This is a genomic window from Variovorax sp. Varisp53, from assembly GCF_059491555.1.
Genome location: NZ_CP168512.1, coordinates 6,123,353 through 6,177,963, shown reverse-complemented (window position 1 = coordinate 6,177,963; position 54,611 = coordinate 6,123,353). Strand labels below are relative to the sequence as shown.

Here is a 54,611-nt window from a genome sequence, read left to right as displayed (position 1 = left end):
CCGTTGGGCGCTTGAAGTTGTTCCCTTCCTGTTGACGATGACCAAGAAAGTGGCCATACAGATGATCTCCACCCCGCTCACCCGACGTTCATTGACCGCGCTTGCTGCCGCGGCGGTGCTTGGTGCCATCGCACCTGCCCATGCGCAGCAGCGCGTGATCCACATCGTCGTGCCCTTCGCCACCGGCGCGGTGCAGGACACGGTGGCGCGCGCCTTCAACAACGAGCTGGGTGTGGCGCTCGGCACCAGCGCCATCGTCGAGAACCGCGCGGGCGCGGGCGGCACCGTGGGCGCGGCCCTGGTGGCGCGCGCGCCGGCCGACGGCAGCACGCTGGTCCTCGCGGCGGCGAGCCACAACATCGCGGGTTTCCTCTACAACAAGCTGAGCTACGACCCGCTGAAGGATTTCGTCGGTGTGGCCAACGTCGGCAACGCGGGCTATGTGCTGGCGGTGGCGAGCGGCATGAACGTGTCGACCACGGCCGACTTCATCAAGGAGGTCAAGGCCAACCCCGGCAAGTACAACTACGCCTCGGCCGGCAACGGCAGCGCGACGCACCTCGCGATGGCGTCGTTCCTCGCGAAGGCCGGGCTGCAGATGACGCACATCCCGACCAAGTCGACCGGCGAGGCCGTCAACGAGGTGCTGGCAGGCCGCGTGCAGGCGGTGATCTCGTCGAGCATCGGCGTGATCGGCTTCCAGGACGATGCGCGCATCAAGCTGCTCGCGTCCACCGGCCAGTCGCGCAGCCCCTTCCTGCCGAAGCTGCCGACGGTGGCCGAGAGCGGCCTGCCGGGCTACGCCTTCGATTCGTGGATCGGTTTGCTGGCGCCGGCTGGCACGCCCAAGGCGGAAGTCGAGCGCATCAACGTCGCGGCCAACAAGGTGCTGGCCGACCCGGCGATCCAGGAACGCTTCAAGCGCCTGGGCGTGGAGCCGCGCAGCCAGAGCGCGGAGGAGTTCCAAAAACTGTTGCGCGCGGACTGGGATGCGATGGGGGCGGTGGTGAAGGCTTCGGGGGCGAAGATCGATTAGGCGTGAATTACAAGCGGAGCCTTGTTTTGGGTTATTACAAGCCCAAGCTTGTAAGACGTAAAAATACGTCAAAGCTTGTATGTTGACAAAACAAGACAGGGCCGATATCTTGCTCGCAAGATGGACTTCCCCCTTCGCTTCGTCGACCAGCTACGGCCACACCTGAAGGCGCTGCGGAAAAAACGCGGCCTGACGCAGGCGCAAGCGGGCGCGCTCGTCGGCGTCAGCCAGGCCCGGATCGCAGAGATCGAGGCGAATCCCGGTGCCGTCGGTTTCGAGCAATTGATGAAGCTGCTGTCGGTGCTGGGGGCGTCCTTCTACCTGAGGGAAGAAACACCTTCAAGCGGCGGCCCCCTGTACGCGATGGAGGAGCGCGTGAAGTACGAGTCTCCACAGGACACGGCCGTGAAAGTCCCACCAGGATGGGAAACCCGGAAGATGAGTGGCGGCTCCGTGCTGGTGACGCTGTCCCCCGGGGAGCCGGACGCTCCGGCGCCGCCATCGTTCGAGGACGCGCCGGCTCAGGTTCCATCGACCGCGCCGGGTGCGTTGCTCCGGCTGCTCCAAGCGCTGAACCCGGGCATGGACGTCAAGCCGACATCGCGCCGCAGCTTCGTCATCCGGCCAAAGACAGGTTCCTGGTGATGCAGGCGCTGAATGCGTGGATGAACGGGGAGCTGGTCGGCACCTGGTCTGTCGATCGCGACTCCCACGCTTTCAGGTATCACCCCGGGTGGCTGGAATCGCCGCGACGGCGGTCGCTGTCGCTGTCGATTCCCATCAACAGCACGCTCGAAGTACAGGGCGAGGTGGTCAGGAACTACTTCGACAACCTGCTGCCCGACAACATCGGGATCCGTGCACGTCTGGGCCATCGTTTCAAGCTCAAGGACATCAGCACCTTCGACCTGCTCGAAGCCATTGGGCGCGACTGTGTCGGCGCCGTGCAGCTGCTGCCCGAAGGCGCCGCGCCCGAAGGCTGGAAGACCATGAACTGCGAGCCTCTCGACGAAGAGGAAATCGCCGAGCTGCTGCGGGCCGTTCCGTCCGACGCCACCCCCGAAAGCATGCGCGACGAAGACCTGTTCCGCATCTCCCTTGCCGGTGCCCAGGAGAAGACCGCCCTGACCCGCTGGAACGGCGCGTGGTGCCGCCCGCACGGCGCCACGCCCACCACGCACATCATCAAGCTGCCGCTCGGGCTCATCGGCGGCTCCAGGCGCGTGGACGCATCCGACTCGGTGCAGAACGAATGGGTTTGCGCGCAGATCGTCGAGGCGCTCGGCTTGCTTGTGGCGCCCACATCCATGGCGAGCTTCGGTGGCCAGACGGTCCTGGTGGTGGAGCGCTTCGATCGCGAGTGGATGGACGGCGGCACATGGATCGCGCGCCTGCCGCAAGAAGATTTTTGCCAGGCCATGGGACTGCCGTCGAACGAAAAGTACGAGCAGCATGGAGGCCCCGGCATGCCCAGGTGCCTGCAGCTCCTGCAGGGAAGCCGCAGCGCCGACGACAGCACCCGGTTCCTGCTGACCCAACTGGCCTTCTTTCTTCTCGCCGGGACGGACGGCCACGCCAAGAACTTTTCGGTGCGCCTGTATCAGGGCGATGTCTACGACATGACGCCGCTCTACGACATCATTTCGATGTGGCCCTATTTCGGCAACGGGCCCAACCATTTCCAGCCGCGCCAGGCGGGCCTGGCCATGGCGGTTCGCTCCAAGAGCAAGCACTACGTTTTTCACACCATCCAGGCGCGCCATTGGCACCAGCTGGCAATGAAGAACGGTGGCATCGACGTGTGGAACGCCATGCTGGAGATGGTGGCGTCGCTCGACCAGGCATTGGGCGAAGTCGAAGCCCTGCTGCCGGGCGACTTTCCCGCGCGGACCTGGGAAGCCATTTCGCGGGGCATGCGAAGCGAAGCCGAGCGCTTCCTCGGGGGAATAGAAAAATCTTGACGATATATCCTTAATATATTTAAAGTGCGCCTGATTTCCACCGCACACCATCAGGAGCACCATCCGTGACCAATCCCCGCTGGCAAGGCATCTTCCCCGCCATCACCACCAAGTTCCACGCCGACGAGAGCATCGATGCCGAGGGCACCGCCCGGCACATCGACTTCCAGATCCGCAACGGCATCCATGGCCTCGTCACCTGCGGCTCGCTCGGCGAAGCCAGCACGCTGACGCTGGAAGAAAAGCTCCAGGTCGCGAAGATCGCGCTCGACGCCGCCGATGGCCGCATCCCGGTGCTGGCCAATGTGTCGGAAACCAGCACGCGCGAGGCGCTGCGCTACGTGGACGGCGCCAACAAGCTCGGCGTGGCCGGCTTCATGGTGATGCCCTCGGTGATCTACGTGGCCGACGCGCGCGAGGCGATGCTCAATGTGCGCACCATCGCCAACGCCGCGCAGAAACCCATCATGGTCTACAACAACCCGGTGGCCTACCGCGTCGACCTCAAGCCCGAGCACATGGTCGAGCTGGCCGACTGCGAATGGATCGCAGCGATCAAGGAGAGCACCGACAACATCCGCCGCATCACCGACCTGCGCAACACGGTGGGCGACCGCTACCAGCTGTTCCTGGGCGTGGACGACCTGGCCTACGAAGGCCTGGCCCTGGGCTGCGACGGCCTGCTGGCCGGGGTGGGTTGTGCCTTCCCGCGCGAGACGGTGGCGCTGTACGACCTGATGAAGGCCGGCAAGTTCGCCGAGGCGCTCAAGCTCTACCAGTGGATGACGCCGATGCTGCACCTGGACGTGTCGACCAAGCTCGTGCAGAACCTCAAGCTCATCGACCTGCTGGTCGGCGTGGGCACCGAGCACATGCGCCGCCCGCGCCTGCCGCTCATCGGCGAGGAGCGCGCCTTCATCGAGGCTGTCGTGAAGAAGGCGCTTGCCACGCGGCCTGCGCAGTACCAATCGGTCATGTAATAAGCCCCTCTTTTCATCGTCCCCAACCTAGGAAGAAGCATGAAGTCAAAAGCAAACATGGTTTCGTTTCTCGGCCTCGTGGCCATCGCCATCGCAGGTCAGGCACAAGCACAGGAGCAGGTGGTCAAGATCGGCCACAGCGGTCCGCTGTCGGGCCCCAATGCCTTCGCGGGCAAGGACAATGAAAACGGCGTGCGCCTCGCCGTCGAGGAACTCAACGCGAAAAAGCTCAGCGTCGGCGGCAAGACGCTGAAGTTCGAGATGGTGTCGGAAGACGACCAGTGCGACGCCAAGACCGGCGTGAGCGTGGCGCAGAAGTTCGTCGACGACGGCGTCAAGTTCGTCATGGGCCCGTACTGCTCGGGCGTGGCCATTCCGGCGTCGCGCATCTACAGCGACGGCGGCACCATGGTCTCCACGGTGGGCACCAACCCGAAGGTCACGCAGGGTGGCTACAAGAACCTCTACCGCATCATCGCGAGCGACAACCAGATTGGCGGCGCCATGGCGGTCTACGCGGCCAAGGTGCTGAAGGTGACCAAGGTCGGCGTGATCGACGACCGCACCGCCTTCGGCCAGGGCCTCGCCGAAGAGTTCACCAAGGAAGCGAAGAAGCAGGGCCTGACCGTGGTCGGCCAGGAGTTCACCACCGACAAGGCCGTGGACTTCACCGCCATCCTGACCAACATGAAGGCCAAGGCGCCCGAGGCCATCTTCTTCGGCGGCTATGCACCGCAGGCCGCGCCCATGGCGCGCCAGATGAAGCAGCTCGCCGTACCCGGCAAGCTGCTGGGCGGCGACACCGTGTGCAGCCCGGCCACCGGCAAGCTCGGCGGCGACGCGGTCAACGACCTGGTGTTCTGCGCGCAGGGCGGCTCCATCCTCGAGAAGGCGCAGAGCGGCCCGGCCTTCAAGGAGAAGTTCAAGAAGCGCTTCAACGTCGACCCCGACGCGTACGCTGCTTCGTACTACGACCAGGTGCTGTTCATCGGCGAGTCGATGAAGAAGGCCAACTCCATCGACCCCGACAAGGTGGGCGCCGAGCTCTACAAGACCACCTACAAGGGCGTGGCCGCAACCTATTCGTACGACGACAAGGGCAACATGAAGCAGGCGCCCATCACCGTCTTCACTTTCAAGAACGCGGCGCCCGTTCCCCTCGCCAGCTATTGATCGGACCCAGCCACATGCAACGCATCCAGGTCATCGATTCGCACACGGGCGGCGAGCCCACGCGCCTTGTGATCGGCGGGTTTCCCGATCTGGGCGGCGGCAGCATGGCCGAGCGCCGTGCGCTGCTGGCCGACCAGCACGACAAGTGGCGCGCGGCGGCCGTGCTGGAGCCGCGCGGCAGCGACGTGGTGGTGGGGGCGCTGCTTTGCGAGCCCGTGTCGCCGGATGCGGCTGCCGGCGTGGTCTTCTTCAACAACGCCGGCTACATCGGCATGTGCGGCCACGGCACCATCGGGCTGGTCGCGAGCCTTGCGCACATGGGGCGCATCGGCGTGGGCGAGCACCGGATCGAGACGCCTGTCGGCACGGTCACGACCACGTTGCACGAAGACGGCTCGGTGAGCGTGCGCAACGTGCCGGCCTACCGGCATCTGCACCAGGTGGCGGTCGAGCTGCCGGGCCATGGCACCGTCCGCGGCGACGTGGCCTGGGGCGGCAACTGGTTCTTCCTGGTGAGCGAGCACGGCCAGCGCGTGGTGAGCGACAACCTCGCGGCGCTGACCGGCTACACCTCTGCCTTGCGCCGCGCACTGGCGGCGCAGGGGATTACGGGCGCGGACGGCGCGGAGATCGATCACGTCGAACTCTTTGCCAACGACGACGAAGGCGCGGACAGCCGCAACTTCGTGCTGTGCCCGGGCAACGCCTACGACCGCTCGCCCTGCGGCACCGGCACCAGCGCCAAGATCGCCTGCCTCGCGGCGGACGGCAAGCTCGCGCCGGGCGAAGTGTGGACGCAGGCCAGCGTGATCGGCAGCCGCTTCGAGGCCAGCTACGAGATGGCGGATGGCAAGGTCATTCCCACGCTGCGAGGCCGCGCGCACATCAGCGCCGAAGCCACGCTCCTGATCGAAGATGACGATCCCTTCGGCTGGGGCATCCGGCTCTGACATCGGGCGGCATGGACGTGGATGTCATCGTCATCGGCGCCGGCATCGTCGGCGCGGCGTGCGCACAGGCGCTTGCACAGGCGGGGCGCAGGGTGCTGGTGCTCGATGCGCGCATCGGCGGTGCCACCGGCGCGGGCATGGGCCACCTCGTGGTGATGGACGACAACGCGGCCGAGCTCGAACTGAGCCGCCATTCGGTCGCGCAATGGCGCGAGCTGGCGCCGCGCATGAGCGACGACTGCGCGTACAGCGCCTGCGGCACGCTCTGGATTGCCGCGAACGACGAAGAGATGGTGGAGGCCGAGCGCAAGCAGCAGCGGCTGCGCGCGCACGGCATCGGCAGCCGGCTGCTCGATGCGCGCGAACTGGCAAGCGCGGAGCCCGCGCTGCGCAAGGGTCTGTCGGGCGCTCTCGAAGTGCCGGGCGACGGCATCCTCTATGCGCCGAATGCCGCGCGCTGGCTGCTCACCCAGAACACGGAATCGATCAGCGTCGAGCACGCGAAGGTCGAGGCCATCGAAGACGACGGCACGTTGCGGCTCGCCGACGGCAGCCGCCGCACGGCGCCGCAGGTCGTGCTGGCCAACGGCATCCAGGCGACGACGCTGTGCCCCGAACTGCCGATCCGTCCGAAGAAGGGCCATCTGCTGATCACCGACCGCTACCCGGGCACCGTGCATCACCAGCTGGTCGAACTCGGCTACGTGACCAGCGCGCACCACAGCGACGGCGACTCGGTCGCCTTCAACGTGCAGCCACGGCCCACGGGGCAGCTGCTGGTCGGCTCGTCGCGCCAGTTCGACACGACCGACCCGGCGGTCGAGGCGCCGATGCTCGCGCGCATGCTCCAGCGCACGCTGGACTACCTGCCGGGGCTCGCGAACCTCAACGCGGTGCGCTCGTGGACCGGCATGCGCGCGGCATCGCCCGACGGGCTTCCGCTGCTGGGCAAGCACCCGTGGCGCGAGAAGCTCTGGCTCGCTGTCGGACATGAAGGGCTCGGTGTGACCACCGCGCCGGGCAGCGCGCATCTGCTTGCTGCGTTGATGACCGGCGCGACCCCCGACTTCGATGCGGCGCCCTACGCGCCGCGCGGCCTCCGGGAGATCGCATGAGCGGCCACACCCTGTTGAACATCGACGGCCATCTGGTGCGCGTGAAGGCGGGCAGCTCGGTCGCTGCCGCGCTGCGCGTGGCCAGCGGCATGGGCGTGGCGCGCACTTCGGTCACGGGCCAGCCGCGCGCGCCGTTCTGCGGCATGGGCGTGTGCCAAGAATGCCGCGTGCTGGTCGACGGCCGGCGCAGGCTCGCGTGCCAGACGGTCTGCATCGAAGGCATGCGCGTGGAGACGACGGAATGACGACCGGCATGGCACAGGAAGAATGCGACGTGCTCGTCGTCGGTGCAGGGCCGGCCGGCATGGCCGCAGCGGTGGCGGCTGCGCCCAGCGGCGCATCGATCGTCGTGATCGACGACAACCCCGTGCCCGGCGGACAGATCTGGCGCGATGGCCCCGGCGCGGCGTTGCCGCCTACGGCTCGCAAACGGCGCGATGCGCTCGAGCACCATGCCAACATCCGCGTGCGCAGCGGCACGCGCGTCGTCGCCGTGCCCTTGCCGCATGAACTGCTGCTCGAAGACGCCGAAGGCGCCACGCGCATGCGGTGGAAGAAGCTCGTTCTCTGCACCGGTGCACGCGAACTTCTGCTGCCCTTCCCCGGATGGACGCTGCCCGGCGTGACCGGCGCGGGCGGGCTGCAGGCGCTCGTCAAGGCGGGCATGCCGGTCGAGAGCGAACGCATCGTCATCGCGGGCAGCGGCCCGCTGCTGCTTGCCGCTGCAGCCACTGCGCGCGCAGCCGGCGCGAAGGTGCTGCGCATCGCGGAGCAGGCGTCGTTCGCCTCGGTCGCGCGCTTCGGCGCCAGCCTCGCTCGCTGGCCCGGCAAGGCCGCGCAGGCGGTGACATTGGCCGATCCGCGGTACCGCACTTCGTCGCGCATCGTCTCGGCGCACGGCGCGACGCAAGTCGAATCGGCGCGACTTCGCCAAGGCAGCAGCGAAATCGAGATTGCCTGCGACCGCATCGCCTGCGGCTTCGGCCTCACACCCAACACGCAGCTCGGCCAGCTGCTCGGCTGCGCGCTGAAGGCCCAAGCCCTGTGGGTCGATGCCCTGCAAGCCACCAGCGTCCCCGGCATCCATGCAGCCGGCGAGTGCACCGGCTTCGGCGGCAGCGAACGCGCACTGGCGCAGGGCACGATCGCAGGCCATGCGGCCGTCGGCAACGAACGCGCAGCCAAGGCACACGAAGGCGAACGCGCCCGCTGGAACGCCTTCGCCGCGCAGCTGCACCGCAGCTTCGCGCTGGCGCCAGATATCAAGACGATGCCGCAGCCCGACACGCTCGTGTGCCGCTGCGAAGACGTTCCCTTCTCCGCGCTGGCAGGTTGCACCGGCTGGACCGACGCCAAGCTGCACCGCCGCTGCGGCATGGGCGCCTGCCAGGGCCGCGTCTGCGGCGACGCGGCGCATTTCCTCTTCGGATGGACGCCGCCCGCGCCGCGCCCGCCGCTGTCGCCGGCCCGCATCTCGACGCTCGCAGGCCTGGTGAACGACGGCGACCGCCGACAATGAGGCGGCCGCATCCGCAGAACAAGACCATGCCCGCCTCGAAGACCGCCTCCCGCCCACCGCCCAAGCGCCGCGCCGCCGACCTGGCCTACGACGCCATCGAGACGCTGCTGTCGACCATGCAGCTGCAGCCCGGCAGCCAGGTCGTCGAGGCCGAACTCGCCGAGCGCACGGGGCTTGGCCGCACGCCGGTGCGCGAGGCGCTGATGCGCATGGTGTCCATCGGACTCATCGTGCAGCAACCGCGCCGCGGGCTGCTCGTGTCGGCCATCGACCTGGCCGACCACCTCGACGTGATCCAGACCCGGCGCGTGCTCGAACGGCTGATCGCCGCCTGCTCGGCGCGCCGGGCCACCGCGCAGCAGCGCACCGACATCGTCCGCTGCGCCCGGACCATGGTCGAGGCCGCGGCACGCGGCGACCTCACCGGCTACATGCGCGCCGACCATGCACTCGACCTCGTCAACCACCAGGCGAGCCACAACGACTCGGCAGTGAGGGCGGTGATCCCGCCGATCGTGCAGTGCCGGCGCTTCTGGTATGCCTACCAGCACGAAGGGGAGATCGTCGAGGGCGCCAATGCGCACCTCGAGCTGGCGCAGGGCATCGCGACCGGCGACGAAGCCGCCGCCATCGCGGGCGCCGAGCGGCTGATGGACTACCTCGAAGTCTTCGCGCGCAAGATCATCGACAAGTAGGCCGAAGGGCCTCGCCTCCACTCACCGCTGCACTCCGGGGAATTCCGCGTGCCTTGCCCGGGCCGGCGGCGCATACTGGCCCGCATGGCCGCCGCTCCCCGCGCCCAACCCGAAGAGTTTTTCACCGCCGAAGAATGGCAGTCGCTCACTGCGCGTTCGTCGTGGAAGGGCCTGTGGCTGGTGCTGCATTGCTGGGCCGTGATCGGCGCTGCCATGCTCGTGGGCATCGTGTGGCCATGGACCCTTCCCCTCGTAGTGCCGGTAGTGGGCGCGCGGCAGCTGGGGCTGTTCATCCTCATGCATGACGCTGCGCATGCAGGGCTGCACCGCAACCGCAAGATCAACGAATGGGTGGGCTATTGGCTGTGCTCGTCGACGCTGCGCGACTACCGGCCCTATCACCTGCAGCACCACCGCTTCGTGCAGCAGACCGAAGACCCGGACCTCGTGCTGTCGGCGCCCTTCCCCATCACGCGCGCGTCGATGTGGCGCAAGGTGGTGCGCGACCTGAGCGGACAGACGTTCTACAAGCAGCGCTTCGGGCATGTCGCCGAAGGCATCCGCAAGCGCGGGCCGGGTGAGTCGGTGCTCGAAGTGCTCGGCCGGGAGCTTGCGAAAGACAGGCGCTTTCTCATTGCCAACGGCCTCGGATTTCTGGCCTTCGCGCTCGCCGGCTGCTGGTGGGCATGGCTGCTGATGTGGCTGCTGCCCATGGCCACCTGGCTGCCGCTCGTGAGCCGCGTGCGCAACATCGCCGAGCATGCGCTGGTCGCGCAGAACGAGGCCGATCCGCTGCGCCAGGCCCGCACCACGCACGCCGGCTGGCTCGAACGCATCCTGGTGGCGCCCTACTGGGTCAACTACCACTGCGAGCACCACATGTTCACCAGCCTGCCTTGCTGGGCGCTGCCGAAGGCGCATCGCCTGCTGCAGCGGCAGGGCTCCATCGCGCGCATGGAAGTGCAGCCCGGCTACCTGAGCCTGCTGAAGCGCGCGACCTCGGCCTCGGCTCAGCCGGCCTGACGCGCGGCCGGCACAGCCCGCACCACAGGCTGCGCCCCGCGCTGGCTGAGCCAGATGCTCGCAATGACGATGCCGATCCCCGTCACCTGCCACGCCGACAGCGCCTGCCCCAGCAGCGCCCAGCCCAGGATCACCGCCGTCACGGGGCTCAGGAAAGCCAGCGGCGCGATCGCCGAGGGCTCCAGCCGCGCCACGCCGCGGAACCACACGATGTAGGTCAGCGCGGCGCCCACGAGGCCGAGCCAGCCGAGGCCGATCCAGTTCTGCGCCGTCAGCGCGGGCAGCGGTGGCTCCAGCAGCAGCGCCACCGGCAACAGCAGCAGGCCACCGGCGGTGAGCTGCCACGCCGTGAAGGTGAGCGCCGACACCGGCGGCTGCCAGCGCCGACTCAGCACCGTGCCGAAGGCCATCGACACCGCGGCGGCAATGGCCGCGGCAATGCCGATGGCATCGAGCGCCGCATTCGGCGTGAGCACCAGCAGTGCGACCCCGCCGATGCCGACCACCGCCGCCGCGACCGACAGCGCGCGCATCGGTGAGCCCAGGAAGACGCTGGCCAGGAACACCACGAGCAGCGGCTGCACCGAAGTGATGGTGGCCGCGACGCCGCCCGGCAGCCGGTATGCCGCCAGGAACAGCATCGCCCAGAGGATCGAGAAGTTCAGCGCGCCGAGGATGAGGATGCGCCCCCACCACGCGCGCTCGGGCAGCTTGCGCACGATCAGCAGCAACAGCAGGCCGGCGGGCAGCGCGCGCAGCAGGGCGACCGTCAGTGGGTAGTTCGGCGGCAGCAGCTCGGTCGTGACGATGTAGGTGCTGCCCCAGATGGCGGGCGCGGTCGCGGTGAGCAGGAGGTCGGTGGTGCGACTGGTCATGCTGGCGCCGTATCAGTCGTCGGCCGGCTCGGGCTCGGGTGTGCCCCAGCCCAGCAGCTCTGCCAGCCGCTGCACGATCCACGTGGCCTCGGCCGTCGACACGCCCGATTCGGGCGCGGCGAGCCCGGCGTGGATGCGCCGGAGGATCTCGCTTTCGACCGGCACCTCGGTGTGGTGCTGGATCTGCGCGTGGCCCACGAGATGGTTGGAGAGGTCTTCGCACATCTCGTAGCGCTCGCGCACCACGCCGATCGGCTCGCTCAGGCGCTGGCGCGCGTCGGTGTAGACCGCGAAGAACGAGGGAGGAATGAAGATCTGGTTGTCGTCGGACATCGCTGCCTTATAGCTGCCCCAACGACAAAACGCGCCCGTGGGCGCGTTCGTCGTGGCTCCGGGGAGCCAGCGGGGGCCGGATCAGCCGCCCTTCTTGGCGCGCTTGCCGGGGTTCTTCTTGCTGCGCGTTGCGGTGCCGCGTTCGAGGCTGACCTTCTGGCCGCCACCGGAGCGAGGCACGGTGTAGCCGGGCATCGGCGTCGGCTTGGGGGTGGCAACGCGTTCGGCTTCGGTACGGAATGTCTTGGGCATGAAAAGCTCGGGTAAAAGTGATGTTCGAACCTGCAATTAGGCCACATCGGGAATTTCATATGCCAATAACCGCAACGGCGGGCGGTGTCGAGCGCGCGCGCTTCGTTTCGGGGTCGTTGATGCGCCATGTCTGCGTGATGGCGGGCACGGGGGCCATCGGGCTGATCGCGGTGTTCGCGGTCGACCTCATCAACCTGTTCTATATCTCGCTGCTCGGGGAGAAGGAGATTGCCGCGGCGGTCGGTTTTGCGGGCGTGGTGGGCTTCTTCCATGCGTCGCTGTGCATCGGGCTGACGATCGGCATCGCGGCGGTGGTCTCGCGCACCGTGGGGGCCGGCCGTGGCGAGGACGCGCGCCGCATCGCCACATCGAGCCTGGTACTGATGACGGCGGTGTCGGTGGTGGCGGGCACCGGCACGGCGTTCTTCCTGCATCCCGCGCTGCAGGCCCTGGGCGCCCAGGGCGAGACGGCGCGGCTCGCGCATCGCTACCTCTCGGTGACGGTGCACACGCTGCCGCTGCTGGGCATCGGCATGGCGACTTCGGCGCTGCTGCGTTCCATCGGCGATGCGCGTCGCTCGATGACGGTGACGCTCGGCGGCGCCTTCGTGACGGCGGTGCTCGACCCGATCCTGATCTTCGGCTTCGGCCTGGGGCTCGACGGCGCCGCCATCAGCGCGGTGGTCTCGCGCATCGTGCTCGCGGCTATCGGGCTGCACGGCGTGACGATGAGGCACCGCATGCTCGGGCGCTTCGAGCCGTCGCGGCTGGGCGGCGATGCGCGCGCGCTCGGCAAGGTGGCCGCGCCGGCGGTGCTGACCAACCTCGCCACGCCGGTGGGCGCGGCCTTCGTCACGCATTCGGTCGCGCAGTTCGGGCCCTCGGGGTTGGGGGGCGGGGCCACCATCGACCGGCTGACGCCGGTGGCCTTCGGATTGGTCTATGCGCTCAGCGGCGCGGTCGGGCCGATCCTCGCGCAGAACCTGGGCGCGGGGCAGTTCCGCCGCGTGCAGGAAGGGCTGCGCGACAGCCTGTTGTTCATGGTGGCGTCGGTGGCCGTGGCGTGGCTGGTGCTGGCGCTCGGGCAGGGCGTGCTGATCCGCGCGTTCTCGGCCGACGGGCAGGCGGCCGAGCTGATCTCGCTCTTCTGCGGCTGGCTGGCCGCGAGCTTCTTCTTCGCGGGCGGGCTGTTCGTGGCGAACGCCTCGTTCAACAACCTCGGGCATCCGCTGCTGTCGACCGCATTCAACTGGGGGCGCGCCACGCTGGGCACGATTCCGTTCGCGTGGTGGGGCTCGCACTACGGTGCGGCAGGCGTGCTGATCGGGCAGGCCGTGGGCTCGTCGATCTTCGGCCTGCTGGCGGTGATCGTGGCGTTCCGGCTGGCCGCGAAGCCGGCGCGGCAGGAGGCGCCCGCGCCCGCTGCGCCCGCTGCGGCCGCGGCGCCGCCGCTCGACGCGCCGGTGGCCCCGACCTCGCCGCAGGCCGGTGCGGCGGCTACTGCTCCAGCAGCCGCACCTTGACCGACTTGCCTTTGACGCGGCCGGCCGACAGCTTGCGCGCGGCTTCCTCGGCGATCGCGCGGTCCACCGCCACGTACGTCGAGAACTCGTTGACGTTGATCTTGCCGACCTGGTCCTTGGCATAGCCGCAGTCGCCGGTCAGCGCGCCCAGGACGTCGCCGGCGCGGATCTTTTCCTTGCGCCCGCCCACGATCTGCAGCGTGGCCATCGGCGGCTTCAGCGGCTCGCCCTTGCCCGGCGTGAGCTCGGCCAGTTCGTGCCATTCGGATTCGCGGCCCTGCAGCTGCTCGATCTTCCCGACGAAGCCCATCTCGTTCATGCTGGCCAGGTTCAGCGCCAGGCCTTCCGAGCCGCCCTGCTGGCCCACGCGGCCGGTGCGGCCGACGCGGTGGATGTGGATTTCGGAATCGGGCGTCACGTCGACGTTGATCACGGCTTCGAGGTGCGAAATGTCGAGCCCGCGCGCTGCCACGTCGGTGGCAACCAGCACCGAGCAGCTGCGATTGGCGAACTGCACCAGCACCTGGTCGCGCTCGCGCTGCTCCAGCTCGCCGAACAGCGCCAACGCGCTGAAGCCCTGGGCCTGCAGCACCTCGACGAGGTCGCGGCACTGCTGCTTGGTGTTGCAGAAGGCCAGCGTGCTGACAGGGCGGAAATGGTCGAGCAGCAGGCTCACGGTGTGCAGCCGCTCGCTGTCCTTCACCTGGTACCAGCGCTGGCGGATCTTGCTGCCTTCATGCTGCGCCTGCACCGTGATCTGCTCGGGGCTCTTCATGAACTGCTGCGCGAGCTTGGCGATACCTTCGGGGTACGTGGCCGAGAACAGCAGCGTCTGGCGGGCCGAAGGGCACTGGCGCGCCACCGTCACGATGTCGTCGAAGAAGCCCATGTCCAGCATGCGGTCGGCCTCGTCGAGCACCAGGGTGTTGAGCGCCTCGAGGTTCAGGTTCTCGCGCTCGAGGTGGTCCATGATGCGGCCCGGCGTGCCCACGACGATGTGCGCACCGTGCTCCAGGCTGGCGATCTGCCCGCGCAGGGCGACGCCGCCGCAGAGCGTGACGACCTTGATGTTTTCTTCGGCACGCGCCAGGCGGCGGATTTCGGTCGTGACCTGGTCGGCCAGTTCGCGCGTCGGGCACAGCACCATCGCCTGGATGGCGAAGCGGCGCGGGTTCAGGTTGGAAAGCAGCGCCAGCGCAAAGGCGGCGGTCTTGCCGCTGCCGGTCTTGGCCTGCGCGATCAGGTCCTTGCCGAGCAGCGCCGGCGGCAGCGCGGCGGCCTGGATGGCCGTCATCTGCGTGTAGCCGAGCTGGGTGAGATTGGCCAGCATCTGGGGCGAGAGCGCCAGCGAGGCAAAGCCGTTGTCGGCTGGGGTGCCGCCGGCTGTGGGGTTGGGTGTGGTCATCGTTCAGCAGCCGGGAAGCGCAAAAAACAAAAGCCTTGCGGGCGCCCTTTGCGGGCACCGCAAGGCCTTTCGTCAGTTGCGGATCAGCGGCGGGGGGAGTTGTTGCCGCCGGTGGTCGGCGGCGGGCCGCGACGTTCCAGGTGACGGAAGGTGATACGGCCCTTGGTCAGGTCGTAGGGCGAGAGTTCGAGCGACACCTTGTCACCCGCCAGGATGCGGATGTGGTGCTTGCGCATCTTGCCGCCGCTGTAGGCGATCAGCTGATGGCCGTTGTCCAGCGTGACGCGGTAGCGCGAGTCGGGCAGGACTTCGGTCACTGCGCCATTCATTTCGATCAGTTCTTCCTTGGGCATATGTGGTTACCTCTGACTCGTTCGATGTTTGTTGGAGATGGAATTGGGCGTAATTGTTTCAGCCCGCGCACGGAAGCGCGAGAGGGGCCGTCTTCGAAACCTGGGGGGCGCGTTCGCGCACCCAGCCGAGGCCCTGGTCGATGGCGTAGCCGACGGCGGCGGCGTGGCTGGCAAAGCGCGGCGTGAAGCGCATCACGCGGTCGTGCATGCCGCTGCCGTGGCCGGAGCGGATCGAGACCGAAGCGGCGTACTTGCCGTCGTCCTGATGTCGGATGAGCGGAGAAACAAGGTACTTGCCCACCGCGATACTGTGTTGAATGATGTCCATGAAGCCTTGGCACAGCGCGCAGATGCAAAGCGCGAAGTGCCTGAAAAATAATTGAAAACGGGCGTGGGCCGGCCGGAATGGCGCGGCGGACGCGCTATTCGCTTCAACAGGAACGAAGGCAGTGGTGGCAATCATGGGCGCCCGGTCTGGCGCTCCAACACACTGTAAAAGCCGGCTTGGAAGTGAGAGGCCTGAAGAATCCAAGGGACAGTGCAGGTCAGCCGGCGGTATTGACGAAATTCTTCGTCGTGGTATCGAAACGAACCCGACATTATAGCTTGCAGGGCATGACAGTTGCTTGTCTTTAAAACAACGATCTCATCAAAAAGGCCCCGAAGGGCCGTTGCTCAAGCACTATTCGCTATCAAAAACATAGTTTGACGAGGCGCTGCGGGCCGCGCGTGGCGCGCGCCACAGCAGCATCAGCCCCGTGAACTGGCAGGCCGCCCCCACCCAGCCCACCGCGCCGACGCCGGCCAGTTCGATCGCCATGCCGCCCAGTGCCGAGCCGGCCGCAATGCCAAGGTAGATCGCCGATGCGTTGAGCGACAGCGTCATCGGCGCGCGCTCCGGCGCAAGCCGGATCAGCCGCACCGCCTGCGCCGGGCCGAACCCCCAGCCCGCGAAGCCCCACAGCGCCGACAGCCCCACGATCAGCGGCAGTGCCAAGCCGCGCGGCAGCATCTGTGCCGAGAACGAGAGCCCACCCAGGATCAGCACCAGCATCAGCGCGAAGCCCTGTGCCATGCGATCGGCACCGAAGCGGTCGGTGGCCCAGCCGCCAGCCGCGGTGCCGATGGCTGCCGCCACGCCGATGGCGAAGAACACCGCACTCGCGCCTTCGGCGCCAAAGCCCAGCGTTTCCGAGAGGAACAGTGCGATGTAGGTGTAGAAGCTGAAGCCGCCCGTGGCCCACAGCATGCTGATCAGCAGTGCCGGCAGCACGCCCGGCTCGCGGGCCACGGCAAAGGCCGGCGCGCGCTTTGCAGCCACCGGGGCCTGCGCCAGCTGGCGCGGCAGCCCGAGGGCGAGGCCCAAGGTGGCAAGCGCCGCAGCCGCCGCGATCAGCAGGTAGGCCGTGCGCCAGCCGCCCCAGCCGGAGATCCACGCGCCCAGCGGCACGCCCAGTGCCACCGCCACCGTACCGCCGCCGGTCACGATGGCCAGCGCTCGGCCGCGCAGCGCGGGCGACACCATCGCGGCCGCCACCGCGCTCGCGGTCGGCAGGAACACGCCAGCCACCAGCCCCAGCGCGACCCTCGCGAATGCCAGCTGCGCAAAGCCGTGCGCCATCGATGCCGCCAGCGTCAGCGCCGAGAAGGCCGCGAGGCTGGCAATCAGCAGCGGCCGGCGACCGAAGCGCGCCAGCAGCGCCGCCATCACCGGCGAGCCGATCGCATAGCTCAGCGCGAACAGCAGCACCAGCTGCCCGGCCCGCGCGGCGCTGACCTGCAGGTCGGCCGCCAGCACCGGCAGCAGCCCCGCGACCATGAAGCTTTCGGTGCCGATGGCGAAGGCGCCCAGCGCGAGCCAGCCCAGGCTCAGGGGCAGGCGTTCAGGCGGTCGCGAGGTCGGGAGATCGGTGTCGTTCATGAGGAACTCCGTTGAAGCTGTGTTCGAGGCCTCCAGAGTACGTTTGCAATTGGCTCTTCAAAAGAACCACAATTGACGAAGCTCATGGAGCCACTTTTCGAACTCGCCATCCACCTGCCGGGCGCCGGCTCGCGCGAACTGCTGCGCGAGGTGCACCGCCAGCTGCGCGGCGCCATCCTCGACGGCCGGCTGCAGCCCGGCGCGCGCCTGCCCGCCACGCGCGCGCTGGCGCAGCGGCTGGGCGTGTCGCGCAACACCATGCTCGCGGCCTACGACCTGCTGCTGAGCGAGGGCTACCTGCTGGCGCGCCCCGGCGCCGGCACCTACGTGGCCGACACGCTGCCGGCCTCCCGGCGCGGCCGCGCCACCAAAGCCTCGACAGCCCGGCGCGACCCCCGTCTGGTGCCACTCACCCTTCCGGGCGCGGACCTCGCACCCACGCTGCAGCCATTGCCAGCGCGCGACGACTTCCGCGTCGGCCTGCCCGACGTGAGCGCCTTTCCCTTCGACATCTGGCGCCGCCTGAGCGACCGCGCGCTGCGCCGCATCGCACGCCAGACCGCCGACTACGCCGACCCGCAGGGCCAGGGCGCGCTGCGCGAGGCCATCGCGAAGCACGTGTCGTTCACCCGCGCCGTCGGCTGCACCGCCGGCGACATCGTGGTCACGGCCGGCGCGCAGCAGGCCTTCGGGCTGCTCGCGCGCATCCTCGTCGTACCGGGGCGCACGGTGGTCGCGGTTGAGCAGCTGTTCTATCCCTCGCTGCGCGAAGCCATGCTGGCCGCTGGCGCGAAAGTGGTGACCGTGCCGACCGACGACGAAGGCATGTGCGTGGACTGCATTCCACCCGAGGCCCGCGTGGTCTGCGTGACGCCCTCGCATCAATTCCCCACCGGCGTGGCGATGTCGCCGCCGCGCCGTGCCGCCCTGCTGGCCTTCGCGCGGGCGCGCAACGCGGTCGTCATCGAGGACGACTACGACGGCGAATTCCGCTTCGCCGGCCGCCCGCTCGATGCGCTGCAGACCCTCGACCGCGCCGAGTCGGTCTTCTACATCGGCACCTTTTCCAAGAGCCTGTTCCCCGCGCTGCGGCTAGGCTTCGTGGTGGCGCCGCCCTGGGGCCGCGCGGCGCTGGTGCGCGCGCGCGAACTGGCCGACTGGCACGGCCCGGTGCTGGGCCAGGAGGCGCTGGCCGCCTTCATCGCCGAGGGGCACCTGGCGCGCCACATCCGCAAGATGCGCAAGCTCTACGGCGCGCGGCGCACCGCATTGCTCGAGGCCCTGGCACGCCACGGTGCGGGGCGGCTCGAAGTGATTCCTTCGGACGCCGGCCTGCACCTGTCGGCCCGGCTGCACGGCGGTACGCGCGCCGATGCGGTGGTGGAGCGCGCCGCCGCGGCCGGCATCACGCTGCCGCCGCTCTCGCGTTTTGCGCTCGATCCGCACGCGCCCGGCGTGGCCAACGGCCTCGCCTTCGGCTACGGGCTGATCGCCGAGCCGCAGATCGACGGCGCGATCCGTCGGCTGGTCACGTTGCTCTGACGGTCAGGTCAGCCGATTCCGAGCATCCGCCTGTTGGCCGCCACGTCCACCCCGCCCGCCGCGAAGTCGTCGAACGCCCGGTCCGCCACGTGGATGATGTGGTCGGCGATGAACTTCGCGCCTTCGCGCGCGCCGTCTTCCGGGTGCTTGATGCAGCACTCCCACTCCAGCACCGCCCAGCCCGGAAAGTCGTACTGCGCCATCTTCGAGAAGATGGCTTTGAAGTTCACCTGCCCATCGCCCAGTGAGCGGAAGCGCCCGGCCCGGTTGATCCAGCTCTGGAAACCGCCATACACGCCCTGCTTGCCGGTCGGGTTGAACTCGGCGTCCTTCACGTGGAAGATCTTGATGCGCTCGTGGTAGTGGTCGATGTACGCCAGGTAGTCGAGCTGCTGCAGCACGAAGTGGCTCGGGTCGTACAGCAGGCAGGCGCGCGGGTGGTTGTTCACGCGCTCCAAAAACATCTCGTAGCTCACGCCGTCGTGCAGGTCTTCGCCGGGGTGGATCTCGTAGCCCACGTCCACGCCCACGGCGTCGAAGGCGTCGAGGATCGGCCGCCAGCGGCGCGCGAGTTCGTCGAAGGCCTCCTCGATGAGGCCCGGCGGGCGCGGCGGCCACGAATACAGGTACGGCCATGCCAGCGCGCCCGAGAAGGTCGCGTGCGCCGTGAGGCCCAGGTTGGCCGAGGCCCTGGCTGCGAAGTGCAGCTGCTCGACCGCCCACTGCTGCCGCCGCACCGGGTCGCCGCGCACCTCGGGCGCCGCGAAGCCGTCGAAGCCCGCGTCGTAGGCCGGATGCACTGCCACCAGCTGGCCCTGCAGGTGCGTCGAAAGCTCGGTGATCTCCAGGCCGTGCTTCGCCAGCGTGCCCTTCACCTCGTCGCAGTAGGTCTTGCTCTCGGCGGCGCGCCGAAGGTCGAACAGGCGCGCGTCCCAGCTCGGGATCTGCACGCCCTTGTAGCCCAGCCCGGCGGCCCAGCCGGCGATGCCGTCGAGCGTGTCGAAGGGGGCGGTGTCTCCCGCGAACTGGGCCAGGAAAATGGCGGGGCCCTTGATGGTTTTCATCGGCTTGTCTTCCTTCTTCGTTGGGGCGGCGTTGAAAGCATACTTGGCGTGTCGTCCGACCCCGTGCGAGAGGCCAACGAGCCAAAATGGACTTTCCTTTTCGCATCCATCGTCCGGTTCCCACTGACGACAGTCCCGCGATGACACAACCTGTTTCCGCTCGACTCAAGATCGGCCTGTCCGCCTGCTTTTCGCATGCCGACCCGGCCCGCTCGCTCTTCACCAACAAGACGTTGCAGTACGTCGAGCAATCGATCGCGCACTGGCTCATGTCCGCCGGCGCGATGGTGGTGATGGTGCCCTGCCCCACCGGCGAAACCGCGCGCGGCGACACCAAGCTTTCACACTACGCAGAGTGGCTCGACGGTGTCGTGATGCACGGCGGTGCCGACGTCTGGCCCGGCAGCTACGGCGAAGTGCCGCTCAAGGACGCGTGGATCGGCGACCAGATCCGCGACCTCTACGACCTCGCGCTGGTCGAGGCCTTCGAGCAGGCGGGCAAACCGATCTTCGGCGTGTGCCGCGGGCTGCAGCTCATCAACGTGGCCTTCGGCGGCACGCTCTACCAGGACATCGAGGCCCAGCACGCGGGCGGCCTGCGCCACCGCGACCCGGTCACCTACGACCAGAACTTCCACGAGATCGAACTGGTGCAGGGCACGCGGCTTTCCAAGCTCTTTCCGCAGGTGCAGAAGGCGCGCGTCAACAGCATCCACCACCAGGGCATCAAGGGGCTCGCACCGGGCTTCGAGATCGAGGCCTGGAGCCTGCCCGACCGCGTGCCCGAAGCCATCCGCCGCCGGTCTGACAAGGGTCGCAGCTACATCGCCGCGACCCAGTGGCATCCCGAGTTCCACAAGTACGGCAGCACCGAGACGGTCGACGACACGCCGATCCTGCATGACTTTTTGTGGGCCTGCGCGACCGCATGGGTCGCGCCCAAGACGTCGCCGGGGTCCGGCCCCGCCAAGATCCGCGACCGCGCGGCGCGAGTGCTGCGACAGGCGCTGCTGCGGCGCTGACGCGATCGGGAGAATGGCCGCCGGCCGAGCCTAGCGCCGGTCGGAGCGGTTCGTGCTGCCGCTGACGCCGGCATCGATGGTGCCGAACACCGTGACACCGCTGCCCGGCGACGCACCGGCGGAGCCCGACGATCCGGCCGAGCCCGTTCCGGCGCAGCCCGCCAGGACGGCCCCCATCGCAAGGGCGAACACAGCTGCAATGAATGACTTCACGGAAAACTCCAGGAAAGGGTGGGACTGCAGACCACTATAGGCCGCAGCCCTGGCCGGCCTTGTAACAGCCCCGGCCCTTGCTCCGTTGCTACTCCGGCTTGGCGCCCGAAGCCTTCACCGCCGCACCCCAGACGCCGATCTCGCTCGCCACGAAGCGGTCGAACTCGGCCGGCGTCGTGGGCGCGGGCTCGGAACCGCGCTCGCGGATGAAGCGCGCCATCTGCTCGCTCTTCAGGATGTCCGTGACTTCGCGGTTGAGCCGCTCGACGACGTCGGGTGGCGTGCCGCGCGGCGCCATCAGGCCGAGCCAGCCCACGGCCTCGAAGTTCTTCGTGCCCGCCACGCCGCTTTCGCGCACGGTGGGCACGTCGGGCAATTGCGAGGAGCGCGTGGCCGAGGTCACGGCCAGCGCCACTGCCCTGCCCGACTTGATGTGCGGCAGCGCGGCCGTCACCGAGTCGACCATCAGCGGAATCTGGTTGCCCAGGAAGTCCGACTGCGCGGGTCCGCTGCCGCGGTACGGAATGTGCGTGATGAACACGTGCGCCGCCGACTTGTACATCTCGCCCGAAAGGTGCTGCGTGCCGCCGATGCCGGCGCTCGCGTAGCTCAGCCGCCCCGGCTCGGCCTTGGCGCGCGCGGTGAGGTCGGCCAGCGTGCGAATGCCGCTCTCGGGCGTGGCCAGGAACACCAGCGGCACCTTGGCGATCAACGAGATGCCGACCAGGTCCTTGCGCGGGTCGAAGCCCGGTTTGGCATAGAGCGTCTGGTTCACCGCCATCGCGCTGCCGGCCACCACAAGCGTGTAGCCGTCGGGCTGCGAGCGCACCACGAACTCGGTGCCGATGTTGCTGCCGGCACCGGCCTTGTTGTCGACGACCACCGGCTGGCCCAGCCGCTTGCCGAGCTGTTCGGCGAGCGCGCGGGCGAAGATGTCGGTGGCCTGTCCCGGCGGGAAGGGCACGACCAGCTTGACGGGCTTGTCAGGCCAGGCCGCGGCTTGTGCGAGGCAGGCTGTGCCCAGCAGCATCGCTGCAGCCAGGCCGGCGGCCAAATGTCGGCGCCGCATGGCTCAGGGCGCCGAAAGGTGCTTGCCGACGATGCCCGCGAGCTCGAACATCGTCACCTGGTCCTTGCCGAACACCGGCTTGAGCTTGGCGTCGGCATTGATCGCGCGCTTGTTGGCCGCGTCCTGCAGGCCGTTGGCCTTGATGTAGTCCCACAGCTTCTTGATGACCTCGGTGCGCGCCACTGGTTCGGCGCCGATCACCGCGGCCAGTGAGTCGCTGGGCTTCAAGCCCGCGCCGGGCTTGCGCGGCGCGGCCGCCTTCTTCGCTGCCGGGGCCTTCTTCGCGGCGGGCGTCTTCTTCGCCGCCACCTTCTTGGCCGCGGGCGCGGCCTTGCCGAAGGTCTTGCGCGGCGGGAACTTGCTGCCGCCCTCGCGCGGCGCGAACTCGAAGGTCACCTTGCCCTCTTCGGCATTCCAGGTCAGGAAGGCCTTGAAGGCGCGGCGCGTGCGCATGCTCACGAACTTGTCGAGCAGGTCGGTCTTGCCGGTGGCGAGCAGCTTTTCCATCTGCGCGCGCTCCACCGGCTGCTGCAGGATGATCTTGCCGGTCTTGAAGGTGCAGCTGGGCGTCGGCTGCGCATTCGTCGGCACCGACTTCTCGCAGACGTAGTTGCTGCCGTGCTCGAACACCGGCGCGCCGCACACCGGGCACGGGCCCACGGTGTCCTGCTCGCTGAAGTCGACGATCTCGCCGGTGTCGCCGTTCTTGTCGTCGCCGAAGTCGAATTCCAGCTTCCAGTTCTTCGCCTCCTCGTCGAACTTGAGAACGATCTCGGAGGTGAAGGGCCAGCCGGCCTTGGAGCGGAAGCCTTCCAGCGGACCGATGTGCTTGTCGTGCAGCAGCGCCTCGGCCTCGGCCACCTCGAAGGTGCGCCCGGCCGGCGACTTGCCGAACGAGAAGCCGCAGGCGTCCTCGCCCGTGCCGCTCTTGCCGACGCAGCCGTAGCGGCGATAGTTTTCCTTCACCACGCCGCCGCAGTTGGGGCACGGCGTCTGCAGGGTCGCGTAGTCGCCCGGCACGGTGTCGCGGTCGTATTCCTTCGCCTTCTTGACGATGTGCTCCGTCATCTCGGCGATCTCGCGCATGAAGGCATCGCGGCTCAGCGCGCCCTTTTCCATCTGCGCGAGCTTGTATTCCCACTCGCCGGTCAGCTCGGCCTTGGAGAGTTCTTCCACACCCAGGCCGCGCAGCAGCGTCATGAGCTGGAAGGCCTTGGCCGTGGGGATCAGCTCGCGGCCTTCGCGCAGCATGTACTTCTCGGTGATCAGCCCTTCGATGGTGGCCGCGCGCGTGGCTGGCGTGCCCAGGCCCTTTTCCTGCATGGCCTCGCGAAGTTCGTCGTCGTCGATGGTCTTGCCCGCGCCTTCCATCGCGCCGAGCAGCGTGGCTTCGGAGTAGCGCGCCGGCGGGCGCGTCTTCAGGCCCTTGGTGTCGACCGACTCGGCCTTCACGATCTCGCCCGGCTTCACCGGCACGAGGCGCTTGCCGTCCTTGTCGTCTTCCTTCTCGTCGTCCTGCGCTTCCTTGCCGTAGATGGCGAGCCAGCCCGGCTTCACCAGCACCTTGCCGTCGGTGCGGAACGGATACTTCCTGCCGCCCTGCTCCACCGTGCTGATGCGTGTGGTCACCTGGTACTCGGCGCTCGGGAAGAACACCGACATGAAGCGGCGCACGACGAAGTCGTAGAGCTTCTGCTCGGCATCGCTCAGGCCGCTGGGCGCCTGCAGGGTCGGGATGATCGCGAAGTGATCCGACACCTTGGCGTTGTCGAAGATGCGCTTGTTCGGCTTCACGTAGTTGCCGTCGACCGCCTGCTGGGCGAACGGCGCCAGGTGCTTCATGCCGCTGTTGGCGAGCATGCCCATGGTCTGCTTGACGACGGGCAGATAGTCTTCCGGCAGCGCGCGCGAATCGGTACGCGGGTAGGTCAGCGCCTTGTGGCGTTCGTACAGGCTCTGCGCCAGCGCCAGCGTGGTCTTGGCGCTGAAGCCGAAGCGGCCGTTGGCCTCGCGCTGCAGCGAGGTCAGGTCGAACAGCATCGGCGAGGCTTGCGTGGTGGGCTTGCTCTCTTCCGTCACCGTGGCGGGCTTGCCGCGCGAGGCGTCGGCGATGGCGCGGGCTTCCTGCTCGTTCCACACGCGGTCGGCGCGCTGCTCGGGATCGGGTTCGCCGTTGGCCAGCAGCGGCGCGTTGGCCTTCTTCCAGTCGGGGTTGAACCACTTGCCCGGGTAGTCGCCGGCCTCGGCCGCGAAGCTGCCGTGGATTTCCCAGTACTCGCGCGAGACGAACTTGCGGATCTGCTCCTCGCGCTCCACCACGACGGAGAGCGTCGGCGTTTGCACGCGGCCCACGGTCGTGAGGAAGAAGCCGCCGTCGCGCGAATTGAACGCCGTCATGGCGCGCGTGCCGTTGATGCCCACGAGCCAGTCGGCCTCGGAGCGCGAGCGCGCGGCATCGGCCAGGCCCTGCATCTGCTTCTCGGTGCGCAGCGCGTCGAAGCCGTCGCGAATCGCCTGCGGCGTCATCGACTGCAGCCACAGCCGCTTCACCGGCTTGTGCAGGCCCGACTTGCCGCCGGCGTACTGCTCGATCAGCCGGAAGATCAGCTCGCCCTCGCGGCCCGCGTCGCAGGCGTTGATGAGCTGCGTCACGTCCTTGCGCTTGGCCTGCTTGACCACGGCGTTCAGGCGCGTCTTGGTCTTGTCGACCGGCTTCAGGTCGAAGTGCGGCGGGATCACGGGGAGGTTGGCAAAGCTCCACTTGCCCCGCTTGACGTCGAACTCCTCGGGCGCCTGGATCTCGACCAGGTGGCCCACGGCGCTGGTCACGACGTAGCTTTCGTTCTCGAAATGCTCGTCGTGCTTGTCGAATTTCCCTGCCACCGGCGTGAGGGCGCGGACGATGTCCTGTGCCACCGACGGTTTTTCTGCGATTACCAAAGTCTTTGTCATCTAAGGGCTCTCTATACTCTGCGGCTTCCCGCGTGTGCACACGCGCACACGCGCATGTGTGCATATTCAAACTAACAGACTTCGGCGATGCCTTCCAAATCCCCACATTCCGCCGGCCGCCGCATCCAGATGCGGCGCTCGGATGTCCACGGCAACGGCGTCTTCGCCGTGCAGGATCTGGCCGAAGGCGAGACGCTGATCGAATACAAGGGCGAGGTCATCAGCTGGAAAGAGGCGCTGCGCCGCCATCCGCACGACCCTGCCCAGCCGAACCACACCTTCTACTTCCACATCGACGACGGGCGTGTGATCGACGGCAACGTCAAGGGCAACGATGCGCGCTGGATCAATCACTCGTGCGAACCGAATTGCGAAGCGGACGAAGTCGATGGGCGCGTTTATATCAAGGCGCTGCGAAACATCTCTGCAGGCGAAGAACTCAATTACGACTACGGCCTGATCATCGACGAGCCGTACACGCCGAAACTCCTGTCCGAATTTCCCTGCTGGTGCGGCTCGGAGGAGTGCCGCGGCACGCTGCTGACGCCCAAGGACGACGAGAAGAAAAAGAAGAAGAAAGCCAAGAAGGCCGAAAAGAAAAAGGCCGAGAAAAAAGAAGCGAAGAAGGCTGAAAAGAAGGCCGAGAAAAAAGCCGACAAGAAATCGGAAAAGAAGTCCGCGAAGAAAGACAAGTCCGACAAGGACTGACCATGAGCAGCAGCACAACGGCCGACTGGTTCGAAGACCGGATCGCCGCGGCGGTTGCACCGCTGCTGCCCGGCTTCGCCGTCGAGGCCGTGGCCGAAATCGATTCCACCAACACCGAGCTGATGCGCCGCGCGCGCGCCGGCCGCGTCGAGCCCGTGCTGCTCGTGGCCGAGCGCCAGACTGCGGGGCGCGGCCGCCTCGGGCGGCCCTGGCAGAGCGCGCAGCAGAACGAAGAGCCCGCGTCGCTGACCTTCTCTCTCGGCCTGCCGCTCGCGCCGGCCGACTGGTCGGGCCTGTCGCTGGCCGTCGGCGTTGCCGTGGCCGAAAGCCTCGACCCTTCGGGCGCGCACAAGATCGGCCTCAAGTGGCCCAACGACGTGTGGGTCGGCGACTGCAAGCTGGCCGGCATCCTCATCGAGACCGCGCTGCCGTCCACCGGCCGGCCGGATGCGTCGCGCTACCTCGTGATCGGCATCGGCATCAACATCGGTGCGCGCGAAGCCGAGGGCATGCGCACGCCGCCGGCCTGGCTGCGCCAGTGGCGCCCCGAGGCCACCGCGCCCGAGGTGCTGCACGAACTGGCCGAGCCGCTGGTGCGCAGCGTGCTCGACTTCGAAGCCCGCGGCTTCGCGCCGTTCGCCGAGCGCTTTGCCGCACGCGACGTGCTGCGCGGGCGCGAAGTGGCGCTCAGCGACGGCACCGCCGGGCTGTGCGAAGGCGTGGCCTGGGGCGGCGAGCTGCAGGTGCGCACCGACGCCGGCCTGCAGCTGGTCTCCAGCGACGAAGTCAGCGTGCGCCCTCGCGGCATGGGGTTCTGATCCGCATGAAGCTGCGCCTGTTGCTCGTCGTTCTGCTGATTGCCAACGCCGGCTATTTCCTTTGGGCGCGCGGCGATCTCGCCGGCTTCGGCCTGGCGCCCGCCGCGCTCAGCGAGCGCGAGCCGCAGCGCGTGGCGCGGCAGATCCACCCCGAATGGCTGCAGATCCGCAAGGAAGCGAGAACCGGCGCGCCGACGCCCTGATCCAGCGGGTCAGGAGGGCGTCTCGCTCTCGAAGCGCACCGTGAACAGCGCGCCCGGCGGCTGCTTGCCGGGATGCGCATCCTCCAGCTTCACCTGCGCGCGGTGCTGGTTCGCGATCTCCAGCACGATCGGCAGCCCCAGCCCCGAACCATCGGCCTCGTTGCCGAGCACGCGGTAGAAGGGCTCGAACACCAGCTCGCGGTCGCTCTCGGCGATGCCGGGGCCGTTGTCTTCCACCTGCAGCAGCAGCACGTGGCCGAAGGGGTCGGCCAGCACGCGCACGGTGATCAGGCCCGGGCGCTCGGGCGTCGAGGGCGTGTAGTTGATCGCGTTGTCGACGAGGTTGCGCACCAGCTCCTTCAGCAGCGTCGCATTGCCGTCGAACACCACGCCCGGCGCCCCGGCCTCGGCGCCGTCGTAGCCCAGGTCGATGCGCTTCTCGATCGCGCGCGGCACGGCCTCGCGCACCACCTCGATGGTGAGCCGCGCCAGGTCGCAGGGCTGGCGGTGCGCGTTGGCGCTGTTGCCCTCGGCGCGGGCCAGCGACAGCAGCTGGTTCACGGTGTGCGTGGCGCGCTTGCTCGCACGGCCGATCTGCTTGAGCGACTGCTTCAGCTCGTCGGCATTGGCGCCTTCGCGCTGCGCCAGGTCGGCCTGCATGCGCAGGCCCGCCAGCGGCGTTTTCAACTGATGCGCCGCGTCGGCCAGGAATCGCTTCTGCGTGCCGATCGAATCGTTGAGCTTGTCCAGCAGCTCGTTGACCGAGGACACCAGCGGCACCACTTCCTGCGGCACCGACGATTCGTCGAGCGGGCTCAGGTCGCCCGGGCGCCGCTCGCGGATGCGCGCCTCCACCACCGACAGCGGCTTGATGCCGCGCACCAGCGCCAGCCAGATCAGCAGCACCGCCAGCGGCAGGATCGCGAACTGCGGCAGCAGCACGCCCTTGATGATCTCGGCCGCGAGCACCGACTGCTTCTCGCGCGTCTCGGCCAGCTGCAGCAGCGAGGGCGGCACGTCCTCGGCGCCGCTGGCGATCCACAGGGAGGCCACGCGCACCGGCTTGCCGTGCACGTCGCTGTTGTGCAGGAACACCTGGCCGGGCGGCAGCGGCTCGTCGAGCCCGGGCAGCGGAATGTCGCGCTCGCCGCTCAGCAGCGTGTCGTGCCCGTCGAACAGCTGGTAGTACACGTGGCCGGTGTCGTCGGCCCGCAGGATCTCGCGCGCCGACTGCGACAGCACGAACTGCGTGTGCCCGTCCTTCACCGTCACCAGCTCGGCCAGGGCCTTCACGTTGTGTTCGAGCGCGCGGTCGAAGGGTGCGTTGGCAATGCCCTGCGCCACCAGCCACGTGACGCCGATGCTCACGGGCACCAGCAGCAGCAGCGGCGTGAGCATCCAGTCGAGGATCTCGCCGAACAGGGAGCGCTGCGCGCGCTGGAAAAGCTTCACTGGGCTCGCCCCGAGGCTTCGCGCTTGGCAAGGGGCATCAGGGCTGGATCTTCTCGAGGCAGTAGCCCAGCCCGCGTACCGTCGCAATGCGCACCGGACCCTTCTCGATCTTCTTGCGCAGGCGGTGGATGTAGACCTCGATGGCGTTGAGGCTCACCTCCTCGCCCCATTCGCACAGGCGGTCGACCAGCTGGTCCTTGCTCACCAGCCGGCCGGCGCGCTGCAGCAGCACTTCGAGCAGGCCGAGTTCGCGCGCCGACAGTTCGATCATCTTGCCGTCGATGGTCGCCACGCGGCCGGCCTGGTCGTAGACCAGCGGGCCGTGGCGGATCGTGTTGCTGGTGGTGCCCATGCCGCGCCGGGTGAGCGCGCGTACGCGCGCCTCGAGCTCCTGCAGGCTGAAGGGCTTGGCCATGTAGTCGTCGGCGCCGTGGTCCAGGCCTTTGACGCGTTCCTCCACGCTGTCGGCCGCCGTGAGCACCAGCACCGGCAGCTGCGAGCCGCGCGCGCGCAGGCGCTTGAGGATCTCGATGCCGTGCAGGTTGGGCAGCCCGAGATCGAGGATCAACAGGTCGAATTCGTCGTGCGTCATGAGGGCGGTGTCGGCCTGCGAGCCGTTCGCCACGTGGTCGACCGCCGCGCCCGAGGTGCGCAGGCTGCGCAGCAGGGCATCGGCCAGCACCTGGTCGTCTTCGGCAATCAGAATCCGCATATGCGCCACCTCCGGCTGTATCGGCGCCCCTGGGCGCGCGTTGGTCTCCGCCTTGGAGTCTAGCCCGCCGTATAGGCTTCGAGTCCGATGGTTACCACGGTGGCAATGTCGTTTCCCACGCTGCCGCGGAACTCGCCTTCGGCCTGCGTCACCGCACTGCGGAAGGCGTCGAGCCAGGCCAGGCCGTCGGCCGTGAACAGCACGCGCCGCGCCCGCGCGTCGAGCGGGTCGGGACCGCGCGTCACCAGCCCCCAGGCTTCGCACTGGTCGACCAGCGCGCCCATGGCCTGCTTGGTCATGCCGGCGCGCTCTGCCAGTTCGGTCAGGCGCGAGCCTTCGCGTGCCAGGTGGCGCGTGATGTGGATGTGCGCCGCGCTCACCTGCGCGCGCGCCGCGAGGTTCGACAGGGCCAGCGGCACGCCGACGTCATGCGCCATCAGCTCCAGCACGCGCTCGTCGAAGCGGCGCATCGCGTGGCCCAGCAGGCGGCCCAGGTGGGTCTGGCGCCAGGCGTCGGGATCGGTCGGGAACGCGGCTTCGGACATGGCGCCAAATGGTAAAGCAAACTGACCAAAAAATGGGTTTACTCGAATCCATGAGCCCCTACACTACTGTTCAAGCATCCAGCCTGTAATTAAAAGCAGATGGATTGAACCCAACACAAACCGTTGATATTCAAGGAGTTTCCACATGGACGCAGTCGTCAAGGGCGCAAGCATCTCGGTCGCCAACAGTGAAAAGGCCAAGGCCCTCCAGGCCGCACTGGCCCAGATCGAAAAGCAGTTCGGCAAGGGCACGATCATGCGGCTCGGCGAAGGCGAGGCGCTCGAAGACATCCAGGTGGTCTCCACCGGCTCGCTGGGCCTGGACATCGCCCTGGGCGTCGGCGGCCTGCCGCGCGGCCGCGTCATCGAGATCTACGGCCCTGAATCGTCGGGCAAGACCACCCTCACGCTGCAGGTCATCGCCGCCATGCAGAAGCAGGCCGGCACCTGCGCCTTCGTCGACGCCGAGCACGCACTCGATGTGCAATACGCCCAGAAGCTCGGCGTGAACCTGTCCGACCTGCTGATCAGCCAACCCGACACCGGCGAACAGGCGCTCGAAATCGTCGACTCCCTGGTGCGCTCGGGCGCGGTGGACCTGATCGTGGTCGACTCCGTCGCCGCGCTCACGCCCAAGGCCGAAATCGAAGGCGAAATGGGCGACTCGCTGCCCGGCCTGCAGGCCCGCCTGATGAGCCAGGCGCTGCGCAAGCTCACCGCCACCATCAAGAAGACCAACTGCATGGTCATCTTCATCAACCAGATCCGCATGAAGATCGGCGTGATGTTCGGCTCGCCCGAAACCACCACCGGCGGCAATGCGCTGAAGTTCTACGCCTCGGTGCGCCTGGACATCCGTCGCATCGGCACCATCAAGAAGGGCGACGAGGCCATTGGCAACGAAACCAAGGTGAAGGTGGTGAAGAACAAGGTGTCGCCGCCGTTCAAGACGGCCGAGTTCGACATCCTGTTCGGCGAGGGCATCAGCCGCGAGGGCGAGATCATCGACATGGGCGTCACGGCCAAGATCGTCGACAAGTCGGGCGCCTGGTACGCCTACAACGGCGAGAAGATCGGCCAGGGCCGAGACAATGCCCGCGAGTTCCTGCGCGAGAACCCCGAGCTGTCGCGCGAGATCGAGAACAAGGTGCGCGAATCGCTGGGCATCCCGCTGCTGGCCGCCGATGCCGGCGCCACGCCCGAGAAGCCGCAGAAGGCCGCGAAGGCGGACAAGGCCGACAAGGGCGAGTAAGTACAGGCGCGGCTCCCCGGGGGGCCGCGCGAGCGACCCCCGCATGGCATTCAACGCCCCGTCCCTCAAAGGCCGCGCACTGCGCCTGCTGAGCCAGCGCGAACATTCGCGCGCGGAACTGGAGCGCAAGCTGGCCAGGCACGAAGAAGAGCCCGGCACGCTGGCGAAGGCGCTCGACGAACTGGCCGCTAAGGACTTCATCAGCGAGCCGCGCGTGGTGGCCTCGGTGCTGAACCAGCGCGCCGCCCGCTCGGGTGCGCTGCGGGTCAAGCAGGAACTGCAGGCCAAGGGCATCGCGCCCGAGGCCATTGCCGAAGCGGTGGCCGGGTTGCAAGACACGGAGGTCGAGCGCGCCACCGCCCTGTGGCGCCGCCGCTTCGACGCCCCGCCCGCCGATGCGAAGGAGCGGGCAAAGCAGATGCGGTTCCTGATGGCGCGGGGCTTTTCAGGTGCCGTCGTGTCGAAGGTGCTCAGGAGCGATTTCGATGAAACCGGCGAATGACGCTGCGCAACCTTCCCGAGGCAGGCTGAATCAGTTCGCTTCGGGCACTTCGTCGAGCGAGGGCGTCTCGCTCTTGTGCGCGGCGATGTCACGCACATTCTTCTGCACCGCGACCGCACCGAACAGGCTCAGCAGGAATGCCATGGCATAGAAGCCTTTCTCGCTGGCAGCCAGCGTGGCATTGAACAGGCCGACGGCGAGCAGGGCGACCGACAGCAGCAGCGAGATCCAGCACAGGCCGTAGTAGATGCCGGTCACGGTCGTGCCTTCGAGGCGGTCGCGCACGGTCTTCTGCAGCGACACGGCGGAGAACAGGCCGTACATCAGGATGGTGAAGTAGTAGCCCTTCTCGTTGAGCTGCATGGAGGCGTTCCACAGCCCGATCAGGTAGACGATGGCGCCGATGAGCAGTGCGGCCCAGGAAGCGGCAACGAATGCCGCGGTCGGCTTCTGGAATTTGACGGCCATGGAATCCTCCTCGTGTAGATGGGTGCGCGATTATGGTGTGGAGCGCCAATGGCATGATCCGCCGCGCGCCGGCAGCTCGCACTGCAACCCACAAGAAGGACCGGCCGTCAACTTTCGGAGGAGCTTTTCCATGTCACCTGAGCCCATCGGCCAGCCGTCTCTCGTTCGCACCGGCGCCAAGGCCGGCCTTTCCTTCGCCGGCTCCGTGATCAAGGGCAGTCTCCTCGGCCTGGTCCTGGGCGGCGGCGTTTTCTTCTTCTACCTGGGCCAACTGCACGGGCCGGGCAACACGGCGGCGCGTGCCGGTGGGGCTGGCGCCATCCTCGCGCTCGTCACCTCGCCGCCGCTGCTGGTGGCCGTTTTGCTGCTGCTGTTCGTGGCCGTTTACGCGATGCTCGGCGTGCAGCAGGGCCGCGCACGAGCGATGCAGCATCTGGTCGCGGCGCGTGGCGAGGCGGTGTCGCAGCGGCTCGGTGGCGCGATTGCCGGGCGCATCGAGGCGATGCCGCGTGCCCACGGCACCCTGCAGCGCGCAGCCGAATGGCTGTCGGTCGATGCCTTGAGCAAGCAGCTCGCGCCGGTGCTGGGTGAGGGCAGGGCGGTGCGTTCGGTGGTGAGCTTCGTGCTCGACCGGCTGCCGCTGAGCGAGATGCTCGCCGAGTGGCAGCAAAGCCGCGCCGAGCATGGCGAGCCGCCGGTGGGCGAGGGCGCTGAGCAGGACCCGGCCCTGCGTGCCTTGCTCACGCGCCGCATCCACGAGACGCTGCAGGACATGGCGACGCCCTCGCGCAAGCCGCTGTACATCGCGCTGGGCGCGCACGCGGCGCTGCTGGGCGTCGGGCTCTGGCTGGTGAACTGACGAGGAGGCGCGGCGCTCAGAGCGCCAGCATCAGCATCAGCTTCAGGTTCTGCACCGCGGCGCCGCTGGCGCCCTTGCCGAGGTTGTCGAGGCGGGCGATCACCACGGCATGGCGGTGGTCTTCGTTCGGGAACACGCGGATCTCGAGCTCGTTGGTGTCATTGAGCGCCAACGCCTCGAGCTTGCCGTCCTCGGTGGGCGGCAGTACCTTCACGAATTTTTCGGGCGTGTTGCTGCGCGCGTAGTGCGCGGCCAGCGCGTCCTGCAGGTCGCCGGCCTTCGGCTTGCCCGGGAGCAGGTCGAGGTGCAGCGGCAGTTGCACCAGCATGCCCTGTTTGAAGTTGCCCACCGACGGGATGAAGACCGGCCGGCGGGTGAGGCCGGTGTAGGTCATGATTTCGGGGATGTGCTTGTGCTTCAGGCCCAGCGCGTAGGTCTCGAACAGCGGGGCTTCGCCCTTTTCGTAGGCCTCGATCATGGTCCGGCCGCCGCCCGAGTAGCCGCTCACCGAGGGCAGCGAGATCGGGAAATCGGCGGGCAGCAGGCCTGCGTCGACCAGCGGACGCACCATGGCGATGGCGCCGGTGGCGTAGCAGCCGGGGTTGCCGACGCGCTCGGCCTTGGCCACTGCCTGCCAGTGGCCTTCCACCAGTTCGGGAAAGCCGAACACCCAGCCCGGGGCGATGCGGTGCGCCGTGGAGGCGTCGATGATCTTGGGCTTCCTGCCGGGCAGCTGGTCGATCAGCGCGACCGACTCGCGCGCCGCGTCGTCGTGCAGGCACAGCACCACCAGATCGACGCCGGCCATCAGGTCGCGCTTGGCGTTGGCGTCTTTTCGCAGCTCGGGTGCGATGCTCACGAGTTCGATCTGCGGCATCGCCTGGAGCCGTTCGCGAATCTGCAGGCCGGTGGTACCGGCTTCGCCGTCGATGAAAACCTTGGCCATGATGGAGTGTGCTCGGGTGGCTAGAAGAAAGTACGTATTGACCGCAAACCCGCGTACGGTATTGGTGCGGCGCACCATGATACAGTCCGCGGTTGTTCGCCGCCCCCAGCCGTCAGGCTGCCGTCGCCCGCGAGCAACAGAGCCAACGAAGCCTCAGACCCCAGATCTCCTGTTCTCAACCTCCTCCTTCCGAGAGACATCCCTCATGAAGATTCACGAGTACCAAGGCAAGGAAATCCTTGCCAAGTTCGGCGTGCCGGTGCCGCGCGGCATCCCGGCCTACACGGTCCAGGAGGCGGTGGAAGCCGCCCAGAAACTTGGAGGCCCGGTCTGGGTCGTCAAGGCCCAGATCCACGCGGGCGGCCGCGGCAAGGGCGGCGGCGTCAAGGTCGCCAAGTCCATCGAAGACGTCAAGAAGCTCGCCGGCGAAATCCTCGGCATGCAGCTCAAGACGCACCAGACCGGCCCCGAAGGCCAGAAGGTCCGCCGCCTGTACATCGAAGACGGCGCCGACATCAACAAGGAATACTACGTCTCGGCCGTGACCGACCGCGCCACCCAGAAGGTTGCGTTCATCGCTTCGAGCGAAGGCGGCATGGACATCGAGGAAGTGGCCCACTCCTCGCCCGAGAAGATCATCACCGTGTTCGCAGACCCCGAAAAGGGCCTGACCGACGAACAGGCCAAGCAGATCGCCGACGGCATCGGCATGCCGGCCGATTCGACCGCGCAAACGGTCGACATCCTCAAGAAGCTCTACACCTGCTACATGGAGACGGACGCCTCGCTGGTCGAGATCAACCCGCTCAACCGTGACAGCAAGGGCAAGGTCATGGCGCTGGACGCCAAGTTCAACTTCGACAGCAACGCGCTGTTCCGCCACCCTGAAATCGTGGCCCTGCGCGACCTCGACGAAGAAGACGCGGCCGAAGTCGAAGCCTCCAAGTTCGACCTCGCCTACATCAGCCTCGACGGCAACATCGGCTGCCTGGTGAACGGTGCCGGCCTGGCCATGGCCACCATGGACACCATCAAGCTGTTCGGCGGCGAGCCGGCCAACTTCCTGGACGTGGGCGGCGGCGCCACCCCCGAGAAGGTCACCGAAGCCTTCAAGATCATGCTGAAGAACAAGAACGTGGAAGCCATCCTCGTGAACATCTTCGGCGGCATCATGAAGTGCGACACCATCGCCACCGGCGTGATCGCAGCCTGCAAGGCCGTGAACCTGCAAGTGCCGCTGGTCGTTCGCATGAAGGGCACCAACGAAGTCGAAGGCAAGAAGCTGCTGGCCGATTCGGGCCTGCCGATCATCAGCGCCGACACCATGGCGGAAGCGGCCCAGAAGGTCGTGGCAGCAGTCAAGAAGGCCTAAGGAACAAGTCATGTCGATCTACATCAACAAAGACACCAAAGTCATCACGCAAGGCATCACCGGCAAGACCGGCCAGTTCCACACCGAGAAGTGCCAGGAATACGCGAACGGCAAGAACGCCTTCGTGGCGGGCGTGAACCCGAAGAAGGCCGGCGAGTCGATCTTCAACATCCCGATCTTCGGTTCGGTGAAGGAAGCCGCTTCGCAGACCGGCGCCACCGTGTCGGTGATCTACGTGCCGCCGGCAGGCGCAGCGGCCGCCATCTGGGAAGCTGTCGAAGCCGACCTGGACCTGGCGATCTGCATCACCGAAGGCATCCCCGTCCGTGACATGCTCGAAGTGCGCAACAAGATGAAGGCCAAGGAAGCGGCTGGCGGCAAGAAGACGCTGCTGCTGGGCCCGAACTGCCCCGGCCTCATCACGCCCGACGAAATCAAGATCGGCATCATGCCCGGCCACATCCACCGCAAGGGCCGCATCGGCGTGGTCTCGCGCTCGGGCACGCTGACGTACGAAGCCGTGGCTCAACTGACGGAAATCGGCCTGGGCCAATCGTCGGCAGTCGGCATCGGCGGCGACCCGATCAACGGTCTGAAGCACATCGACGTGATGAAGGCCTTCAACGACGATCCGGACACCGACGCCGTCATCATGATCGGCGAAATCGGCGGCCCCGACGAAGCCGATGCGGCTCGCTGGTGCAAGGAACACATGAAGAAGCCGGTCGTCGGCTTCATCGCCGGTGTCACCGCCCCTCCCGGCAAGCGCATGGGCCACGCCGGCGCGCTGATCTCTGGCGGTGCCGACACGGCCGATGCCAAGCTGGCCATCATGGAAGAATGCGGCTTCACCGTGACGCGCAACTTCTCGGAACTGGCCAAGCTGCTCAAGGCGCAGCTCTAAGAGACGGCCCCGCGATACCGGCCGCAGAGCCGGGTCATGAGAGGACCACGCAGAAACAGAAAAGCGCCCGCACTCGATTGCGGGCGCTTTTTTCAATAAAACACAGTGGGATCAGAGACATGGAAATTCTTCAAAGCACCGATTTCTGGCTGGGTCTGCTCAAGATCGTCTGGATCAACATCATCCTGTCGGGGGACAACGCGGTGGTGATCGCCATGGCGGCGCGGTCGTTGCCGCCCGCACAGCAGAAAAAGGCCGTGCTCTTCGGCTCGGGCGCGGCCGTGGTGCTGCGTATCGTGCTCACGGTGGTGGCAGCCAAGCTGCTCGCCCTGCCTTACCTGCAGATCATCGGCGGCCTGCTGCTGCTGTGGATCGGCCTGCAGCTGCTGAGCGAGGAAGACGAGGGCGAGGGCGAGTCCAAGGAATACGGCAGCATGATGGCCGCGGTGCGCACCATCCTGCTGGCAGACCTGGTGATGAGCCTGGACAACGTGATTGCCGTCGCGGCCGCCGCGCAGGGCAGCATGGTCCTGCTGGTCCTCGGCCTGGCGATCAGCATTCCCTTGGTGATTTTCGGCAGCACGCTCATGATCAAGCTCATGGAACGCTTCCCGATCATCGTCATGCTGGGTGCTGCGCTGATCGGCTGGGTCGGCGGCGAAACCATCGTGCAGGACGCGATCCTGCGCGACACGCTGGCGGCCAACCCTTGGCTGCACTACGCGGCGGCTGCCGCCGGCGCAGTGTTCGTCGTGGCTGGTGGCCGCTTGCTGCAACGGCGCGCACGTGCCGCTGCTCACTGAGTTTTAAATAAGTCAGCACTGACAAACCATGGCGAGTGTCGGCGTTTCCCTGTTCTCCACTCGCCCTGCGCTGACCTGGGAATTCGCCTCCCTGACCGACGTCGGCCGAACGCGCGCCCATAACGAGGACGCCGTGCACGTGGACCCCGTCCTCGGGCTGGCCCTGCTGGCCGACGGCATGGGCGGCTACAAGGGCGGCGAGGTGGCTAGCGCCATGGCCGTCTCCCTGATGCACGCCAGCTTCGGCCGCTGGTTCGCCCAGGCCGGGATGCAGGCGCCTGCCCGCGTGGTCCGGCGGGCGCTGCAGGCGGCCACGGACGAGGCCAACGGCTCGATCCTGCATGCCGGCACGACCAACCCCGAACTGCAGGGCATGGGAACGACCCTGGTGCTGGCGGCGTTTCGGCCGCAGCGCGTGGTGGTCGGCCACATCGGCGACTCGCGGTGCTACCGCGTGCGCAACAACAAGCTGGAACTGCTCACGCGTGATCACTCGCTGCGTCAGCAGCAGCTCGACGCCGGCGCCATCACCGCCGAGGAAGCCCTGAATTCGCCCACGCGCAACCTGGTGACCCGCGCCATGGGTGTGGAGGCCCAGGTCTTGCTGGAAATGCACGAACACAGCGCAAGACCGGGCGATCTCTATATGCTCTGCTCCGACGGGCTCAGTGAGATGGTTTCGGACGAGCAGCTTTTCACGCTTCTAGGACACGATGTCGGGCTTCAGAAAAAAGTATCACTTTTGGTTGCAATTGCCAACGAGAATGGCGGACGGGACAACATCTCTGTTGTCCTGGCCAGCGCGAGCGTTGCATAGGCGCCTCGCACGGCCAGGTAGCAGGCCCCGGCGGCATCACGCCGATGCGCTTGTCGTCTTTCAAGCTTTGGATACCGGGGGTCGGCAATGCCGAGGATGATCATTTCGGTCGATGGCGTTGTCATCGGGCAAGTGGCGCTTGCCAAGGAGCGCACGACACTGGGACGCCGTGCCTACAACGACATCGTGATCGACAATCTGGCGGTCAGCGGCGAACACGCCGTGCTCCACATGAGCGGTGGCGAAGTCGAAATTGAAGATCTCAACAGCACCAACGGCACCTACGTCAATGCGCTCGCCATCCAGAAGCAGGCGCTCAAGGACAACGATGTCGTCGAGGTCGGCGGCTGCCGCATCCATTTCCGCGCGCGCAGCAACCTGGCCGTCAGCGCCAGCTCGGTCCGCACCGCATCGGCCGAGTTCCCGTCGGGGAACATGCCCCTGTCGTCGGCACCCACGGAATCGGGGGCGCTGGTCGAACTCGGCGTTCCGGTGCTGCGCGTGCTCTCCGGCGCCAACGAGGGGCAGGATGTTTCGCTGCAGAAGGTCGTCACCACCATCGGCAAGCCCGGTGTCGCGGTGGCGGTGGTCACGCGCCGGCGCATGGGCTACGTGGCCGCGGGTGTCGAAGGACGCGTCATGCTCAACGGCCAGCAACTGGGGGCCGAGGCGGTCGCGCTGCAGGAGCACGACGTGCTCGAGCTCGGCGGTGCCACACGCATGCAGTTCGTGCGCATCTGAGCCGCTTTTTCTCCCGGCCTGTTGCGGCAAAGCCCGTAGGGGTGCAGCGCCGTGAGAGGGCTGCGGCGGCACTGGCCGCGCATCGCCATCACATTGCTGCCGGTGCTGCTGGCGCTGGCGCATGCCACCGGCGCGTGGCCGCTGAGCGCACTCGAACGCCTTGACCGACTGATCTACGACATCCGCCTGCGCGCCACCATGCCGGGCACGTTCGATGCGCGCGTCGTGATCGTCGACGTCGACGACGCCAGCCTGGCGCGCCAGGGGCAATGGCCCTGGGCGCGCGACAAGATCGCTCGCCTCACCACGGAACTGATGGCCCGTCAGCAGGTGGCCGTGCTCGGCTTCGACGTCATGTTCCTCGAGCCGGACCGCAGCTCCGGCCTCGACAGGCTGCGAGAAATCGCCAGCGGGCCGCTGGGCAGCACGCCGGGCTTGGCCGCCGAGGTCGAGCGGCTTGCGCCCTCGCTCGATCACGATGCCACGCTCGCCGCGGCGCTCGAGGGCCAGCGCGTGGCGCTGGGCTACTACTTCACGCGGACCGAAACGCCGAGCGCCAAGGGGCAGCTGCCTCCTGCTCCCTCGTTGCCGGAGGGAGCGTTCCCCCCGGGCGGCGTTTACGCCACGAACTGGAATGGCTTCGGAGCCAGCCTGCCGGCGTTGGCGCAGGCCGCGCCCATCGCGGGTTTCCTGAATACGCTGGTTGGCGCCACCGGCGACGGCGTCATTCGCAGCGTGCCGCTCATCGCCCGCTACGAGGGCGACAAGGCGCAGCCGGGCTACTACGAATCGCTCGCGCTCGCGGTCTACCGCCTCGCGAACGGATTGCCGCCCGTGCAGCCCGCCTTCGCGCCCGGCGGCGCCAAGCCGCAGCTCGAATCGTTGAGAGTGGGCGCCCTGCGCATTCCGGTCGACACAACGGGCAGCATGCAGGTGCCGTTTCGCGGCCATGGCGGTGCGGACGGAGGATCGTTCCGCTATGTGCCCGCCGCCGACGTGCTCGAGGGCCGGCTCGGGCCGGGCGAACTGAAGGGCAAGATCGTGCTCGTGGGCGCTACCGCCCCGGGCCTGCAAGACCTGCGCGCCACCCCCGTCGAAGCCGCCTTTCCGGGCGTGGAAGTGCATGCCAACATCGTCTCCGGCCTGCTCGACCATCGGCTGCTCAGCGTGCCCGACTATGCCTCGGGCTACGAGACGCTGCTGGTCGCCGTGACGGGGCTCGTGCTGGCCTTCGGGCTGTCGCTGCTGTCGGCGCCGCGTGCCGTGTTGCTGGCCGCGGGGGCGATCGCCGTGCTGATCGGCCTCAACACCTGGCTGTACGCGAGCCACGGCCTCGTGTTGCCGCTGGCGTCGGCCCTGGCCATGACGGCGCTTGCCTTCGCCTTCAACATGAGCTGGGGCTACTTCGTCGAATCGCGCGCGCGGCGCGGCCTCATGCGGCTCTTCGGCACCTACGTGCCGCCCCAGCTCGTCAACGAAATGATGGCCCAGCCCGACCGCTACAGCATGCGCGCCGAGAGCAAGCCCATGACCGTCATGTTCTGCGACATGCGCGACTTCACCCGCCTGTCGGAGCAGATGGCGCCGGCCGAACTGCAGGCCTTTCTCAACACCGTTTTCAGCCGGCTCACCAACGTCATCAGCGCGCACCGCGGCACCGTCGACAAGTACATGGGCGACTGCGTCATGGCCTTCTGGGGTGCGCCCATCGACACGCCCGACCATGCCACGCTCGCCGTGCGCGCCGCGCTCGACATGGCGGATGCCGTGCACGACATCAACCGCATCCACCGCGCCAGCGGCCGGCCCGAGATCAGCGTGGGCATCGGCATCAACAGCGGCGTGATGAGCGTGGGCGACATGGGCTCCACCGCGCGCCGCAGCTATACCGTGGTCGGCGATGCGGTCAATCTCGCATCGCGCCTCGAAGGCCTGAGCGGACACTACGGAATGGAAATCGTCGCCAGCGGCGCCACCCGCGAACTGGCGCCCGGCTACATCTGGCAGGAGCTCGACAGCGTGCGCGTCAAGGGCAAGGCACAGGCCGTTGCTGTTTTTACGCCCCTGGCCGAGCGCACGCCCGAAGCGGCGAAAGAAACGCAGCGGTTGCTTGACCGCTGGAGCGAAGTGCTCGCGGCCTATCGCCGGCAGGACTGGGCGGTGGGCCGAAACTTGCTGGCTCCCCTGCTCGCCGCGGACGCGAAAAAAGTCCTTTACCAGCTCTACGCCCAGCGTTTAGCCTCAATGGCGTTGCGCCCGCAAGACCCGGATTGGGACGGCGCAACCCGGTTCGAAACCAAATGACGGCAGACACATACGAGGGGTCTCTCACAATGCAGGTTCGTGTGCTGGGTTGCTCGGGCGCCATCGCCAAAGACTGCCGCACCACCTCGTTCCTGGTCGACACGGACCTGCTCGTCGATGCGGGCACCGGCGTCGGAGATCTCACGCTCGAAGAGATGGCCCGCATCGACGACGTCGTGCTCACGCACAGCCACCTCGACCACATCGCCGCCCTGCCACTGATGCTCGACGCCGTCGGCAGCCGCCGCGCCCGGCCCCTGCGCGTCCATGCGCTGCGCGCCACCATCGAGGCACTGCGCACGCACGTGTTCAACAACGTCATCTGGCCGGATTTCGAGAGCATTCCCAGCGCCGATGCGCCCTTCGTGAGCTTTCACGACATCGTGGTGGGGCAGATGCTGCAGCTGGGCAGCCGCGAGCCCAAGCTCGTCGAGGTGCTGCCTGCAGTGCATACGGTGCCGGCCTGCGGCTTCGCCGTGCGGCGGGCGGAATGCGGCGCCCACTGGGTCTTCAGCGGCGACACCGAGCGCAACGCGCCGTTTTGGGAGCGTGTGAACGCGCTGGACGTGGCGATGCTGGTGATCGAAACGGCCTTCAGCAGCCGCGAGCACGCGCTGGCGGAGCGCAGCCAGCACCTTTCGCCTGCGGTGCTGGCGGATGAGCTGATGCACATCGGGCCGGGGAAGCAATACCCGATCTACATCACGCACACCAAGCCGGCGGAGACGGACGAGATCATGAGCCAGATCGAGACGCTGGCGGTTGAGCAGGTGGCGGGGTTGGCGCAGCGGGATATACGGTGGTTGAAGGCGGATGGGGTGCTGACTTTCTGATTTTGGGCGACACGCTGGGGTGACAAAATTGTCATCATGGATGGCGTCCCGAAGCAAGTTGTGTCACATCATGTAACGACAAAGTGCCCGAAAGTGACGGGTTCGGTCAGTAGAAGCCTGTGCAGGCGGGTGGCATAGATGCTGCGGAAGGTACCTCGCTCCGGGCAGGTTCCCGGGCGTAACAACCAACCAACCTGGAGTTAGTTCAATGAACCGTCGTACTCTCGCTCGCCGCGCTCAGGCCGGCTTTACCCTTATCGAATTGATGATCGTTGTGGCGATCATTGGTATCTTGGCTGCTGTGGCTTTGCCGGCGTATCAGGACTACACCGTTCGCGCAAAGGTCACGGAAGGTCTGTCGCTTGCTGCTAGCGCTAAGACGGCGATCGCGGAAAATGCCGCAAACGGCGCACCATTCTCGTCGGGCTGGACGGCTCCCGCGGCGACCAAGAACGTTGACTCTGTGGCCATCGCGGCAGATACCGGCGCAATTACCATCACGTACGCCTCGGCAATTAGCGGTGGCGGAAAAACTCTCATCCTGACGCCCGTCGACGGTGGCCCAAGTGCTTCCGCGCTGAGCGGTACCTCGAGCGCTTCCACCATCCCGTCGAATGGTTCGATCTCCTGGAACTGCAAATCGGCCGGTTCCACCTTCGGCACCGGTACTGCTGGTACTTTGGAGGCAAAATATGTGCCTGCCGAGTGCCGCAAGACTTCCTAAGTTGAGCTAACTCAACAAAGAGCCGCTAATAAGCGGCTTTTTTTTATCTGTTTGGTTTCAAAATGACTCAGTCGCCCGCGTCAAAAAAAAATGTTGGATTGTTGCTGCTTCTGCTGGGGGCGGTGATATGTGCGCTTTACATGCCGGCCGTACTCGGAAATAGCTACGCTTGGGATGACTGGGAGCTTTTTATTAACAGCCCCTACCTCAGGGATCCCACGCTGATAGCTGAAGGGCTTGTAAAACCGATCATCCCGGGAACTACATATTTTCGCCCTTTGCCCTTGGCGACATTCGCATTGGAATTTTATACGGGAGGAGTCAACCCGATCGTTTCACATGCAATCAATTTAATATTTCATCTGTCAAATACCGCATTGGTTGGCCTCATTTTTATGCGCTTGAGCCAACTTTCCGATGAAAGAAAAAAAACCTATCTAGCGTTGATCGCGATGACGCTGTATGGTGTTCACCCAACTCTTGTTGAAGCAGTGGCTTGGGCTGCTGGGCGCTTTGATTTGATGGTGACATTTTTCTATTTGTCATGCCTCTGGGTGCATTTGAGATTCAATGGGGTCAAGCGGATATTGTTCATGATGCCGCTTTATTTTTGCGCGTGTTTCAGTAAGGAGATGGCTGTAACGCTGCCCGTAGTCATTTTTTTCATAGAAGGCTTCAGAAGCCTTCAATTCACAAGCTCTAGCAAGGCTAGAGAATACTTGGTGGATTCAAGAGTGCTCGAATCAGTTGTGTGCCTTGGACTGGTGGGGTTGCTTTATCTCGGTGTGAAATCATTTTTCTTCGCGCAACTTACCCATGTTGATTCTGACGTTGCAAGTAGCTTTGGTTCAGGAGGCGCAGGAGGTGCGGCTCACACTGCTTTTGTTGGCCATACTCTTTTGTTTTACGCAAGAATGGTTCTATGGCCATTTTCCGACTTGTCTCCACATCATCCGTTTTCCATTAAAGATTTAACAAACTTGGATGTGGCCGCCGGCATTTTAGTTGTGGCACTAGTTTTCGCGGGAGCGATTTATTTAATCGTTAAGAGAAGCTCTTTCGGACTGTTTCTCGTGATTGGAGTCATTTGCTTGCTTCCTGTATCCAATATTATTCCGCTCACCATTGGTGGGAATATCGGGCACGAGCGATTTTTAGTTCTTCCGATGGCTTTTTTTTGTATGGCCGCTGTCAGTGTTTCGTTGAGCAAGGTGAAACTTTCGGCGCATATGAAAAAGGTGGCGTTCCCATCAATTTTGGTCTTGGCGTCACTGTGGATTGTTATCGCAGCGATGAATGTACGTCTCACTGCTCCGCTTTGGCGGAATGATCTGACGTTGTGGAAGTGGGCCTATGAGGTAAACCCCAATTTCTATGTGGCCAATATTGGCTATGCGGGTGCAGCGGTGCGATATCAGCAATTCGAGCTTGCCGGTCAAATACTGGAGCATGCCAAAAAAGTCGACCGCAAAGGAATGGATAATGATCTGCCTGCGGCAATTCTGGAGGCAAGAGTGCTTGGCAAAAATGAGCGCTACCCTCAAGCTATTCAAGTATTAGAGGACGCAATGGAGACGCTGGCAGGTCAGTACCGGCGTAAGTATCCAAATGCTAAGGAAGGAGTAGGTGCAATTTTGCCTGCACAACTCAAATCCGTTTATTACACCGCTCTCACAGAAGCATACGTCGCGGTAAAAGATTTCGAGAAGGCGCGGATCAACGGAGAGTTGGCGACGTTTTATGGCCCTGCATATTCATTGGCTTGGTTTTACAAGGCTCTCGCATCCTACGGCGCTGGCAATTGGCCAGAGGGGCAAGTTGAGTACGCTAAAGCTCATCGCTACATGATTGAAATCGGTGTGGAATCGCTCGACACCGTCAGAAAAAATTTCCTTGGTAGACTTTGCGGCAAAAACTCGTCACCTGTTGACGTGTGCTCGCAGTTCGCTGCGGAGTAGAGCGCAACCTGCAAGCTATTTGGTGGGTTGTGCGTTTACAGCAACTCCGGGAAGTTGAAGCCTTCTTGAGGACGGTCTCGCCAGCCGTTGTCGCGTTCGCTGTTCTCAGGCTGTGGGACTAAGAAGGCGCGTTATCAAGAGTGCAACCGCGACACCAACAAGAATACCGGCGCCGACCTCAACTCGACTGTGACCCATCCGCTCGCGCAAGGGCGCTTCCTCTAGTGAAGAAGTGCGCAGCTTATTGAGAAACGCCGCGTGCTTACCCACTTGTCGGCGCAAGCTAGTCGCATCAAGCACGACGATGAACGCTAGTGCAAGTGCAACACCAAACGCAGGATGATCAATCCCATGCTTGAGGGCAACAAGTGTGGCCACACTGCTCACGATCGCACTGTGGTTGCTCGGCAGTCCGCCATAGCCGATTAACCCGAATGCAAGCTTGCGTGCGTGCACGCTATTGATGACGAACTTCGAAGTCCCAGCAATAGCCCACGCCAGAAACGGTGTGACAACATAAGAAAAATCCGTAGCCATTGCTCATCCTAGTCCAGGCCATAGTGCCCAGACGCAAGCGACGATCCACAGCACCACAGTCACCATCAGTTGCCAGTCCGCCAACAAGGCGTCGGTAGGCGACTCTCCACCGTCGAGCTTCTCGACCATGTACCAATATCGAAATAAGCCGAAGAGCACGAGAGGTACGGTGAACACGAGCTGAGGACGTGCCGACATTACAAACATGCTGTAGAAGACCAGCGCACCGGTGGCCGACATTTCGGCATAGCGATCCACCAGAGATAGTGAATACTTCTCCAAAACCTTGCGTCCATCTGAACCGCTGAGGCTCAGTTCTTGCCGGCGCTTCACGGCCGCCAAGTAGAGCGCGAGGCATAACGTGGTAACGAACATCCAGCTCGACACTGGTACCGATAGCGCCATGGCGCCTGCATACACCCGTAAAACGAAGCCTATGGCAATCGTGAAGATGTCGATAACTGGCTGGTGTTTAAGCGCAAAGGTGTAGGCGACGTTGAGCACCATGTAGGCTGCTATCACAAGCACGACCTTGGGTGCCCAGAACCAGCCGCAGATCTGTAGTGCGTATAGAAAGGCAAGTAACGCAAGTCCCATGGAAACCGGGATTGCGCCCGAAGCCAGCGGACGGGTCTTGGATTTCTTGGGGTGCTTGCGATCACGCTCGATGTCGTGAATGTCGTTGATGATGTAGGTTGCCGAAGAACCGACACAGAACAGGGCTACAGCCAGCAACGCGTGCGCCACGGAATCCGGGTTGACGAATTCCCCAGTGAAGACCAGCGGTGCCAGCACGAAAGCGTTCTTGATCCATTGCTTCGGCCTCATCAGCGCGATCAATCCGCGCATTTGCGTCCAGGGTGAAGAGGGTGCGATTGATTCATGCATGACAATCTGACGCCTGTGATGTGAGGCCCGTTGTGTGAAAGACTTCAGAATGAAGCTGGCGATCTCTTATGCGTTCTTTGCGATGGTCGCCACTATGGCGAACATCGCGTCGCAGGAACTCGCGATCTCGGTGTATGGAAGCATCTTCGCGGTTCCCTTGTCGGTCTTGGTGGGTACGGCTGTGGGGCTGGTGGTGAAATATGTTCTGGACAAGCACTACATCTTCCGGTTTCGTACGCGCAGTGCCATGCATGGCGGCCAGACTTTTGTGCTCTACGTGCTGATGGGCCTCGCGACCACCGCTATTTTCTGGGGATTTGAGTTCGGTTTCCATCACTTCTTCGCTTCTCGCGAAATGCGCTACCTCGGCGGCGTCATAGGGTTGGCAATTGGCTACATCGCCAAGTACCACCTAGACAAACGCTACGTCTTCAAGGACCGCGTTGCATGAGGCCGGTTTCGTCATGGGGCCGACTCAGCGCGGACCCTCACGCGGTCGTGAATCTGCGCGATCCCGATGCCGTGGCATCGGTTCTTGCTGAGCGCCGGCCCGGCATTGCACTTGGCATGGCACGCAGCTATGGCGATGTGTGCCTTAACCCTGGAGGCGTTCTGTGGAGCACGAAGGGGCTGGATCACCTAGTTCACTTCGACGAGCAACTCGGTCGTTTGAAATGCGAAGCTGGAGTGCTGGTACGCGACATTCAACGGCTTGCAATCCCCAGGGGTTGGATGCTTGCCGTGACCCCTGGGACTCAGCTCATCACCGTCGGAGGCGCAGTCGCAAACGATGTGCATGGAAAGAATCATCATGTGCAAGGTTCTTTCGGAGACCATGTGCGATGGCTGAAGCTGCTTCGCACGGATGGCGAGATCATTGAATGCGGCCCTGCTGATCGAACTGACTGGTTTGCCGCAACTGTCGGCGGCATGGGCTTGACCGGTGTTGTGCTCGAAGCCGAACTTCAGCTTCGCCGAGTGAGCGGTCCGTGGATGCAAGCCGAGACGTTGCCGTATGAGAGTCTCGATGAATTTTTCGAGCTCGCAGATACTTCGGAGGAAGATTGGGAGCATACCGTTTCCTGGATCGATTGCATCGGCTCTCGGGAAGGGCGTGGCTTGTTCATGCGCGCCAATCATGCGAAAGCACAGGTCCGCCCTGAGCCTCGCATCCGCTCGGTGGCAATGCCTCTTGTGCCCCCCATGTCGCTCGTCAATCGGTTGACGTTGCGGCCGTTCAATGCGGCGTACTTCCATTTGCACAAGGCCTCTACAACCGTCGTGCATCACGAAGCATTCTCCTATCCATTGGACAATGTGCGAGACTGGAATCGACTCTACGGCCCCCGGGGGTTCTACCAGTACCAGAGCGTCATACCGCGACCGGTACAGCGCGAGGTATCGAAGGCCATGTTGAATGAGATCGCTCGTTCCGGCGAAGGCTCGTTCCTCGCCGTCCTGAAGACATTCGGCCAGCGCTTGTCGCCGGGCATGCTCAGCTTCCCAATGCCAGGCGCCACACTTGCATTGGATTTCCCGAACCGCGGAGATCGCACACTGGCGCTCTTCAGCCGACTCGACGCGATAGTGCGCGAAGCCGGAGGCCGAATTTATTGCGCCAAGGATGCGCGCATGCCGCGAGCGCTGTTTGAGGTGGGTTATCCGCGCCTGGCGGAGTTTTTACCGTACCGCGACCCGGGGATCAGTTCCGCGATGTCGCGTCGCTTAATGGGAAGCTGAATTGACATCCGCGAATCGAAAAATTGTCGTCGTAGGCGCAACCTCATCCATCGCCGAGCACTGCGCTCGAAATTGGGTCAAGGCTGAGGACGTCGACTTGGTGTTGGTGGGACGAGATCTGCAGCGCACCGAGCGTGTAGCGACCGACCTCCGCGTGAGGAGTCCTTCCTCCAGGATTCAAACGATGCAGGCTAACTTCGCGAGGGCCGACGCCATTGCAGACCTAGTTCGGACGATCATCACGCAAGGTTTGCCCGATGTCGTGCTCATCGCGCATGGCTCATTGCCCGATCAGGATGCATGCCAGCAGAGTTTGGCATCGGCCTGCGACGCTTTGCAGATCAATGGCGTGTCCCCTGTGCTCTTCGCGGAAGCGTTTGCGTCTCCAATGGGGCAGGCCGAACGCGGAACGATCGCCATTATCGGATCCGTCGCAGGCGACCGCGGCCGCAAGTCCAACTATGTCTACGGCGCAGCAAAAGGGCTCGTTTCGCGATATGCCGAAGGGCTGCAGCATCGTTTTGCCGGAACAGGCTTGCGCATCGTTTTGATTAAACCGGGGCCGACAGACACGCCGATGACAGCGGAGTTGAAGGCGCGCGACGCGCGGCTCGCACCAGTCGAGGATGTTGCGCGCAGCATTGTCAAGCGTATCAACCGGGGCGACAGCGTAATCTATGTCCCAGGTAAATGGCGTTGGATCATGTTGATCATTCGACATCTGCCTGGATTCATCTTCAACAAGTTGAACATTTAGAGTGATGCGGGAAATCCGTCGCATCTAACTGGACGCCCAATAGGCCTGAGGCGAGTGCAAAACACCCTGTAACATGAGTCGATGCGCCACACCAATCTCGGGCAACGCTTTCGGGCGCTAGCCTCGTCTGACAAACTCATCGTCAAGCAGGCCTACCTCAGGGTCTTGATATTTGGCCTTTTCTTCGTCGCGGTTGTCAAAACCGCTTGGGTCAGCGAAGACGCGTTCATCACGTTCCGGACGGTCAGCAATGCCCTTAGCGGATACGGCCTGACGTGGAATCCCATCGAGCGGGTGCAGGCGTTCACTCACCCTCTTTGGCTCGCTCTGCTCTTGCCCTTCACTGCTTTGAGCGGCGATCCGTATTGGAGCAGTCTTGCTCTAAGCCTCGTGGCGCTGGCCGTGACATTGTTCCTGATGGGGCGCATCTGGGGAAAGTGGGATATTGCAGCTCTGCTGGCAACTGCAAGCCTGCTTTGGTCGCAGGCATTCATCGACTTCAGCACGTCCGGCCTTGAGAATCCTTTGACGCATGCGTTGTTGGCGGCGTATGTGCTGGTATGGCTGCGCGAAGAGTTGCCGCGCAGAACCTTCCTGCTGGCATTGCTGGTGTCGCTTCTGTTTCTGACGCGGCCTGACGCAATAGTTCTTGTAGGCCCAAGTCTCGCACTGCACGTTTGGCAAAAGAGGCAGTGCTTCGCGCAGACTGCCGTGAGCTTAGCCATTGGGCTTCTTCCAGCGGCACTCTGGGTGGCGTTCTCGCTCTTCTACTACGGGACTCCAGTCCCAAATACCGCGCTCGCGAAAGTTCAAAACGGGCACACCCTAGCTGAGAATGCCCAGCAGGCTATCAATTACATCGAGTGGACGATTGATCGCGACACAGTTTCCGCCATTCTGCTGTTGGCAGGGGCGGCGGGTGGATTGTGGGGGCGCAAGCTGAGAGCGTTTGCGATCGGCCTCTTCCTCTGGATCGCATACCTCTTCTATGTCGGCGCTGACTACATGGGCGGCCGATTCTTCAGTGCGCCACTATTAGTCGCCTGCGTGCTCGTTGGCCTCCAACTCCGCAAGTACGGAGGCCTCTCGAAAGCATTGTGGGCAGCCTATCTCGCCGCAAGTGTTGCAGCATTGCAGGCCACACTCTTTTCTCCCTACACGTTCGACCAAAAGATCCTTGTGGAGAGCGGAATCGCCAATGAAAGAGGTTTCTACTACCAGCAACTGGGTGCTCTCCCGGTCCTTCGACGGGGTACCTGGAAATCGCATCCGTGGCTTCTCGAGGGAGACGCGCTGAAGGATGTTTCAGGCATCTACACGCGATGTGCGATAGGAATGACCGGCTACGCCGGTGGCCCGGGTATATATTGGATCGATCCTTTGGCCTTGACGGAGCCATTTCTCGCTAGGTTGCCGGCAAGGACCGGAGGTCGCGTCGGCCACTATGAGCGAGCGTTTCCAGCGGGCTACTTGGAATCGACCGTGGCTCGACGGAACTTGATCACCGATCCTGGATTGCGACGCCTATACGCGGATGTGGACTTGGCAACAAGATCTCCTTTGTCTGCACCGGGACGAATGGCGGCGATTTGGCGACTGAATACCGATAAGGGCGCGTACGTCTCGTCAACCTTTGACCGAGAGGCCATCGGATTGCCCGGAGTCAAAGTTAAGAGCAGATCAAAATTCTCTTGCTATGGTGTGCCATACGGCTGGGACGGCATCTGGAAAATCGATGGGCCGCCCGTCGTTGTCCTTCGGGCATCGTTCAATTTCAGTTCGCAATAGGTAAGGTGCGTACTCGGCGCAACATGACCACCGATTCCGGCACCGTGACCATTCCGGTCATCATGATCGGCGCTGCATTTCGGATCATCGTGATCAACCATTTCGGTATCGTGACTGCCGTCACGCCGCATAAGAACAGTGCCGCTTTCAGCGGCAGTGCTGCCTAGAGAACGCAACCCGGGTCGAATCTCTCTACGCATGATCGAGGACATCATCCGCCTGAAGTGGCACGCGCAGATTGCCCACTACTTTGAAGCTCTCTAAAGGCGTTGTTGGTGAGCACGTTAGCGCTGGCCAGCGCTGCTGGCTTGGATTGGGACACCGTTCAGGACTGGAGCGAGCAGCTCGCGACGGCGCTGCAGCCACGCTCAATCGCTGCGGCGTCGGTGGTCGTTCCCGCGACTGGAGCCGTATCCACTGCGAACTCGATCGCAAGGGCGTCACGCCGGTGCCGCTGTGGCAGAAATACGTGGCGGCCCAGCCATCGGTACAGCGTTCCCCATGCGCTGGGGGGCGAGCCGCTCGCGCGGGCGGCTTCATGTCCAGCGACACCGCTTCGATCTAAATGCGCACGATTTGGGTCTGCTGAAGCTCGGCAAACACGCGATCTAGCACGCCGCTTTTGGACCGTCGGTTCATGCGTGTTTAGATGGTGTGCCAATTGCCAAAGCGCTTCGACAGGCCGCGCCACATGCACTCGTGCTCGGCAACATTCAACACATTCAGATCCGAGAGAATTATATTGCCGGCTGCAGAGGCAGGCAGTGCTCGATCTGGGCATGAGTGATCTCCATGGCGCGAAATATCTCTCGCCATAGATTGCCAAACTCAATTAGCGTTAACACGCCCTAGTACGCACTCCGTGAAAGCACCATCCCAAAAGTGTCAAAAAGCTGCGGTGTTGTATTTGATTGATGCTGCAAAGCTTGCGGGCTCGCATATGCGAGCACCCTAGCTAAAAGGCATCACTCGCTAGCCGACGTTGTGCAAGTCGTATCCGTCGCCGGCTGGCAAGCTCGTGCCCGCCCAGTCTTCGCAATCACGACGATCCGCGTCTGCTGCGTCTTTGCGGTGCCTGAAATGTCATTGCGCTCGATCTTCAGCGTGGCAGACTGAAAAACCGACCCACTGGTCTGGGTGTAGCCCGAAGGGTTGAACATAATGTAAGCGGGGCTGTTCTGGGCTGTCCCTTGCCCCGTCGCCGTGAAATAGCTGGCCAGCGTGCCCTGTTGCACGATGAGGATGTCCGATCCATTGAATTGCTGGTTGTTGTCGGTGTCGACAAAGACCGTCCATCCAGTTGTCCAGTCGTTGTCTGCACGAGGGACGACGACTGCTTGCCGACCGCGTTTCATCGCTTCTCCGCGCGCGGCACCTAGCGCTGCTACGAAAGAATTGGCCGCCGAGGTCAACTCTGAATTTCGCTGAAAGGCGACAAAACTCGGAGCAGCAATCACTAGCAATACTGCAGCGACAGCAATCGTCACCATCAATTCAATGAGCGTGAAGCCGGCAGTCCGGCGTTGGTCAGGTGTTGTCATGGCCAGCACAGCCTGAACTTGGCATCTGTCGAGGCAATGCTGCATGTCTTAACGCCTGTACTGGTCAGACTGAGTGGTCCCACGGTGGCGTCGGTGCGCGTTGGCGTTGCTGTGAGCTTGACGCACTCGGTGATCGCTTGGGTGCTTGAACACACATCTGCAGAAAGCCAGTACGCAGTATTCGTGCTGCTATCTCCTGAATAAACCTTGAACGTACTTGCTGCCGCAATCGGCGTCGTGGTTCCCGAGGCATTGCTGAATCCCAAATAAGTATTCCGCTGGGTCATGTATCGCTCCTGCTGCTGCATGAGTTCCAGCAGGGCGGTACGTGCCTGCGCCCGCCTCCCTTTCAACACTGAATCGGTGTATGCCGGATATGCAATGGCCGCCAGGATGCCGATGACAGCCACCACGATCATCAACTCGATCAGCGTGAAGCCGCGCATCGACGCGCGTTTCTTGATGTTGGTCATATTCACGATCCGCGCTTCAAGTCCAAGTAGTTGTTGATCTGCCGCCAGCTCAGTCGACCGGCAGTGATGATGACGCTCGTCTGCCCGTTGTTCCCGGTTCCACCCGCAGCATTGCCGACGCCGCCAGAGCCTTGTGCAATCGTCTGGCTGGTGATCTTCTTCTTGCGTCGGCCCGTGCTGTCGCTGATGGTCTCGGTCGTGGAGGCCACTTCGATCACCAGCGGCTGTCCCATGATGCCCACGGTCGACACCCTCCGGGTTCCGATGCCGGTGTCCACGTCGATGATGTACGAATTGCCGCTGCCGCCGCTCACGCCGCAGGCGGCCGCATCGCCCGAACTGCCAGGAATCAGGCTGCCGAAGACCAGCGTGCTGCCTGTCAGCAACGCCCCGCTGACCTGGCGTTCGGTGCTGGTGGCGTAGTCCATGTACCAACCCGAGCTCACAGTCGACGACGTCGTGAGGTCGCTCGTGGCGCGACCCCAGGTGAAGCTGGGCACGGTGATTGCGCCTGAAGAAGAGTCGATGCTTGCCGCCTTGAGGCGCGCGCGTCCGCTGATGGCCCCACTGCCAATGGGCGTGGCATCGGCGACGGCTGTACCGTCGTCGTACACCACATAGAACGAGTTCTGCGCCGTCGATGACCGGTCGTCCGTTTCCAGATACTTGCCGGTGCCGAAAGCCACCTGGACCGCGTTGATGTTGTTCGTGGCAGCCACCAGCGTGGGGGCCATGCTGATCGGCTGCACGTTGCCCGAACTGTCCTTGGCAACGAAGAGCGGATAGGGCACGTTGCTGCTGCTGGCATTCTTGAAGGCCGACAGGTTCGCCATGTTCCACTCGGAGGTGCCGTGGCTGCGGAAGTCGAGCTTCCACATGTTGCCGTGCAGGTCGCCCGCATAGATCTGCGCCACTTCACGGTTGCCGCCGGTCGCGATTGCTGCCTTGAAGTTCAGCACGCCGGTGGGCTTGGTCACAGCCAGCGTGGCGTTGAAGGGGAGCGCCACCTTGTAGTAGTTGCTGCCAAGGGTCCATGCAGTCTCGGGCGCCTTCGACAGGTCGAGCAGGAACAACGCGGGATTGCCTGTGCTGTAGTTGTTAGCCGAATTGACCTTCGTGTAGTTGTTGACGCCGCTCGCTACCACCGCAAACCACTTGTAGGTAGCGGTCGTGGCCGTCGGTGCGCTGGTGCGCATCTTGAGAATCTGCGGCTGACCAACTACGAAGCCCATGTCGACGTCGTCGTCCTGGGTGAACTCCCACATCACCTTGCTTGCACTGAAAGCCGTCGGGTCGGTCACGTCGAGCGCGAACACACCGCGCCCGCCCGCGCCGGTGCCAGACACCAGCACCGTCTTCCAGTCGGCGGAGGTGCCTGCGGAGCCCACTTGCGCTTCTGCAACCACTGGCGGGCCATCGACATAGCTCTGGTGGTTCGACACATAGTTCGCGTCGGTGAGCGCGGCCAGCTTGGGCGTCATCCAGCTCGGGATGTAGCCAAACAGTTCGTCGCCCGTACCGGCGTTGAAGGCGTGCAACATGCCGTCGTTGGCGCCCACGAACACGGCCGCGGTACGGCTGAGGTTGGCCGTCCTGAAGGCCGCATAGCTGCTGGAGTTGATGTTGTTGGCCGGTGCCCCCGAATACACGACGCCCGAATTGATGATGTCACCCAGCAGCTTGTTGTTGCGGCGCCGGAACGGCGATCCTTCCAGGGCGTTGCTGCCGCGAAGATAGTTCACGCGGTCGGAGCCCAGCGCGTCGGCGGTGGCCGAGGGCGTGATCTTGTTCAGGTCGGTTTGCTGGGCTGTGGTCAGCGAACCCCACAGGAACGTGCTGGCTTTGGGCACCGCATTGCCTGGCCGCCCGATGACGATGTTGCGCGAGGTTGCCGGCGCGGAAAGCTGGGACAGGCGCGACGAGGCAGACCAGGTGGGCGTAGGTGAAATGCTGACGCTACCGTTGGTGATCGTGATCGGCTGGGCCAACAGGTCGCCGCTCCAGTCGCTGGTGTCGAACGCCCCCTGGTAGACCGAGTTGCTGGTCTGTAGCGACTTGGACTGCACCGCGCTGCCGGCAATGCTGCGCGCGGAGGTGGAGGCCCGGCTGAAGATGCTGTCGAACGCGCTTAGCACGCTGCGCGCACTGCTCTGCAGATAGTAGGTGCTGGCCTCGCCCGTACGGACGCTGTCCTGCCAGACGTTGGCATCGACCGTGCCGTCTTGTCGCTTGAAGGGGTTGCCGAATGTGTTGAAGGGCTTGCTGCCGCTGTTCGCCGGATCCGATTCGAAGCCGCCGTACTTCGCCGACGTGAAGAACTGGTTGCGGTTGCGGCGGGTGGCATCGTCGTTTTGAGCGCCGTACTCGTTCACGTCGAAGAAGAAGCTCTTCACGCGCAGGCCGGGGCGCTGCTTGGTCGGGTCAGCGGTCCAACTCGTGCCGCGAATGTCGTGCGTATGCGCCCAGTACGAGTAACCGATGATCGCTTCGCCGCGTGGGTTGGTGTTGGTGCTGGGGTTGCCGGTGGTGTGCTGCTGAACGTTCTGCCCGTCGAGATAGGTGGTGTCCACCCCTTTCTCGAAATTCTGGGCTGCAGTCGTCCAGGTGGCCAGGTTTGGAATGTTGGCCGCCACGTTGGCAGCCGGGTAGCGATTGCCATCGTGCGTGTTGATGTCGCCAATGACCACGATGTTGCTCTTCAGGCACGAATAGTTGCTCGAGCTGGAGCGACCATCGCCATACGGGTCGTTCCAGGTAGTGAACACCGGGTACCCGTCGTACATCGCTGTCGTCATGTTGCTAACGGCGATATCGCTTGGCTGCAGGCCCTGCAGATAGCGCAGCGACTCGTAATAGAGCTCGCTGACGGGGTCGTACTTCTTGTATTGGCCGGCCACGCCGGTGCGTCCAAATTTGTTCAGGTAGTTGATGACGCCGCTCACTCCGAAGCCGGCGTTGGTGCCCGTCAGCGTGCTGCTATCGGGATTGGC

At 65.0% G+C, this 54,611-nt stretch carries 56 protein-coding genes and 1 pseudogene (2 of these 57 running past the window's edge); 35 read left to right on the top strand and 22 right to left on the bottom strand.

Going from position 1 to position 54,611, the window contains the following annotated elements:
- From ACEOAB_RS29095 to ACEOAB_RS29040, 12 genes are all read left to right on the top strand, one after another.
- A protein-coding gene (locus ACEOAB_RS29095; protein ID WP_413750879.1) for a M20 aminoacylase family protein crosses the window boundary here: on the top strand, positions 1-15 show its final stretch. Its footprint begins 1,191 nt before the window's first position; only the last 15 of its 1,206 coding nucleotides appear in the window; the start codon falls outside the window, past its left edge; it ends in the stop codon at positions 13-15.
- A 22-nt stretch (positions 16-37) separates the two neighbouring features.
- The gene (locus tag ACEOAB_RS29090) at positions 38-1,036 is read left to right on the top strand and encodes a tripartite tricarboxylate transporter substrate-binding protein (protein WP_495653294.1); all 999 of its coding nucleotides are present in this window, start codon (positions 38-40) and stop codon (positions 1,034-1,036) included.
- A 120-nt stretch (positions 1,037-1,156) separates the two neighbouring features.
- Complete coding sequence (locus tag ACEOAB_RS29085; protein ID WP_413750437.1) at positions 1,157-1,681, top strand: helix-turn-helix domain-containing protein; 525 nt, start codon at positions 1,157-1,159, stop codon at positions 1,679-1,681.
- Positions 1,681-2,997, top strand: coding sequence for a type II toxin-antitoxin system HipA family toxin (locus tag ACEOAB_RS29080; protein ID WP_413750438.1), 1,317 nt, complete (start codon positions 1,681-1,683; stop codon positions 2,995-2,997). Before ACEOAB_RS29085 ends, ACEOAB_RS29080 begins: the two co-directional genes overlap by 1 nt.
- A 65-nt stretch (positions 2,998-3,062) precedes the next feature.
- Entirely contained in the window at positions 3,063-3,977 is a 915-nt protein-coding gene (locus tag ACEOAB_RS29075; RefSeq protein ID WP_413750439.1) for a dihydrodipicolinate synthase family protein, read from the top strand.
- A gap of 39 nt (positions 3,978-4,016) precedes the next feature.
- Positions 4,017-5,150: a branched-chain amino acid ABC transporter substrate-binding protein gene (locus tag ACEOAB_RS29070; protein WP_056593269.1), complete on the top strand. Its 1,134-nt coding sequence runs from the start codon at positions 4,017-4,019 to the stop codon at positions 5,148-5,150.
- A 14-nt stretch (positions 5,151-5,164) separates the two neighbouring features.
- Entirely contained in the window at positions 5,165-6,100 is a 936-nt protein-coding gene (locus ACEOAB_RS29065) for a 4-hydroxyproline epimerase (protein ID WP_413750440.1), read from the top strand.
- An 11-nt stretch (positions 6,101-6,111) separates the two neighbouring features.
- Positions 6,112-7,215: an NAD(P)/FAD-dependent oxidoreductase gene (locus tag ACEOAB_RS29060; RefSeq protein WP_413750441.1), complete on the top strand. Its 1,104-nt coding sequence runs from the start codon at positions 6,112-6,114 to the stop codon at positions 7,213-7,215.
- Complete coding sequence (locus tag ACEOAB_RS29055; RefSeq protein ID WP_056593263.1) at positions 7,212-7,460, top strand: (2Fe-2S)-binding protein; 249 nt, start codon at positions 7,212-7,214, stop codon at positions 7,458-7,460. Before ACEOAB_RS29060 ends, ACEOAB_RS29055 begins: the two co-directional genes overlap by 4 nt.
- Entirely contained in the window at positions 7,457-8,734 is a 1,278-nt protein-coding gene (locus tag ACEOAB_RS29050) for an FAD-dependent oxidoreductase (protein ID WP_495653293.1), read from the top strand. The genes ACEOAB_RS29055 and ACEOAB_RS29050 overlap by 4 nt, the downstream gene beginning before the upstream one ends.
- Positions 8,735-8,760: 26 nt before the next feature.
- Entirely contained in the window at positions 8,761-9,429 is a 669-nt protein-coding gene (locus tag ACEOAB_RS29045) for a GntR family transcriptional regulator (RefSeq protein WP_157632108.1), read from the top strand.
- Between the two features lie 84 nt (positions 9,430-9,513).
- The gene (locus ACEOAB_RS29040; RefSeq protein WP_413751176.1) at positions 9,514-10,452 is read left to right on the top strand and encodes a fatty acid desaturase family protein; all 939 of its coding nucleotides are present in this window, start codon (positions 9,514-9,516) and stop codon (positions 10,450-10,452) included.
- Here the strand turns inward: ACEOAB_RS29040 and ACEOAB_RS29035 are convergent.
- The 3 genes from ACEOAB_RS29035 to ACEOAB_RS29025 all read right to left on the bottom strand — a co-directional run bounded on the left by ACEOAB_RS29035 (position 10,440) and on the right by ACEOAB_RS29025 (position 11,912).
- Complete coding sequence (locus tag ACEOAB_RS29035) at positions 10,440-11,327, bottom strand: EamA family transporter (RefSeq protein ID WP_413751177.1); 888 nt, start codon at positions 11,325-11,327, stop codon at positions 10,440-10,442. The genes ACEOAB_RS29040 and ACEOAB_RS29035 overlap by 13 nt on opposite strands.
- A 12-nt stretch (positions 11,328-11,339) precedes the next feature.
- Positions 11,340-11,660, bottom strand: a complete 321-nt coding sequence (locus ACEOAB_RS29030; protein ID WP_413751178.1) for a hypothetical protein — start codon at positions 11,658-11,660, stop codon at positions 11,340-11,342.
- 81 nt (positions 11,661-11,741) lie between these two features.
- Entirely contained in the window at positions 11,742-11,912 is a 171-nt protein-coding gene (locus tag ACEOAB_RS29025; protein WP_007828646.1) for a hypothetical protein, read from the bottom strand.
- 59 nt (positions 11,913-11,971) lie between these two features.
- Here ACEOAB_RS29025 and ACEOAB_RS29020 point away from each other — a divergent pair, with 59 nt between their 5' ends.
- The gene (locus ACEOAB_RS29020) at positions 11,972-13,435 is read left to right on the top strand and encodes an MATE family efflux transporter (protein ID WP_495653292.1); all 1,464 of its coding nucleotides are present in this window, start codon (positions 11,972-11,974) and stop codon (positions 13,433-13,435) included.
- Here the strand turns inward: ACEOAB_RS29020 and dbpA are convergent.
- The 4 genes from dbpA to ACEOAB_RS29000 all read right to left on the bottom strand — a co-directional run bounded on the left by dbpA (position 13,410) and on the right by ACEOAB_RS29000 (position 17,114).
- Positions 13,410-14,840, bottom strand: a complete 1,431-nt coding sequence (gene dbpA / locus ACEOAB_RS29015; protein WP_056593233.1) for an ATP-dependent RNA helicase DbpA — start codon at positions 14,838-14,840, stop codon at positions 13,410-13,412. The genes ACEOAB_RS29020 and dbpA overlap by 26 nt on opposite strands.
- A gap of 83 nt (positions 14,841-14,923) precedes the next feature.
- Positions 14,924-15,193: a translation initiation factor IF-1 gene (infA, locus tag ACEOAB_RS29010; RefSeq protein ID WP_007828652.1), complete on the bottom strand. Its 270-nt coding sequence runs from the start codon at positions 15,191-15,193 to the stop codon at positions 14,924-14,926.
- 58 nt (positions 15,194-15,251) lie between these two features.
- Entirely contained in the window at positions 15,252-15,521 is a 270-nt protein-coding gene (locus tag ACEOAB_RS29005) for a hypothetical protein (RefSeq protein ID WP_056593222.1), read from the bottom strand.
- 354 nt (positions 15,522-15,875) lie between these two features.
- Positions 15,876-17,114, bottom strand: a complete 1,239-nt coding sequence (locus ACEOAB_RS29000; protein ID WP_495653291.1) for an MFS transporter — start codon at positions 17,112-17,114, stop codon at positions 15,876-15,878.
- A gap of 84 nt (positions 17,115-17,198) precedes the next feature.
- Between ACEOAB_RS29000 and pdxR the strand changes: the two genes are divergently transcribed.
- Positions 17,199-18,656: a MocR-like pyridoxine biosynthesis transcription factor PdxR gene (gene pdxR / locus ACEOAB_RS28995; RefSeq protein ID WP_495653856.1), complete on the top strand. Its 1,458-nt coding sequence runs from the start codon at positions 17,199-17,201 to the stop codon at positions 18,654-18,656.
- Positions 18,657-18,664: 8 nt separating this feature from the next.
- On the opposite strand, the gene ACEOAB_RS28990 is transcribed toward pdxR, so the two are convergent.
- Entirely contained in the window at positions 18,665-19,720 is a 1,056-nt protein-coding gene (locus ACEOAB_RS28990) for a sugar phosphate isomerase/epimerase family protein (protein ID WP_413750503.1), read from the bottom strand.
- 140 nt (positions 19,721-19,860) lie between these two features.
- Between ACEOAB_RS28990 and ACEOAB_RS28985 the strand changes: the two genes are divergently transcribed.
- The gene (locus ACEOAB_RS28985) at positions 19,861-20,742 is read left to right on the top strand and encodes a gamma-glutamyl-gamma-aminobutyrate hydrolase family protein (protein ID WP_495653290.1); all 882 of its coding nucleotides are present in this window, start codon (positions 19,861-19,863) and stop codon (positions 20,740-20,742) included.
- A 30-nt stretch (positions 20,743-20,772) separates the two neighbouring features.
- On the opposite strand, the gene ACEOAB_RS28980 is transcribed toward ACEOAB_RS28985, so the two are convergent.
- The 3 genes from ACEOAB_RS28980 to ACEOAB_RS28970 all read right to left on the bottom strand — a co-directional run bounded on the left by ACEOAB_RS28980 (position 20,773) and on the right by ACEOAB_RS28970 (position 24,976).
- A complete protein-coding gene (locus ACEOAB_RS28980) occupies positions 20,773-20,955 on the bottom strand; it encodes a hypothetical protein (protein WP_007828680.1) in 183 nt (60 codons plus the stop codon).
- Positions 20,956-21,043: 88 nt separating this feature from the next.
- Positions 21,044-22,024 (bottom strand): tripartite tricarboxylate transporter substrate binding protein, encoded by a 981-nt coding sequence (locus tag ACEOAB_RS28975; protein WP_413750502.1) that lies wholly within the window; start codon positions 22,022-22,024, stop codon positions 21,044-21,046.
- A 3-nt stretch (positions 22,025-22,027) separates the two neighbouring features.
- On the bottom strand, positions 22,028-24,976 hold the full coding sequence (locus ACEOAB_RS28970) for a DNA topoisomerase III (protein WP_413750501.1): 2,949 nt from the start codon (positions 24,974-24,976) through the stop codon (positions 22,028-22,030).
- An 87-nt stretch (positions 24,977-25,063) separates the two neighbouring features.
- Here ACEOAB_RS28970 and ACEOAB_RS28965 point away from each other — a divergent pair, with 87 nt between their 5' ends.
- The 3 genes from ACEOAB_RS28965 to ACEOAB_RS28955 are packed head-to-tail and all read left to right on the top strand — an operon-like array spanning position 25,064 to position 26,705.
- Positions 25,064-25,684, top strand: coding sequence for an SET domain-containing protein (locus tag ACEOAB_RS28965; RefSeq protein WP_056593212.1), 621 nt, complete (start codon positions 25,064-25,066; stop codon positions 25,682-25,684).
- 2 nt (positions 25,685-25,686) lie between these two features.
- A complete protein-coding gene (locus ACEOAB_RS28960) occupies positions 25,687-26,502 on the top strand; it encodes a biotin--[acetyl-CoA-carboxylase] ligase (RefSeq protein WP_056593209.1) in 816 nt (271 codons plus the stop codon).
- A 5-nt stretch (positions 26,503-26,507) separates the two neighbouring features.
- Positions 26,508-26,705, top strand: coding sequence for a hypothetical protein (locus tag ACEOAB_RS28955; protein ID WP_007828694.1), 198 nt, complete (start codon positions 26,508-26,510; stop codon positions 26,703-26,705).
- A gap of 9 nt (positions 26,706-26,714) precedes the next feature.
- On the opposite strand, the gene ACEOAB_RS28950 is transcribed toward ACEOAB_RS28955, so the two are convergent.
- Genes ACEOAB_RS28950 through ACEOAB_RS28940 form a run of 3 tightly spaced genes read right to left on the bottom strand, consistent with a single transcriptional unit; the run spans position 26,715 to position 29,414 of the window.
- Positions 26,715-28,157, bottom strand: a complete 1,443-nt coding sequence (locus ACEOAB_RS28950) for a sensor histidine kinase (RefSeq protein ID WP_413748203.1) — start codon at positions 28,155-28,157, stop codon at positions 26,715-26,717.
- A 37-nt stretch (positions 28,158-28,194) separates the two neighbouring features.
- Entirely contained in the window at positions 28,195-28,869 is a 675-nt protein-coding gene (locus tag ACEOAB_RS28945; protein WP_007828698.1) for a response regulator transcription factor, read from the bottom strand.
- A 59-nt stretch (positions 28,870-28,928) separates the two neighbouring features.
- A complete protein-coding gene (locus ACEOAB_RS28940) occupies positions 28,929-29,414 on the bottom strand; it encodes a MarR family winged helix-turn-helix transcriptional regulator (protein ID WP_007828700.1) in 486 nt (161 codons plus the stop codon).
- Positions 29,415-29,559: 145 nt separating this feature from the next.
- Between ACEOAB_RS28940 and recA the strand changes: the two genes are divergently transcribed.
- Both recA and recX read left to right on the top strand, forming a co-directional pair.
- Entirely contained in the window at positions 29,560-30,666 is a 1,107-nt protein-coding gene (gene recA / locus ACEOAB_RS28935; protein WP_007828702.1) for a recombinase RecA, read from the top strand.
- Positions 30,667-30,709: 43 nt separating this feature from the next.
- Positions 30,710-31,168: a recombination regulator RecX gene (gene recX / locus ACEOAB_RS28930; protein ID WP_056593201.1), complete on the top strand. Its 459-nt coding sequence runs from the start codon at positions 30,710-30,712 to the stop codon at positions 31,166-31,168.
- Positions 31,169-31,198: 30 nt separating this feature from the next.
- Here recX and yiaA read toward each other — a convergent pair whose 3' ends face one another.
- Positions 31,199-31,636 (bottom strand): inner membrane protein YiaA, encoded by a 438-nt coding sequence (yiaA, locus tag ACEOAB_RS28925; RefSeq protein WP_056593199.1) that lies wholly within the window; start codon positions 31,634-31,636, stop codon positions 31,199-31,201.
- A 130-nt stretch (positions 31,637-31,766) separates the two neighbouring features.
- On the opposite strand from yiaA, the gene ACEOAB_RS28920 reads away from it, so the two are divergent.
- Complete coding sequence (locus ACEOAB_RS28920) at positions 31,767-32,495, top strand: hypothetical protein (RefSeq protein WP_056593196.1); 729 nt, start codon at positions 31,767-31,769, stop codon at positions 32,493-32,495.
- 16 nt (positions 32,496-32,511) lie between these two features.
- Here ACEOAB_RS28920 and argC read toward each other — a convergent pair whose 3' ends face one another.
- Positions 32,512-33,441: an N-acetyl-gamma-glutamyl-phosphate reductase gene (gene argC, locus ACEOAB_RS28915; protein ID WP_413748204.1), complete on the bottom strand. Its 930-nt coding sequence runs from the start codon at positions 33,439-33,441 to the stop codon at positions 32,512-32,514.
- A 205-nt stretch (positions 33,442-33,646) separates the two neighbouring features.
- Here argC and sucC point away from each other — a divergent pair, with 205 nt between their 5' ends.
- From sucC to ACEOAB_RS28870, 9 genes are all read left to right on the top strand, one after another.
- Positions 33,647-34,813: an ADP-forming succinate--CoA ligase subunit beta gene (sucC, locus tag ACEOAB_RS28910; protein WP_007828709.1), complete on the top strand. Its 1,167-nt coding sequence runs from the start codon at positions 33,647-33,649 to the stop codon at positions 34,811-34,813.
- A gap of 10 nt (positions 34,814-34,823) precedes the next feature.
- Positions 34,824-35,717 carry a succinate--CoA ligase subunit alpha gene (gene sucD / locus ACEOAB_RS28905; RefSeq protein ID WP_007828710.1) on the top strand — a complete coding sequence of 298 codons (894 nt, stop codon included), beginning with the start codon at positions 34,824-34,826 and terminating at the stop codon, positions 35,715-35,717.
- Positions 35,718-35,836: 119 nt separating this feature from the next.
- Entirely contained in the window at positions 35,837-36,520 is a 684-nt protein-coding gene (locus tag ACEOAB_RS28900; protein WP_007828712.1) for a TerC family protein, read from the top strand.
- A gap of 28 nt (positions 36,521-36,548) precedes the next feature.
- Positions 36,549-37,337: a Stp1/IreP family PP2C-type Ser/Thr phosphatase gene (locus tag ACEOAB_RS28895; protein ID WP_056593191.1), complete on the top strand. Its 789-nt coding sequence runs from the start codon at positions 36,549-36,551 to the stop codon at positions 37,335-37,337.
- 87 nt (positions 37,338-37,424) lie between these two features.
- Positions 37,425-38,078: an FHA domain-containing protein gene (locus ACEOAB_RS28890; protein ID WP_056593188.1), complete on the top strand. Its 654-nt coding sequence runs from the start codon at positions 37,425-37,427 to the stop codon at positions 38,076-38,078.
- A 51-nt stretch (positions 38,079-38,129) separates the two neighbouring features.
- Positions 38,130-40,382: a CHASE2 domain-containing protein gene (locus ACEOAB_RS28885; protein WP_413748205.1), complete on the top strand. Its 2,253-nt coding sequence runs from the start codon at positions 38,130-38,132 to the stop codon at positions 40,380-40,382.
- A gap of 29 nt (positions 40,383-40,411) precedes the next feature.
- Positions 40,412-41,215, top strand: coding sequence for a 3',5'-cyclic-nucleotide phosphodiesterase (locus tag ACEOAB_RS28880; protein WP_413748221.1), 804 nt, complete (start codon positions 40,412-40,414; stop codon positions 41,213-41,215).
- A 208-nt stretch (positions 41,216-41,423) separates the two neighbouring features.
- Positions 41,424-41,939 (top strand): pilin, encoded by a 516-nt coding sequence (locus ACEOAB_RS28875; RefSeq protein WP_413748206.1) that lies wholly within the window; start codon positions 41,424-41,426, stop codon positions 41,937-41,939.
- A 62-nt stretch (positions 41,940-42,001) separates the two neighbouring features.
- On the top strand, positions 42,002-43,897 hold the full coding sequence (locus tag ACEOAB_RS28870) for a tetratricopeptide repeat protein (protein ID WP_413748207.1): 1,896 nt from the start codon (positions 42,002-42,004) through the stop codon (positions 43,895-43,897).
- A gap of 105 nt (positions 43,898-44,002) precedes the next feature.
- On the opposite strand, the gene ACEOAB_RS28865 is transcribed toward ACEOAB_RS28870, so the two are convergent.
- Both ACEOAB_RS28865 and ACEOAB_RS28860 read right to left on the bottom strand, forming a co-directional pair.
- Entirely contained in the window at positions 44,003-44,434 is a 432-nt protein-coding gene (locus tag ACEOAB_RS28865) for a divergent PAP2 family protein (protein WP_413748208.1), read from the bottom strand.
- Positions 44,435-44,437: 3 nt separating this feature from the next.
- Positions 44,438-45,322: a decaprenyl-phosphate phosphoribosyltransferase gene (locus ACEOAB_RS28860; RefSeq protein WP_413748209.1), complete on the bottom strand. Its 885-nt coding sequence runs from the start codon at positions 45,320-45,322 to the stop codon at positions 44,438-44,440.
- A gap of 49 nt (positions 45,323-45,371) precedes the next feature.
- Here ACEOAB_RS28860 and ACEOAB_RS28855 point away from each other — a divergent pair, with 49 nt between their 5' ends.
- The 5 genes from ACEOAB_RS28855 (at position 45,372) to ACEOAB_RS28835 (ending at position 49,774) form a co-directional block, all read left to right on the top strand.
- Positions 45,372-45,773 carry a GtrA family protein gene (locus ACEOAB_RS28855; protein WP_413748210.1) on the top strand — a complete coding sequence of 134 codons (402 nt, stop codon included), beginning with the start codon at positions 45,372-45,374 and terminating at the stop codon, positions 45,771-45,773.
- Positions 45,774-45,820: 47 nt separating this feature from the next.
- Positions 45,821-47,062 carry an FAD-binding oxidoreductase gene (locus ACEOAB_RS28850; protein ID WP_413748211.1) on the top strand — a complete coding sequence of 414 codons (1,242 nt, stop codon included), beginning with the start codon at positions 45,821-45,823 and terminating at the stop codon, positions 47,060-47,062.
- Position 47,063: 1 nt separating this feature from the next.
- Positions 47,064-47,819 (top strand): SDR family NAD(P)-dependent oxidoreductase, encoded by a 756-nt coding sequence (locus ACEOAB_RS28845; protein WP_413748212.1) that lies wholly within the window; start codon positions 47,064-47,066, stop codon positions 47,817-47,819.
- A gap of 81 nt (positions 47,820-47,900) precedes the next feature.
- On the top strand, positions 47,901-49,607 hold the full coding sequence (locus ACEOAB_RS28840) for a hypothetical protein (protein WP_413748213.1): 1,707 nt from the start codon (positions 47,901-47,903) through the stop codon (positions 49,605-49,607).
- A 23-nt stretch (positions 49,608-49,630) separates the two neighbouring features.
- Positions 49,631-49,774: a hypothetical protein gene (locus tag ACEOAB_RS28835; RefSeq protein ID WP_413748214.1), complete on the top strand. Its 144-nt coding sequence runs from the start codon at positions 49,631-49,633 to the stop codon at positions 49,772-49,774.
- A 397-nt stretch (positions 49,775-50,171) separates the two neighbouring features.
- On the opposite strand, the pseudogene ACEOAB_RS28830 reads toward ACEOAB_RS28835, so the two are convergent.
- The 4 genes and pseudogenes from ACEOAB_RS28830 to ACEOAB_RS28815 all read right to left on the bottom strand — a co-directional run.
- Positions 50,172-50,401, bottom strand: a pseudogene (locus tag ACEOAB_RS28830) (IS5-like element ISCARN85 family transposase); the annotation flags it as partial.
- A gap of 171 nt (positions 50,402-50,572) precedes the next feature.
- The gene (locus tag ACEOAB_RS28825; RefSeq protein ID WP_413748215.1) at positions 50,573-51,148 is read right to left on the bottom strand and encodes a GspH/FimT family pseudopilin; all 576 of its coding nucleotides are present in this window, start codon (positions 51,146-51,148) and stop codon (positions 50,573-50,575) included.
- Positions 51,145-51,621 (bottom strand): type IV pilin protein, encoded by a 477-nt coding sequence (locus tag ACEOAB_RS28820; RefSeq protein WP_413748216.1) that lies wholly within the window; start codon positions 51,619-51,621, stop codon positions 51,145-51,147. Before ACEOAB_RS28820 ends, ACEOAB_RS28825 begins: the two co-directional genes overlap by 4 nt.
- 2 nt (positions 51,622-51,623) lie before the next feature.
- On the bottom strand, positions 51,624-54,611 hold the 3' portion of the coding sequence (locus ACEOAB_RS28815; RefSeq protein WP_413748217.1) for a pilus assembly protein. It continues 1,386 nt past the right edge of the window; the window shows 2,988 of its 4,374 coding nt (coding positions 1,387-4,374); its start codon lies off the right edge, out of view — the gene reads right to left on this strand; its stop codon occupies positions 51,624-51,626.

What these genes read in the sequence shown, in the direction of transcription:
- ACEOAB_RS29090 (WP_495653294.1), top strand. Translation starts at nt 38, where the DNA reads ATGACCAAGAAAGTGGCCATACAGATGATCTCCACCCCGCTCACCCGA.
- ACEOAB_RS29085 (WP_413750437.1), top strand. Translation starts at nt 1,157, where the DNA reads ATGGACTTCCCCCTTCGCTTCGTCGACCAGCTACGGCCACACCTGAAG.
- ACEOAB_RS29080 (WP_413750438.1), top strand. Translation starts at nt 1,681, where the DNA reads ATGCAGGCGCTGAATGCGTGGATGAACGGGGAGCTGGTCGGCACCTGG.
- ACEOAB_RS29070 (WP_056593269.1), top strand. Translation starts at nt 4,017, where the DNA reads ATGAAGTCAAAAGCAAACATGGTTTCGTTTCTCGGCCTCGTGGCCATC.
- ACEOAB_RS29065 (WP_413750440.1), top strand. Translation starts at nt 5,165, where the DNA reads ATGCAACGCATCCAGGTCATCGATTCGCACACGGGCGGCGAGCCCACG.
- ACEOAB_RS29060 (WP_413750441.1), top strand. Translation starts at nt 6,112, where the DNA reads ATGGACGTGGATGTCATCGTCATCGGCGCCGGCATCGTCGGCGCGGCG.
- ACEOAB_RS29055 (WP_056593263.1), top strand. Translation starts at nt 7,212, where the DNA reads ATGAGCGGCCACACCCTGTTGAACATCGACGGCCATCTGGTGCGCGTG.
- ACEOAB_RS29050 (WP_495653293.1), top strand. Translation starts at nt 7,457, where the DNA reads ATGACGACCGGCATGGCACAGGAAGAATGCGACGTGCTCGTCGTCGGT.
- ACEOAB_RS29045 (WP_157632108.1), top strand. Translation starts at nt 8,761, where the DNA reads ATGCCCGCCTCGAAGACCGCCTCCCGCCCACCGCCCAAGCGCCGCGCC.
- ACEOAB_RS29040 (WP_413751176.1), top strand. Translation starts at nt 9,514, where the DNA reads ATGGCCGCCGCTCCCCGCGCCCAACCCGAAGAGTTTTTCACCGCCGAA.
- ACEOAB_RS29035 (WP_413751177.1), bottom strand. Translation starts at nt 11,327, where the DNA reads ATGACCAGTCGCACCACCGACCTCCTGCTCACCGCGACCGCGCCCGCC.
- ACEOAB_RS29030 (WP_413751178.1), bottom strand. Translation starts at nt 11,660, where the DNA reads ATGTCCGACGACAACCAGATCTTCATTCCTCCCTCGTTCTTCGCGGTC.
- ACEOAB_RS29025 (WP_007828646.1), bottom strand. Translation starts at nt 11,912, where the DNA reads ATGCCCAAGACATTCCGTACCGAAGCCGAACGCGTTGCCACCCCCAAG.
- ACEOAB_RS29020 (WP_495653292.1), top strand. Translation starts at nt 11,972, where the DNA reads ATGCCAATAACCGCAACGGCGGGCGGTGTCGAGCGCGCGCGCTTCGTT.
- dbpA (WP_056593233.1), bottom strand. Translation starts at nt 14,840, where the DNA reads ATGACCACACCCAACCCCACAGCCGGCGGCACCCCAGCCGACAACGGC.
- infA (WP_007828652.1), bottom strand. Translation starts at nt 15,193, where the DNA reads ATGCCCAAGGAAGAACTGATCGAAATGAATGGCGCAGTGACCGAAGTC.
- ACEOAB_RS29005 (WP_056593222.1), bottom strand. Translation starts at nt 15,521, where the DNA reads ATGGACATCATTCAACACAGTATCGCGGTGGGCAAGTACCTTGTTTCT.
- ACEOAB_RS29000 (WP_495653291.1), bottom strand. Translation starts at nt 17,114, where the DNA reads ATGAACGACACCGATCTCCCGACCTCGCGACCGCCTGAACGCCTGCCC.
- pdxR (WP_495653856.1), top strand. Translation starts at nt 17,199, where the DNA reads ATGGAGCCACTTTTCGAACTCGCCATCCACCTGCCGGGCGCCGGCTCG.
- ACEOAB_RS28990 (WP_413750503.1), bottom strand. Translation starts at nt 19,720, where the DNA reads ATGAAAACCATCAAGGGCCCCGCCATTTTCCTGGCCCAGTTCGCGGGA.
- ACEOAB_RS28985 (WP_495653290.1), top strand. Translation starts at nt 19,861, where the DNA reads ATGACACAACCTGTTTCCGCTCGACTCAAGATCGGCCTGTCCGCCTGC.
- ACEOAB_RS28975 (WP_413750502.1), bottom strand. Translation starts at nt 22,024, where the DNA reads ATGCGGCGCCGACATTTGGCCGCCGGCCTGGCTGCAGCGATGCTGCTG.
- ACEOAB_RS28970 (WP_413750501.1), bottom strand. Translation starts at nt 24,976, where the DNA reads ATGACAAAGACTTTGGTAATCGCAGAAAAACCGTCGGTGGCACAGGAC.
- ACEOAB_RS28965 (WP_056593212.1), top strand. Translation starts at nt 25,064, where the DNA reads ATGCCTTCCAAATCCCCACATTCCGCCGGCCGCCGCATCCAGATGCGG.
- ACEOAB_RS28960 (WP_056593209.1), top strand. Translation starts at nt 25,687, where the DNA reads ATGAGCAGCAGCACAACGGCCGACTGGTTCGAAGACCGGATCGCCGCG.
- ACEOAB_RS28955 (WP_007828694.1), top strand. Translation starts at nt 26,508, where the DNA reads ATGAAGCTGCGCCTGTTGCTCGTCGTTCTGCTGATTGCCAACGCCGGC.
- ACEOAB_RS28945 (WP_007828698.1), bottom strand. Translation starts at nt 28,869, where the DNA reads ATGCGGATTCTGATTGCCGAAGACGACCAGGTGCTGGCCGATGCCCTG.
- ACEOAB_RS28940 (WP_007828700.1), bottom strand. Translation starts at nt 29,414, where the DNA reads ATGTCCGAAGCCGCGTTCCCGACCGATCCCGACGCCTGGCGCCAGACC.
- recA (WP_007828702.1), top strand. Translation starts at nt 29,560, where the DNA reads ATGGACGCAGTCGTCAAGGGCGCAAGCATCTCGGTCGCCAACAGTGAA.
- recX (WP_056593201.1), top strand. Translation starts at nt 30,710, where the DNA reads ATGGCATTCAACGCCCCGTCCCTCAAAGGCCGCGCACTGCGCCTGCTG.
- yiaA (WP_056593199.1), bottom strand. Translation starts at nt 31,636, where the DNA reads ATGGCCGTCAAATTCCAGAAGCCGACCGCGGCATTCGTTGCCGCTTCC.
- ACEOAB_RS28920 (WP_056593196.1), top strand. Translation starts at nt 31,767, where the DNA reads ATGTCACCTGAGCCCATCGGCCAGCCGTCTCTCGTTCGCACCGGCGCC.
- argC (WP_413748204.1), bottom strand. Translation starts at nt 33,441, where the DNA reads ATGGCCAAGGTTTTCATCGACGGCGAAGCCGGTACCACCGGCCTGCAG.
- sucC (WP_007828709.1), top strand. Translation starts at nt 33,647, where the DNA reads ATGAAGATTCACGAGTACCAAGGCAAGGAAATCCTTGCCAAGTTCGGC.
- sucD (WP_007828710.1), top strand. Translation starts at nt 34,824, where the DNA reads ATGTCGATCTACATCAACAAAGACACCAAAGTCATCACGCAAGGCATC.
- ACEOAB_RS28900 (WP_007828712.1), top strand. Translation starts at nt 35,837, where the DNA reads ATGGAAATTCTTCAAAGCACCGATTTCTGGCTGGGTCTGCTCAAGATC.
- ACEOAB_RS28895 (WP_056593191.1), top strand. Translation starts at nt 36,549, where the DNA reads ATGGCGAGTGTCGGCGTTTCCCTGTTCTCCACTCGCCCTGCGCTGACC.
- ACEOAB_RS28890 (WP_056593188.1), top strand. Translation starts at nt 37,425, where the DNA reads ATGCCGAGGATGATCATTTCGGTCGATGGCGTTGTCATCGGGCAAGTG.
- ACEOAB_RS28880 (WP_413748221.1), top strand. Translation starts at nt 40,412, where the DNA reads ATGCAGGTTCGTGTGCTGGGTTGCTCGGGCGCCATCGCCAAAGACTGC.
- ACEOAB_RS28875 (WP_413748206.1), top strand. Translation starts at nt 41,424, where the DNA reads ATGAACCGTCGTACTCTCGCTCGCCGCGCTCAGGCCGGCTTTACCCTT.
- ACEOAB_RS28870 (WP_413748207.1), top strand. Translation starts at nt 42,002, where the DNA reads ATGACTCAGTCGCCCGCGTCAAAAAAAAATGTTGGATTGTTGCTGCTT.
- ACEOAB_RS28865 (WP_413748208.1), bottom strand. Translation starts at nt 44,434, where the DNA reads ATGGCTACGGATTTTTCTTATGTTGTCACACCGTTTCTGGCGTGGGCT.
- ACEOAB_RS28860 (WP_413748209.1), bottom strand. Translation starts at nt 45,322, where the DNA reads ATGCATGAATCAATCGCACCCTCTTCACCCTGGACGCAAATGCGCGGA.
- ACEOAB_RS28855 (WP_413748210.1), top strand. Translation starts at nt 45,372, where the DNA reads ATGAAGCTGGCGATCTCTTATGCGTTCTTTGCGATGGTCGCCACTATG.
- ACEOAB_RS28840 (WP_413748213.1), top strand. Translation starts at nt 47,901, where the DNA reads ATGCGCCACACCAATCTCGGGCAACGCTTTCGGGCGCTAGCCTCGTCT.
- ACEOAB_RS28835 (WP_413748214.1), top strand. Translation starts at nt 49,631, where the DNA reads ATGACCACCGATTCCGGCACCGTGACCATTCCGGTCATCATGATCGGC.
- ACEOAB_RS28825 (WP_413748215.1), bottom strand. Translation starts at nt 51,148, where the DNA reads ATGACAACACCTGACCAACGCCGGACTGCCGGCTTCACGCTCATTGAA.
- ACEOAB_RS28820 (WP_413748216.1), bottom strand. Translation starts at nt 51,621, where the DNA reads ATGACCAACATCAAGAAACGCGCGTCGATGCGCGGCTTCACGCTGATC.